47 protein-coding genes are annotated in these 57,671 nt (G+C 71.9%); 28 read left to right on the forward strand and 19 right to left on the reverse strand.

What is annotated here, in order from left to right:
- A partial coding sequence (locus ABZ564_RS25590; protein ID WP_360860873.1) for a discoidin domain-containing protein occupies positions 1 to 640 on the reverse strand: 640 nt, incomplete at its 3' end.
- Positions 641 to 1,104: 464 nt separating this feature from the next.
- On the opposite strand from ABZ564_RS25590, the gene ABZ564_RS25595 reads away from it, so the two are divergent.
- Entirely contained in the window at positions 1,105 to 2,547 is a 1,443-nt protein-coding gene (locus ABZ564_RS25595) for a helix-turn-helix transcriptional regulator (protein WP_360860875.1), read from the forward strand.
- Positions 2,548 to 2,644: 97 nt separating this feature from the next.
- Here the strand turns inward: ABZ564_RS25595 and ABZ564_RS25600 are convergent, their stop codons facing one another.
- On the reverse strand, positions 2,645 to 6,127 hold the full coding sequence (locus tag ABZ564_RS25600) for a M28 family peptidase (RefSeq protein WP_360860960.1): 3,483 nt from the start codon (positions 6,125 to 6,127) through the stop codon (positions 2,645 to 2,647).
- Positions 6,128 to 6,575: 448 nt separating this feature from the next.
- Between ABZ564_RS25600 and ABZ564_RS25605 the strand changes: the two genes are divergently transcribed.
- On the forward strand, positions 6,576 to 7,487 hold the full coding sequence (locus ABZ564_RS25605) for an aldo/keto reductase (RefSeq protein WP_360860876.1): 912 nt from the start codon (positions 6,576 to 6,578) through the stop codon (positions 7,485 to 7,487).
- Between the two features lie 49 nt (positions 7,488 to 7,536).
- Positions 7,537 to 8,529 (forward strand): aldo/keto reductase, encoded by a 993-nt coding sequence (locus ABZ564_RS25610; protein ID WP_360860878.1) that lies wholly within the window; start codon positions 7,537 to 7,539, stop codon positions 8,527 to 8,529.
- A 25-nt stretch (positions 8,530 to 8,554) separates the two neighbouring features.
- Here ABZ564_RS25610 and ABZ564_RS25615 read toward each other — a convergent pair whose 3' ends face one another.
- From ABZ564_RS25615 to ABZ564_RS25625, 3 genes are all read right to left on the reverse strand, one after another.
- Positions 8,555 to 9,745: a serine/threonine-protein kinase gene (locus tag ABZ564_RS25615; RefSeq protein ID WP_360860880.1), complete on the reverse strand. Its 1,191-nt coding sequence runs from the start codon at positions 9,743 to 9,745 to the stop codon at positions 8,555 to 8,557.
- A gap of 159 nt (positions 9,746 to 9,904) precedes the next feature.
- Positions 9,905 to 10,387 (reverse strand): Lrp/AsnC family transcriptional regulator, encoded by a 483-nt coding sequence (locus tag ABZ564_RS25620; RefSeq protein WP_360860882.1) that lies wholly within the window; start codon positions 10,385 to 10,387, stop codon positions 9,905 to 9,907.
- A gap of 140 nt (positions 10,388 to 10,527) precedes the next feature.
- Positions 10,528 to 11,118 carry a lytic polysaccharide monooxygenase auxiliary activity family 9 protein gene (locus ABZ564_RS25625; RefSeq protein WP_360860884.1) on the reverse strand — a complete coding sequence of 197 codons (591 nt, stop codon included), beginning with the start codon at positions 11,116 to 11,118 and terminating at the stop codon, positions 10,528 to 10,530.
- Positions 11,119 to 11,438: 320 nt separating this feature from the next.
- Here ABZ564_RS25625 and ABZ564_RS25630 point away from each other — a divergent pair, with 320 nt between their 5' ends.
- Both ABZ564_RS25630 and ABZ564_RS25635 read left to right on the forward strand, forming a co-directional pair.
- The gene (locus ABZ564_RS25630; RefSeq protein WP_360860886.1) at positions 11,439 to 12,947 is read left to right on the forward strand and encodes an FUSC family protein; all 1,509 of its coding nucleotides are present in this window, start codon (positions 11,439 to 11,441) and stop codon (positions 12,945 to 12,947) included.
- Positions 12,948 to 13,049: 102 nt separating this feature from the next.
- Positions 13,050 to 14,096: a lactonase family protein gene (locus ABZ564_RS25635; RefSeq protein ID WP_360860888.1), complete on the forward strand. Its 1,047-nt coding sequence runs from the start codon at positions 13,050 to 13,052 to the stop codon at positions 14,094 to 14,096.
- A 75-nt stretch (positions 14,097 to 14,171) separates the two neighbouring features.
- On the opposite strand, the gene ABZ564_RS25640 is transcribed toward ABZ564_RS25635, so the two are convergent.
- Together ABZ564_RS25640 and ABZ564_RS25645 are read right to left on the reverse strand one after the other, a co-directional pair.
- Positions 14,172 to 15,095, reverse strand: a complete 924-nt coding sequence (locus ABZ564_RS25640) for a hypothetical protein (RefSeq protein WP_360860890.1) — start codon at positions 15,093 to 15,095, stop codon at positions 14,172 to 14,174.
- Between the two features lie 138 nt (positions 15,096 to 15,233).
- Complete coding sequence (locus tag ABZ564_RS25645) at positions 15,234 to 16,256, reverse strand: BadF/BadG/BcrA/BcrD ATPase family protein (protein ID WP_360860892.1); 1,023 nt, start codon at positions 16,254 to 16,256, stop codon at positions 15,234 to 15,236.
- 84 nt (positions 16,257 to 16,340) lie between these two features.
- On the opposite strand from ABZ564_RS25645, the gene ABZ564_RS25650 reads away from it, so the two are divergent.
- On the forward strand, positions 16,341 to 17,018 hold the full coding sequence (locus ABZ564_RS25650) for a uracil-DNA glycosylase (protein WP_147973820.1): 678 nt from the start codon (positions 16,341 to 16,343) through the stop codon (positions 17,016 to 17,018).
- Positions 17,019 to 17,037: 19 nt separating this feature from the next.
- On the opposite strand, the gene ABZ564_RS25655 is transcribed toward ABZ564_RS25650, so the two are convergent.
- Both ABZ564_RS25655 and ABZ564_RS25660 read right to left on the reverse strand, forming a co-directional pair.
- Positions 17,038 to 18,126, reverse strand: coding sequence for an exo-alpha-sialidase (locus ABZ564_RS25655; RefSeq protein WP_360860894.1), 1,089 nt, complete (start codon positions 18,124 to 18,126; stop codon positions 17,038 to 17,040).
- Between the two features lie 105 nt (positions 18,127 to 18,231).
- Complete coding sequence (locus ABZ564_RS25660) at positions 18,232 to 19,290, reverse strand: LacI family DNA-binding transcriptional regulator (RefSeq protein WP_360860896.1); 1,059 nt, start codon at positions 19,288 to 19,290, stop codon at positions 18,232 to 18,234.
- Between the two features lie 214 nt (positions 19,291 to 19,504).
- Between ABZ564_RS25660 and ABZ564_RS25665 the strand changes: the two genes are divergently transcribed.
- The 10 genes from ABZ564_RS25665 (at position 19,505) to ABZ564_RS25710 (ending at position 35,051) form a co-directional block, all read left to right on the forward strand.
- Positions 19,505 to 20,758, forward strand: a complete 1,254-nt coding sequence (locus tag ABZ564_RS25665; RefSeq protein WP_360860898.1) for an extracellular solute-binding protein — start codon at positions 19,505 to 19,507, stop codon at positions 20,756 to 20,758.
- Between the two features lie 2 nt (positions 20,759 to 20,760).
- Entirely contained in the window at positions 20,761 to 21,690 is a 930-nt protein-coding gene (locus tag ABZ564_RS25670; protein ID WP_360860900.1) for a sugar ABC transporter permease, read from the forward strand.
- Positions 21,691 to 21,694: 4 nt separating this feature from the next.
- Positions 21,695 to 22,588, forward strand: coding sequence for a carbohydrate ABC transporter permease (locus ABZ564_RS25675; RefSeq protein ID WP_360860902.1), 894 nt, complete (start codon positions 21,695 to 21,697; stop codon positions 22,586 to 22,588).
- A gap of 52 nt (positions 22,589 to 22,640) precedes the next feature.
- Positions 22,641 to 25,055, forward strand: coding sequence for a glycoside hydrolase family 3 N-terminal domain-containing protein (locus tag ABZ564_RS25680; protein WP_360860904.1), 2,415 nt, complete (start codon positions 22,641 to 22,643; stop codon positions 25,053 to 25,055).
- A gap of 154 nt (positions 25,056 to 25,209) precedes the next feature.
- Complete coding sequence (locus ABZ564_RS25685; RefSeq protein ID WP_360860906.1) at positions 25,210 to 26,295, forward strand: endo-1,4-beta-xylanase; 1,086 nt, start codon at positions 25,210 to 25,212, stop codon at positions 26,293 to 26,295.
- A gap of 20 nt (positions 26,296 to 26,315) precedes the next feature.
- Positions 26,316 to 29,543, forward strand: a complete 3,228-nt coding sequence (locus ABZ564_RS25690) for a glycosyl hydrolase 115 family protein (protein WP_360860907.1) — start codon at positions 26,316 to 26,318, stop codon at positions 29,541 to 29,543.
- Between the two features lie 34 nt (positions 29,544 to 29,577).
- Positions 29,578 to 29,958 (forward strand): hypothetical protein, encoded by a 381-nt coding sequence (locus ABZ564_RS25695; protein ID WP_360860909.1) that lies wholly within the window; start codon positions 29,578 to 29,580, stop codon positions 29,956 to 29,958.
- 88 nt (positions 29,959 to 30,046) lie between these two features.
- The gene (locus tag ABZ564_RS25700) at positions 30,047 to 30,325 is read left to right on the forward strand and encodes a DUF1876 domain-containing protein (protein ID WP_164640429.1); all 279 of its coding nucleotides are present in this window, start codon (positions 30,047 to 30,049) and stop codon (positions 30,323 to 30,325) included.
- A 121-nt stretch (positions 30,326 to 30,446) separates the two neighbouring features.
- A complete protein-coding gene (locus ABZ564_RS25705; protein WP_360860911.1) occupies positions 30,447 to 31,544 on the forward strand; it encodes an NADH:flavin oxidoreductase/NADH oxidase in 1,098 nt (365 codons plus the stop codon).
- 231 nt (positions 31,545 to 31,775) lie between these two features.
- On the forward strand, positions 31,776 to 35,051 hold the full coding sequence (locus ABZ564_RS25710) for a LamG-like jellyroll fold domain-containing protein (protein ID WP_360860913.1): 3,276 nt from the start codon (positions 31,776 to 31,778) through the stop codon (positions 35,049 to 35,051).
- Between the two features lie 114 nt (positions 35,052 to 35,165).
- On the opposite strand, the gene ABZ564_RS25715 is transcribed toward ABZ564_RS25710, so the two are convergent.
- A complete protein-coding gene (locus ABZ564_RS25715) occupies positions 35,166 to 36,179 on the reverse strand; it encodes a LacI family DNA-binding transcriptional regulator (protein ID WP_360860915.1) in 1,014 nt (337 codons plus the stop codon).
- A 167-nt stretch (positions 36,180 to 36,346) separates the two neighbouring features.
- Between ABZ564_RS25715 and ABZ564_RS25720 the strand changes: the two genes are divergently transcribed.
- Entirely contained in the window at positions 36,347 to 37,186 is an 840-nt protein-coding gene (locus ABZ564_RS25720; RefSeq protein WP_360860917.1) for a phytanoyl-CoA dioxygenase family protein, read from the forward strand.
- Between the two features lie 58 nt (positions 37,187 to 37,244).
- Here ABZ564_RS25720 and ABZ564_RS25725 read toward each other — a convergent pair whose 3' ends face one another.
- On the reverse strand, positions 37,245 to 37,409 hold the full coding sequence (locus ABZ564_RS25725; protein ID WP_360860962.1) for a hypothetical protein: 165 nt from the start codon (positions 37,407 to 37,409) through the stop codon (positions 37,245 to 37,247).
- Between the two features lie 71 nt (positions 37,410 to 37,480).
- On the reverse strand, positions 37,481 to 39,925 hold the full coding sequence (locus ABZ564_RS25730) for a beta-L-arabinofuranosidase domain-containing protein (protein ID WP_360860919.1): 2,445 nt from the start codon (positions 39,923 to 39,925) through the stop codon (positions 37,481 to 37,483).
- Positions 39,926 to 40,430: 505 nt separating this feature from the next.
- On the opposite strand from ABZ564_RS25730, the gene ABZ564_RS25735 reads away from it, so the two are divergent.
- The 7 genes from ABZ564_RS25735 to ABZ564_RS25765 all read left to right on the forward strand — a co-directional run bounded on the left by ABZ564_RS25735 (position 40,431) and on the right by ABZ564_RS25765 (position 48,206).
- Entirely contained in the window at positions 40,431 to 41,516 is a 1,086-nt protein-coding gene (locus ABZ564_RS25735; RefSeq protein ID WP_360860921.1) for an ABC transporter substrate-binding protein, read from the forward strand.
- Between the two features lie 118 nt (positions 41,517 to 41,634).
- Entirely contained in the window at positions 41,635 to 43,266 is a 1,632-nt protein-coding gene (locus tag ABZ564_RS25740) for a sugar ABC transporter ATP-binding protein (protein ID WP_360860923.1), read from the forward strand.
- A complete protein-coding gene (locus tag ABZ564_RS25745) occupies positions 43,263 to 44,237 on the forward strand; it encodes an ABC transporter permease (protein WP_360860924.1) in 975 nt (324 codons plus the stop codon). Before ABZ564_RS25740 ends, ABZ564_RS25745 begins: the two co-directional genes overlap by 4 nt.
- A complete protein-coding gene (locus ABZ564_RS25750) occupies positions 44,234 to 45,298 on the forward strand; it encodes an ABC transporter permease (protein ID WP_360860926.1) in 1,065 nt (354 codons plus the stop codon). Before ABZ564_RS25745 ends, ABZ564_RS25750 begins: the two co-directional genes overlap by 4 nt.
- Before the next feature lie 109 nt (positions 45,299 to 45,407).
- A complete protein-coding gene (locus ABZ564_RS25755) occupies positions 45,408 to 46,442 on the forward strand; it encodes a LacI family DNA-binding transcriptional regulator (RefSeq protein WP_360860928.1) in 1,035 nt (344 codons plus the stop codon).
- Between the two features lie 95 nt (positions 46,443 to 46,537).
- Positions 46,538 to 47,614 carry an aldose epimerase family protein gene (locus ABZ564_RS25760; RefSeq protein WP_360860930.1) on the forward strand — a complete coding sequence of 359 codons (1,077 nt, stop codon included), beginning with the start codon at positions 46,538 to 46,540 and terminating at the stop codon, positions 47,612 to 47,614.
- Between the two features lie 208 nt (positions 47,615 to 47,822).
- Entirely contained in the window at positions 47,823 to 48,206 is a 384-nt protein-coding gene (locus tag ABZ564_RS25765; protein WP_360860932.1) for a transcriptional regulator, read from the forward strand.
- A gap of 142 nt (positions 48,207 to 48,348) precedes the next feature.
- On the opposite strand, the gene ABZ564_RS25770 is transcribed toward ABZ564_RS25765, so the two are convergent.
- The 5 genes from ABZ564_RS25770 to ABZ564_RS25790 form a co-directional block, all read right to left on the reverse strand.
- Entirely contained in the window at positions 48,349 to 48,528 is a 180-nt protein-coding gene (locus tag ABZ564_RS25770; RefSeq protein WP_360860934.1) for a hypothetical protein, read from the reverse strand.
- A gap of 70 nt (positions 48,529 to 48,598) precedes the next feature.
- Positions 48,599 to 49,300 carry an HAD-IA family hydrolase gene (locus ABZ564_RS25775; protein ID WP_360860936.1) on the reverse strand — a complete coding sequence of 234 codons (702 nt, stop codon included), beginning with the start codon at positions 49,298 to 49,300 and terminating at the stop codon, positions 48,599 to 48,601.
- A 137-nt stretch (positions 49,301 to 49,437) separates the two neighbouring features.
- Positions 49,438 to 50,136 carry a phosphatase PAP2 family protein gene (locus tag ABZ564_RS25780; protein ID WP_360860938.1) on the reverse strand — a complete coding sequence of 233 codons (699 nt, stop codon included), beginning with the start codon at positions 50,134 to 50,136 and terminating at the stop codon, positions 49,438 to 49,440.
- A 73-nt stretch (positions 50,137 to 50,209) separates the two neighbouring features.
- Positions 50,210 to 51,145 carry a M48 family metalloprotease gene (locus ABZ564_RS25785; protein WP_360860940.1) on the reverse strand — a complete coding sequence of 312 codons (936 nt, stop codon included), beginning with the start codon at positions 51,143 to 51,145 and terminating at the stop codon, positions 50,210 to 50,212.
- A gap of 86 nt (positions 51,146 to 51,231) precedes the next feature.
- Complete coding sequence (locus tag ABZ564_RS25790) at positions 51,232 to 51,819, reverse strand: DUF5134 domain-containing protein (RefSeq protein ID WP_360860942.1); 588 nt, start codon at positions 51,817 to 51,819, stop codon at positions 51,232 to 51,234.
- 234 nt (positions 51,820 to 52,053) lie between these two features.
- On the opposite strand from ABZ564_RS25790, the gene ABZ564_RS25795 reads away from it, so the two are divergent.
- Entirely contained in the window at positions 52,054 to 52,608 is a 555-nt protein-coding gene (locus ABZ564_RS25795) for a GNAT family N-acetyltransferase (RefSeq protein ID WP_360860944.1), read from the forward strand.
- Between the two features lie 3 nt (positions 52,609 to 52,611).
- Here the strand turns inward: ABZ564_RS25795 and ABZ564_RS25800 are convergent, their stop codons facing one another.
- The gene (locus ABZ564_RS25800) at positions 52,612 to 53,292 is read right to left on the reverse strand and encodes a glycerophosphodiester phosphodiesterase family protein (RefSeq protein WP_360860946.1); all 681 of its coding nucleotides are present in this window, start codon (positions 53,290 to 53,292) and stop codon (positions 52,612 to 52,614) included.
- A 294-nt stretch (positions 53,293 to 53,586) separates the two neighbouring features.
- On the opposite strand from ABZ564_RS25800, the gene ABZ564_RS25805 reads away from it, so the two are divergent.
- From ABZ564_RS25805 to ABZ564_RS25815, 3 genes are read left to right on the forward strand one after another with little or no spacing between them, the layout of a single operon-like run.
- Entirely contained in the window at positions 53,587 to 54,984 is a 1,398-nt protein-coding gene (locus ABZ564_RS25805) for a DUF6421 family protein (protein WP_360860948.1), read from the forward strand.
- A 26-nt stretch (positions 54,985 to 55,010) separates the two neighbouring features.
- Positions 55,011 to 55,778: an SDR family NAD(P)-dependent oxidoreductase gene (locus tag ABZ564_RS25810; RefSeq protein ID WP_360860950.1), complete on the forward strand. Its 768-nt coding sequence runs from the start codon at positions 55,011 to 55,013 to the stop codon at positions 55,776 to 55,778.
- Positions 55,757 to 56,839, forward strand: a complete 1,083-nt coding sequence (locus ABZ564_RS25815) for a low specificity L-threonine aldolase (protein WP_360860952.1) — start codon at positions 55,757 to 55,759, stop codon at positions 56,837 to 56,839. Before ABZ564_RS25810 ends, ABZ564_RS25815 begins: the two co-directional genes overlap by 22 nt.
- 56 nt (positions 56,840 to 56,895) lie before the next feature.
- Here the strand turns inward: ABZ564_RS25815 and ABZ564_RS25820 are convergent, their stop codons facing one another.
- Entirely contained in the window at positions 56,896 to 57,618 is a 723-nt protein-coding gene (locus ABZ564_RS25820; protein WP_360860954.1) for a lysophospholipid acyltransferase family protein, read from the reverse strand.
- Positions 57,619 to 57,671: the final 53 nt, after the last annotated feature.

Here is a 57,671-nt window from a genome sequence, read left to right on the forward strand (position 1 = left end):
ACTCCTGCTTCCTGAACACCTCGTCGACCCTGGCCTGGATGTCCGGCGTCGACGGATCGAACACCATCACGTTCGGACCGAGATCACCACCGCCCGGCAGTTGCGGGCCGCCGTCACCGCCGGTGGTGCCGAACACCTGGAACTCCCAGAGCGAGTAGCCGTACTGGGTGGCGCGGGCGGTGCCGGTCAGCCGGACGTACCGGGCGGTGCCCGAGACGTTCAGCGACTCGTCGCCGCCGGGGCCCGTGGTGGTCGAGTAGGCGGTGCTCCAGGTGTTGTCGTCCGTGGAGAACTCGATCTTGTAGCTCTTGGCATAGGCGGCCTCCCACTTCAGCGCGATCCGGCTGACCGAGGCGGAGGTGCCCAGGTCGACCTTGATCCACTGCGGGTCGGAGAACGCGCTCGACCAGCGGGTGCCGTTGTCGCCGTCGACGGCGGCGGTGGCGGGGGTGCCGCCGCCCTCCTGGCTGGACGTGGTCACCGTCTTGCCCTGCGAGAGCAGGGAAGGGGCCGCGCCGGCCGGGGCCGCGGGCACGAAGGCGAGGAGTGAGACGACGAGACCGGCGACGGCGGCCAGCACGCCGGTGCGTCTTCTTCCGGACGAAGGTGCGGGTCTGCGGAGCGAGGGGGGTCCATACATGGGGGCTTGTCTCCTGAGTCGCGGAACGGGTGCACGACACGAAGCTGGAGAGCGCTCTCTCCGGCCGATGGGGATACTTCACCCTGGCTCCCGACGCGTCAATAGGTGTGCAGCACCTGCTTGTTGGGGTGGCCTTGAGAACAACAGTTGACGACGGAAAGCTCACGAGTGTCCGTGTTGCGACCATCTTGACCGCGTCCACGCCCAGGAACTGACGCGGCATCGGTTCAGGTGGTGACGGAGTGCATACGGGGACCGAGTGAGGCGGCGCGGGTCGTTGCCACCGCAATCACCGGGTGTGTGCGGAGAGCGGGAAGACCTGGGCGCCGCGAACAGCCGCGCCTGTTACCGGACATGTTGTTCCCACCCCGGGGACGCCGGGCCCTGCCTCTCGCTATCCTCCGGGGCATGAGCCGTGAGCGTGGCGTGAGAAGCACCGCTGACCAGGCACGACGAGGCCCGGGATGACCGAGGCGACGGGCCCTGTGCCGACGGCCGCCCACAGCGTGCGGGCCTGGCGGGCCTTCGGTGTCCGGCTGCGTCACTGGCGCAGGCGGGCGGGGCTCACACAGGCCCAGGTGGGAGCCCGGATCGGCTACGACCACACCGCCATCAGCAAACTCGAACACGGCAGCCGCAGGACCCCGCTGCCGCTGGCCCGTCGCCTGGACCACCTGCTGGCGGCCGACGGAGACCTCGTGGCCGCCTGCGAGGAGGCCGAGGCGGGCGAGCGGGCGGAGCCGGCGCCGCCCGCTCCCGCTCCGCTGCCGGACCCGGTCCACCAAGGCCCGCTGCCCGGCGAGCCGGACGGCGGAGTGCTCACGGCGATGCTCCCGCCCGGCGCCGTACCGCCCCGGCGGCTGCCCGCGTACGGCCTGGTCTGCCCGCTGCACGGCAGGGACGGCTGTGCGGTCCCGGCGCTCGCCGACATGGTCGCCCTGCACGCGCGGTTCTGCTCGCTGGGCCCGGCCACCTCGTCCCGTCCGGCCCTGGACACCGACACCGTGCATGCCCTGACCGCGCTGCTCGCCGTCTGCCTGCGTGCCGACGAGGAGCGCGCCTGGCCCGACGCGGCCGCTGTCGTCGAGCGCACGCTGCACGCGATGCTCCGCTGGATGGCGCTTCCGGCCGCCCCCTATCAGCGTCAACTCGCGCCGCTGGCCGCCGAGTACGCGCAGTCGGCCGGTTGTCTGCGGTTGCTGTGGGGCCGCAACGGGACGGCGATGGCCTGGCTCGACCGGTCCCTGGCGTGGGCGGCCATGGCCGGCCACGTCGGTGCGCGCGTCGCGGCGCTGAGCGATATGAGCACCCTGGCCCGGCTGGAGGGCGACGGCCCCTCCGCACTCGCGTACGGCGAAGCCGTCCGCCGGGCCGCCGCGGGCCGGCACTGGGCGGGCGCCCTGAGCGATCTGTGCCAGGCGCGCGGCCACGCGGTGCGCGGCGACGCCGACCGCACCCTGCACCACATCGACCGGGCCTGGTCGCAGATGGACCGGGCCGGCGAGCGGGACGAGGCGGAGGCGCCCTGGCTCTCCGTCGCCTCCGTGCGCCTGCGGGTGGAGTCCGGTGCTGCCGGCGCTCTGCGCGATCTCGCCGCCGCGACGGGGGAGCGCCGCTTCGCGCTCCGCGCCCTCGACGCGGCCGGTACCGCGATCAGGCTGCTGCCTCCCGGTATGCGCTCGACCCGCATGCTGTTCCTGGCCCGGACGGCGGACGCCTACGTCTGCGCGGGCGAACCGGACGCCGCGCCGGAGGTGGCAGGACCGGTCCTGGACAGCGCCGAGGTGCACCCCTCGACGCTGCTCGGCCAGGAGCTGCGCGGACTGTACGGGCGGCTGGCCGGCAGCACCGGCGGCGATGAGGGGACCGACGAATTCGTCCGCAGACTGGCCGCCGCCGTCCGCTGAGGACGGACCGGAGGAACGCCGGGGGCGGACCGGAGGAACGCCGGGGGCGGGGCGTGGTGGACACGCCCCGCCCCTTCATCTCACCCGTCCGGCCGGGTCAGCTCACGTCGAGGGCCACATCGTCCACGACGAAGCTGGTCTGCAGGTAGGCGTCCTCCTGGCTGGTGAAGCCCAGTGTCACCGTCTGCCCGGCGGCCGACGCGACGTCGAAGGTCTTCAGCACATAGTTGTTGGTCGCGTCGAGATTCGAGTATGTGGCCAGCGTCCGCGACCCCAGCTTCACGGTGAACGTGTCGTACGCGTTCCCGTCGGGCGTCTCGGCGGTGTCGGTCCGCAGGTGGAACGACAGCCGGTACGTCGAGCAGCCGGCCGGCACGGCCAGCGACTGGGTGGCGGTGTCGCTGTGGGTGCTGCCCCAGCCGCCGAACCACGCCTGGTACGAGCCGCTGTGGGCGGGCTTCTCGGAGGTCCGGTCGTTGATCACGCCGTCGGTCTGCGTCCACGGCGCGGTGCCGTTCTCGAACCCGCCGTTGGCCACGACCTGTCGGGGCCGGCAGTTCCCGCCGCCCCCGACCACCAGCGAGTACGTGGTGGTGTGGGTGGCCGTGCCCGTACCGGTCACGGTGAGCGTGTACGTACCCGGCGCCGCCTGGGCACCGGCAAAGACCGTCATCGTGGCCGACGAGCCCGACTGCACGGACGTGGGCGAGAAGGAGACGGTGACGCCGCTCGGCGCACCGGAGGCCGTCAGCCGTACGCTCTGCGCGGAGCCGCTGGTGGTGGCCGTGGACACGGTCGCGGTGACCGAAGAGCCCGGCTGGACGCTGCCCGAGACCGGGTTCACCGAGACGGAGAAGTCGTCGGTGGGCGCGGTGGAGCCGACCGCGGTCTTCCACAGCGTGTAGGCGACCCCGTCGGCGCTGCGGTCGAGCGCGGTGGCGTTGATGTTGGCGGTGGTGTCGCACGACTGGTGGTAGCAGGGGTCGTACGAACGGCCCGCCGTACCGCCCCACTTGGCCGCCTGGGCCGAGGTCTTGGTGTCACTGGCACCGGTGGCGTAGCCGGAGGTCGCGATCCCGCCCTGCTGGAAGGAGTGGTCGTCGGAGCGCCCCTGGCCCTCGACGTTCTCCTCCGGGGCGAGCCCGAGGGAGGTCCAGTACTCCTTCATCGGGGCCGACGCGGCGGAGTTGATGTTGTTGATGAAGTAGCCGCCGTTGACCGAGGCGACCATGTCGAAGTTGTAGTAGGCGGTGATGGCACCGCGTTGGGCCGCGGTGAGCTGGCTGACGTAGTACTCGGAGCCCTGGAGGCCCTGCTCCTCGCCGTTCCACCAGGCGAACCGGACGTGCTTGGTCATGGTGGGGTTCTGCTGGGCCAGGGCGAGCGCGTTCTCCAGCAGGGTCGCCGAGCCGGACCCGTTGTCGTTGATGCCGGGCCCGGCCGAGACGCCGTCCAGGTGGGCGCCGAACATCACGGTGCGGTCGGCGGGCCCGCCCGGCCAGTCCGCGACGAGGTTCTTGCCGGTGTAGGTGCAGGTGGCGCAGGTCTGTTCGGTGACGGTGTAGCCGGCCGCCTGGAGCTTGCCCTTCACATAGGCGAGCGAGGCGGTGTACCCGCTGCTGCCGGCCCGCCGGTTGCCGCCGTTCTGCGAGGCGATGGTGTTGAACTGCGTCAGGTGGGCCTGCACGTCGGCGACCCCGATGTCGGGCGGAGTGCCGCCGGGTGTGCCGCCGCCGTCGTTGACGGTCAGCGTGTACTGGACGGTGTGCTCCTGCGTGCCCGCGCCCTTCACGGTGAAGGTGTACGAGCCGGGAGCCGCGGCCGACGTCGTCGACACGGTCATGGCGGACGTGGAGCCGGACTGCACCGAGGACGGGCTGAAGGAGACGCTGACGCCGCTCGGCAGGCCGCCGGCGGACAGGTTCACCGTCTGCGCGCTGCCGGAGGAGACCGTCGTACGCACGGTGGCCGTCACCGAGCTGCCGGGCTTCACCGAGTCGGACGCCGGGTCCAGGGACAGCGAGAAGTCGTTGTTGCCGCTCGGCGAGCAGACCGGGTCGCCGCTCTGCGCGGGGACGCTGACCGCGTCCCACGCCGCCTTCGTGCGATTGTGGAGCACACAGGTGGCGTCGAGGTTCTTGGCCGCGGTGAGGGTGGCCGTGCGGTAGCGCTTGTACGTCATGCCGCTGGTCTTCAGGAGCATGCCGCCGTAGAACACCTTGCCGGCACTCTGGATGCCCACACCGGTCACCGTGGAGTTGTTGCAGGTGGGGCTGGAGGGTTTGCCGCCGCCGGGGTTCGAGCCCTCGGCCAGCAGGTAGAACCAGTGGTTGAGGGGCCCGGCCGCAGCGTGCTCCTCGGTGTTGGGTATGGAGGAGCTGTAGCAGTTCGGGTCACCGATCCGGCCGGGCTCGTACATGATCCGGATCGGCCCGTTGCCGACGAGGTCGATCTTCTCGCCGACGGTGTAGTCCGGGTCGTCGTACGGGGCGGGCTCGTTGGTGTACGCCTCGGTCAGCGCACCCATGATGTCACCGGTCGCCTCGCCGAGCCCCGACTCGTTGTTGGCGCCACCCGGTGTGTACTGGTCGATGCCGTGGCCGAACTCGTGGGCCACGACGTCCATGGCGGCGATCCACTGGTTGGCCTGGTTGTGGCCGATCGAGACCGTGGAGCCGTCCCAGTAGGCGTTGACGTCGTTGAGCCCGACCTTGACCGGCCAGCTGCGGCCGTTGCCGTCGTGGCCGTTGCGCCCGAGCCAGTCGCGCAGCATGTCCCACTCGTGCTGGGCGGCCCACATCACGTCGACGCAGCCGGTCTCCTTGCTGGACGCGCTGCCGGTGCCCCAGGAGTCGGTGGACTTGGTGAAGACGCTGCCGGTGCTGTGGTCGGCGCAGCTCAGCCCGGGGCGGTTCGGGTCACGGAGTGAGTAACTGCCGCCCGATGAGGTGGTGTTGATGGACAGCGGCGAGGGGCCGTTCCACTGGCTGTTGCCGGTGCCGGCCCTGACGTCGTCGTAGCTGTCGATGACCGCGCCGGTGCCCGCGTCGACGAACACGTGCAGCCGGCTCGGCGCCTTCGCGGTCCGGCCGGTGAGCACGGTCTCCCAGGCGAGCCGCGAGCGCTTGTCGTCGGCCCGTACGACGAGGCGGTGGCTCTCGACCTTTTCGACCGACCGCAGTCGCTTGCGCGAGGTGGCCTCGGCGGCCTTCGCGGAAACGGTCGCGGTGGTGGGCACGTTGATGCGCCGCGGGACCGCCGACTGCGAACCGCGCACCCGCCCCTTGGAGTCGGTCACCACGACGGCGTCCCCGCCGACCACGGGCAGGCCGCGGTAGGTGCGCTCGTAGGCGACGGAGTAGAGGCCGTCGACCCAGGGGGTGACCATCCGGCGCTCGTAGCGCTCCTCCGGCCCCTTGGCCAGGGTGTCGAGCCCGCTGGCCGCCGCCTTGTCGGCGGCCGATACGGCGGTGGTGAGCGCCTTGGGCGCGGGGGGCGGTGAGGGTTCCGCGGATGCGGACGGGCCGCTCACGGCGACCAGCATTCCGGCGAGGACGGCCAGGGTCGTCCCGGCCGTCATCGGTCTGCGTTTCATCGAGGCTCCTCGGTTCGTGGGGACCTCGGTCGCGGGCGGCGCGCGGGGAGGCGTGCCCGCCCGTCCGGCAGGCGAGGCCGTCCGGCAGGCGAGGCCGTCCGGCGGGCGATGTCCGCGATCGAGCGACCGAACACTCACACGTGGTCATGACCTCGTCAATGAATTGCGGGCGCCCGCAGGGGGGTTGGCAAGTCTCGTCAAGTCGCCCCGGGGCATCGCGCGGCACGCGCCGGTCAATGGTACGCAGCCATGCGGAAGCAGGGAGATGGACAGGCGGGGAGGCGGAAGCTATCCTGCACTCTCACCAATGGGTGATTTTCACGCAAATGTCTAGTCAAGTATATCACTGAACAGGCTTGTGTGCAAGTGTTCCTGACTCCCCTTCATGCGGTCCCTCTTCTCCCGTCCGGAACACTCCTGGAAGGCACCGGCCTTGACCTCGCACTCCCTCACCGCAGCGGCCGCCGGCACCTGGCGGCTCGGTGATCTGACCGTCAACCGGATCGGCTTCGGCGCCATGCGGCTGACCCAGAACGGCCCGGCGCTCAGCAACGAGCGCACCCCGCACGACCGGGACCGGGCCGTCGCGGTGCTGCGCCGTGCCGTCGAGCTGGGCGTCAACCACATCGACACGGCGGCCTTCTGCTTCTCGCCTCTGCGCTCGGCCAACGAGCTGATCAACCGGGCGCTCGGCCCCTACCCGGACGACCTGGTCATCACCACCAAGGTCGGGCCGGGCCGCGGCCCCTCCGGTGACTGGATCGACTGGGCCCGCCCCGGGCAGCTGCGCGGCCAGGTCCAGGAGAACATCCGTCAGCTCGGCCGCGACCACCTCGACGTGGTCAACCTCCGGATGAACGGGCCCCGCCCCCTCGGCGAGCTCTTCGGCGCCCTGGCCGAACTGCGCGAGGAAGGGCTCATCCGCCACCTCGGCCTCTCCAACGTCCGGCCGGAGCAGATAGCCGAGGCCCGGGCCATCGCACCGGTCGTCTGTGTGCAGAATCCCTACGGCATCGGCGAGCGGCGCCCCCGCTCCGAGGAGGTCCTGCGCCTGTGCGGCGAACTGGGCATCGCCTTCGTCCCCTTCTACGCCGTAGCGGGCGCCGGCCGCGAGTCCGGGGCCGCCGCCGCCGAGCACGAGGCGCTGCTCGACGTCGCCCGCGCCCACGACGCCTCGCCCGCCCAGGTCCGGCTGGCGTGGACGCTCCAGCAGGGCCCGCACGTCCTGGCCATCCCGGGCACCGGCAACCCCGCCCACCTGGAGGCCAACGTGGCGGCGGGCTCCCTGCGGCTCACCGACGAGGAGATGCGGCGGCTCACCGCGCTGGAGCAGCCCGCCGGCTGACACCCTGACGCGCACCGTGGGCCCGGGGCGCACCCCGGGCCCACGTAGCATGATCCCCATGGAGCAGCGCGAACTGGGCAGGACCGGCCGGAACGTATCGGTCGTCGGGCAGGGCACCTGGCAACTCGGCGGGGACTGGGGCGAGGTCCGCGAGGCGGACGCCCTCGGGGTGCTCGACGCGGCCGTCGAATCGGGCGTCACCTTCCTCGACACGGCGGACGTCTACGGGGACGGCCGGAGCGAGCAGCTCATCGGCCGCTACCTCAAGGAACGGCCCGACGCCGGGGTCGTCGTCGCGACGAAGATGGGCCGCCGCGCCGACCAGGTGCCGGAGAACTACACCCTGGACAACTTCCGCGCCTGGAACGACCGTTCCCGCGCCAACCTCGGCGTCGACACCCTCGACCTCGTCCAGCTGCACTGTCCGCCCACCCCGCTCTACTCCTCCGACGAGGTGTACGACGCGCTGGACACGCTCGTCGCCGAGCAGCGGATCGCGGCCTACGCGGTCAGTGTCGAGACGTGCGCCGAGGCGCTGACGGCCATCGCCCGCCCGGGGGTCGCGAGCGTCCAGATCATCCTCAACCCCTTCCGGCTCAAGCCGCTGGACGAGGTCCTGCCGGCGGCGCGCGCGGCCGGGGTCGGCATCATCGCCAGGGTGCCGCTGGCCTCCGGGCTGCTGTCGGGCAAGTACACCGCGGACACCGTCTTCGCGCCCGGGGACCACCGCACGTACAACCGGCACGGCGAGGCGTTCGACCAGGGTGAGACCTTCTCCGGCGTCGACTACGGGACCGGTGTGGCCGCAGCGGCCGAGTTCGCCGCGCTCGCCCCCGAGGGCGCCACCCCGGCGCAGACGGCGCTGCGCTGGATCATCCAGCAGCCGGGCGTCACCAGCGTCATCCCCGGTGCGCGCTCGACGGAGCAGGCACGGGCCAACGCGGCCGCCGCCGCGCTCGACCCGCTGCCGCAGCGCACGCTGGACGCGGTGCGCGACCTCTACGACCGGCGGTTCCGCGCGACGGTCCACGACCGCTGGTAGCGGACGGGCCCCCAGGGGGCAGTGCTTACCGCCCGGCACCGGGCGACGCCGGTGCGTTCGTCGACGTGCCGTCGTCCGGGGTGGTGGCCGAGCCGGTGTCGGGGGAGAACAGGCTCATCCCCAGGAACACGGCCGCCAGGAAGGCGATCACGCCCGCGATGGCGCTGGCCACCCGGGGCCGGCGGCGTATCGCCTCACCGGCGGTACGCCGCCGGGGCTTCCCGGCCCGGGGCGCCGCGCGCCGTCCGTGCCCTGCGGGGGCCTGGGGCAGTCGGTACGTGGTCGGCGCGCCGGAGTCCGCCCCGGGACGGGGGGCGGGCGCGGCGGCGAAGGGCGCGGGCGGCGCCGGGTGGGCCGCGGGCTGGGGTGCCGGTGCCGGGCGGTGCAGCGGCAGCGGCTCCGCGTGGCCCCGCCAGGCGTCGCCGTGGAACCAGTCGGCGACCTGCTGGGCGGTGGGCCGGTCCTCCGGCTGCTTCGCCAGCAGGCCGAGGAGATAGGCGTCGAAGGCGGCGGAGACGTCCACACCGCGCTGACGCAGCGGCACCGGAGGCGTGTCCACGTGCTGGTAGAGGGTGGCGGTGGCGGTGTCCGAACGGAACGGCGGCTGTCCGAGCAGCAGTTGATAGATGACGCAGCCGAGCGAGTACATGTCGGACGCGGCGTCGGCCGTGCGGCCGAGCGCCCGCTCCGGGGCGAGGTAGAGGCTCGTACCGACGATGTGGCCCGTCGTCGTCAGCGCGGCGGACGGGTCGTCGACGAACTGCGCGATGCCGAAGTCCCCGATCTTGACGGTGCCTTCGCCGTCCAGCATGAGGTTTCCGGGTTTGATGTCGCGGTGGACGATGCCCTGCCGGTGCGCCGCGGCGAGCCCGGCGGCCGCCTGGCCGGCGATGTGCGCGGCCTGCTCGGGCCCCAGCCGCTCCTGAGCCAGCAGCAGGTCCGCCAGACTCCGGCCCTCGACGAGTTCCATCACGAGGAAGAGCCGGTCCTCCCAGGCCCCGAAGTCGAAGACGGCCACCAGGTGGGGGTGGCTCAGCCGGGCGGCGGTCTGGGCCTCCAGCCGGAACCGGGCGGTGGCCGACTCGTCGGCGTGTTCCCCCAGCAGCAGCTTCACGGCGACGGCGCGGCCGAGAACTTCGTCGGTGGCCCGCCAGACCTCACCCATCCCGCCCCGGCCGATGGCGGATATCAGCCGGTACCGACCAGCAACCAGCACCTTGTGCACACCAATCTCGAAAGCTCGGACCTCTCGCACGGCCCGGACCGAGGGCCGCTTCGACTGCCGCGGCGGCGGCCTCGCCGGGGCGAGGGCGGGGTGGGGGAGCGCGGCAAGATCAGGATATCCGGCGCGCGGGCCCCCTACGACCGGCGGTCGTCACCGGCTGCCCGCCGCCGACCGGCCCACCGACTCCACCAAGGGCAGCAGCCGGTGCGGCACCCGTTCCCGCAGCGCCACCTCGGTCCGGGTCCTGACCACGCCGGGCAGCCGGATGAGCCGCTGGATGACGTCCTCCAGGTGGCCGTTGTCCCGGGCGACCACCCGGGTCAGCAGGTCGCCGCCACCCGTGGTCGAGAAGGCCTCGATGATCTCCGGCACGGCGGCGAGCGCCTCACCCACCTCGTCGAGATGGCCCTGCGTGACCTCCAGGTGCACGAAGGCGAGGACGGGGTGGCCGAGCGCGGCGGGGGAGAGGAAGGGACCGCTCCCGGTGATCACGCCGTCCCGTTCCAGCCGGTCGATCCGCGCCTGGAGGGTGCCCCGGGCGATGGACAGGATGCGTGCGTACTCGCGCACGCTCGTCTGCGGCTGCTCGATGAGCAGCCGCAGGATACGGGTGTCGAGCGCGTCCACCGCCATGCTTCGCCGGCCTCTTTCGGTGCGTCCTTCGGGGGCCAGCGACTGTACCAACGGCCCCGTCCCGCACCGGGCCGCCCGTCGCCGTCGCGGCCGGACGTGCCCCGCGCGCGGGCGGGTGGCGCGGGGCACGGGCCGGACGGTCAGAACTGCACGTCGGAGCAGGCGTAGAAGGCGTTGCCGGTGTCGGCGATCGTCCACACGCCGAGTATCAGGTGCTTGCCGGACTTCTGCGGCAGGACGCCCGAGTGGCTCACGGTCGAGCCCGGCAGCCTGCCGCCGAAGGGCACGGTGAGGAAGGGCTGCGGCTCCAGGTCGGCCCGGGTGAGCGGTTTCGCGGGGTCGTATCCGTCCTTGGTGATGTAGTAGCGGAAGTCGGTCGTGGCGTGACGTGCCGTGACCCGCCAGCTGAACGTGTGGCTCCGGCCGGCGGTGACCTCGGTGGCGGGCCAGGCGCCGCCGCGCGGGTCGTCGAGTTCGGAGAAGCGGCCGATGCCGCCCGAGCAGATGTGGCCGTCGGCAGGGCCACGGGCCGGGAAGCCCTTGGAACCCTCGACGCTCGGCGGCTCCCACCGGATCTGCCCGCAGTGCTTGACGGTGCCGATGCCGCAGAGCTGCTGGCGGCTGATGGGGGAGTCGGTGTAGCCGTGGCTCTGGGCGGGGGCCGAGGTGGCCAGCAGGGCCGCACCTGCGATCCCGAGCCCGGCCAGTAACGAAGTGATCTTTCTGCGCATCCGTCGCTCCTGGAGATGTGGGGTGATGTCCGGAGAGTGCTGCGGTCTAGACCAAGAGTGAGCATAGTGATGGCTGTTTGACATGTCTAGACCAAAGGGAGGGGTCTCGGGCGTCGGCTCCCCCGGGGTGCTGGTCCGTTGGCTGCCGATTGGCAGGCCGCATGCGCTTTCAGATGGGCCAATGGTCCAGTGGATCGAGTTCAATTTGAGCCAACCTGCCTTCGGGTGCTCTGATGTACTCGTCGATGGCGCTGCGGACCCCCGCGGCGCCTTTTTCATGCCTGGACGGAGAACCTGTGGACCGGAGTGGGGGAGCAGTAGTGCTGAAGAGAGCGTTCGTGGCCCGGGACCCCGGGCGGCTTCGGCTGCGTTTCGCCTGCCGTGCGGTGCTCGGCATCGGGCTCGCCGTGGTGGTGTGCGGCCTCGTCGGCCACTCGCTCGTGGCGGCCATCACCGGCGGCCTGGCCGCGCTGCTCGCCCTGTTCACCGTGACCGACCCCACCGTCCGGGGGCAGGCGGTCACCACCGCGCTGCTGCCCGCCGTCGGCTTCCCGGTGTTCGCCCTCGCCGCCGTGCTCCACGACCACCCCGTAGCCCGTGACGCCGCGTTCCTCGCGGTCATGGGGGCAGGGGTTTACGCGAGGCGGTGGGGGCCGCGCGGGCACTCCCTCGGCGTCTTCGCGTTCATGGCCTTCTTCATCACGCAGTTCCTCCACACCCTGCCCCGGCAGCTCCCCGAGCTCTACTCCGCGGTCGCCCTCTCCCTGCTCACCGCGGCCGCCGTCCGCTTCGGCCTCTGGTGCTACGAACGCCGGCTGACCGTCCCCGCCGTCCCCGCCCCGCCCGCGGGCACCGGTCTGGCCAGGGTCACCACCCGCCAGGCCGTCCAGGCGGTCGCGGGCGGAGCCGTCGCGCTCCTGGCCGGGCAGCTGATGTCGGACCAGCGCTGGTACTGGGCCGTCGGCGCCACCTGGTGGGTCTTCGTGAACACCGCCTCGCGCGGCGAGACGCTGGTACGAGGCTTCCGCCGGGTCCTGGGCACCCTCATCGGCGTCCCCGTCGGCCTGGCCGTCGTGATCCCCGTGCACGGTGCGCCCGTGCCCACCGCCCTGATCGTCGCCGCCGGGGTGTTCGGCATCTTCTACACCGCCGCGGTCTCCTACACCTGGATGATGCTCTCCGTGACGGTCATGGCCGGCGCGCTCTACGGCTCCCTCGGCGTCCTCGACCCCGGCCTGCTCGCCCTGCGGCTCGGCGAGACGGCCGTCGGCGCGCTCGGCGCGATGCTCGCGGTGCTGTTCGTCCTGCCCGTCACCACGCACGCCACGACCGACGCCTGGATCCAGCGCGCCCTGCGCTGCGTGCACGCCTGCACCGAGGAGGCCGCCGCCCGGCTCTCCGGCTCCGCCACCGCCGACCCGGCCCCGCGCGTCGCCGAGCTGGAGGCGCTCCTCGGGCGCGTCCGGCTCTCGCTCGCGCCGCTGGTCCACCCGCTGAGCCCGCTGCGCGCCCGCCGGGCCAGGGCCGGACACGTGCTGGCCCTGCTCGACGAGTGCGCGCGCGAGGTGCGCGGCCTCGCCTCGGTGGCCGCCGACCCGGAGGCGTCCCACGACGCCCGGCTCGCCGCCGCCTGCTGGCGCGTCGAGAACGCCGTCGAAGCCCTCACGGCGCCCGGGCACCCCGCCCGTACAGCCCTCACCGCCGGCCTCCCGGCCCACCCCGCCGTGAGCGAACCCGCCCTCGCCCACCTCCACAGTCTGGAACGCGCGCTCGCGGAACTCGCCGCACCGCTGCACAGCCCGCCGCGCGCACCCCTGGTCACGGCCTGATCCTGCCCGCTCGGTCCAGACCGCACGGCCGCACTGCTACCGTCGCCGCTGAAGATCACGACGGCCACGTCCGCCGCGCACAGCCGGCGGAGAGGAGCAGCGGTGGACAGCAGCAACGGTGCGGGACGGGCATTCATCGGGTCGTTCACCTCGGCGGGCGGCCGGGGCGTCACCGTCGCCGCCGTGGACCGGGAGACCGGCGCACTCACGGTCCTGGGCGCCACCGACGCCGTACCCGAGCCCTCCTACCTGGCGCTCGGCGCCGGCGGCACGGTCCTCTACGCGGTCAGCGAGACCGAACCGGGAGCCGCGGCTGCCCTGGACGTCACCGCGGACGAACCCCGCCCGCTCGGTGAGGTCCGGGGGGTGGACGGCGACGGCCCCACCCACCTCGCCCTCGCGGCGGGCCACCTGGTCACCGCGAACTACGGCTCGGGCAGCGTCAGCGTGCTGCCCGTCGCCGCGGACGGCACGCTCGGTCCCGTCGCCGCCGTCCTCGCGCACGAGGGCGGCGGACCGGTCGCGGACCGCCAGGAGGGCCCGCACGCCCACCAGGTCCTCCCCGACCCCTCCGGCGAGTGGGTGCTCAGCGTCGACCTCGGCACCGACTCGGTACGGATCTGCGCCCTCGACCCGGTCACCGGGGAGCTGCGCCCGCACGGCGAGACGGCCCTGCGCCCCGGCACCGGGCCCCGCCACCTGGCCTTCCACCCCTCGGGCCGGCACGCCTACGTGCTGAACGAGCTGGAGCCCACCGTCACCGTGTGCCGGTGGGACGCCACCGCCGGCGTCCTGGAGCCGGTCGGCGAGACGCCCGTGCTCCCCGAGGACGTGACCGGCGCGAGCTACCCCTCCGAGGTCGTCGTCGCGCACGACGGGCGGTTCCTGTGGGCGGCCAACCGCGGCCACGACAGCATCTCCGTGCTCGCGCTCGACGCGACCGGCGAGCGCGCGTCCCTGGTCACGACCGTGGGCTGCGGCGGACACTGGCCGCGCGACCTCGCGCTCGACCCGTCCGGGCGCCGGCTGTACGCGGCCAACGAGCGCAGCGGGAACGTCGCCTGGTTCACCGTGGACCCGGGGACCGGCATCCCGCGCCACGACGGCTCCCTGGAGGCCCCGGCGGCCTCCTGCGTGATCTTCGGCTGATTCCCCGCCCATGCGTGAGGCCCCCGTACCCAAGGACTGCCGTCCGGTACGGGGGCCTCACGCATGCCGAAAGGTTCAGCGGGCCTGCGCCCCCTGCGCCACCGGGGGAGCGATGCCGAGGGCCGAGGTGTACATCGAGAGCACCAGCTTGCCGATCGCCGGGTACGCGCCCAGCGGCTCGGCGATCGCGCAGCCGGCCTCCTTCGCCGCGGCGTCCAGCAGGCCCTCCGCCAGCTCCGGACCCACCAGGTACGGCGCAACGGCCAGCTGCAGCGAGCCGGAGCCCTTCAGCTGATCGGCGACCGCGGCGACCGAACCCTCCACGTCGAGCGCGGCGGCCATCACCGGCACCGCGAGCCGGGCCGCCAGCAGCATGCCGGTGATCCCCGCCGCCTGCACGGCCTCCTCGCCGCCCACCGTGGCGAGCACGATCCCGTCGGCGGCCGTCGCCACCGTGAAGAGCCTCGCCCGGTCGGCGCGGGCGAGCCCGGCCTCCGACAGCCGGACGTGCAGGGCCTCGGCCAGCAGCGGGTGCGGGCCGAGCACGTCGGTCAGCTCCGCCGAGGCGTCGCTGTCGGTGATCGCCCGGCGTATCCGCTGCACCAGCGCACTGTCCGGACCCGCGAGCAGCGGGACCACGACGGCGGCCGGGCCCTGGGGCTCGGCGACCTCACGGCCCATGGCCAGCGCCTGCTCGTAGCGCGCGGTGCGCTCGGCGGCGGAATGCGCGATCACGGAAGCCAGCGACGGGTACTCGGCGTCGTCGCCGTCGACGTAACCGATCAGGGCGTTCAGGCCGGGCAGCTCGGAACGGGCGATGCTGATGACTTCTTCGGCCAGGCCGCGGCTCTGCGGAGAAGGGATACCGGGAACGGCGAGAACGAGCGCGGCAGCGCCCTCGGGTGCGACCACGGGCTCCGGGCGGCGGTGCCGTCCGGACTGGCGAGGTCGCGGCATTCGTACAGGCAGGCCGGAAGCGGGCCCAGTGGGGGTGCTCATGGCGCCGCATGCTACTGGTTTTGGACGGCCCCCTGCGCGGGGAGGGTCCGGTCGAGCGGCCTCTGTCCGCTTTTATCCGATCGGTGGCTTACCGGGTGACTACCCTGATCCGTCGCCGGCGTTCGCGCCCCCGTCACCCTACGACTGCGGTGCGGACACCGGAACGCAGAGCAGTGTGGGGTGGTGCGGCAGCCGCAGACCCCCGGTGGCCAGGGCCTGGGCGATGCGCAGCGCACCGATCAGCGGATCACCCGAACCGGGGACCGCCCGTGCCCGTGGCAGCAGCCGCGCCAGTTCCTCGCGCAGGGGTACGAGCAACGGCTCGCCCATCCGGAACAGTCCGCCGGTCAGCGCGACTTCGTACGCCTCCTCGTCCGCCTTCGCCTCCGGGCACACCGCCGCCGCGGCCTCCGCGATGTGCGCGGCGGCGGCCCGCAGGACGCCCTCGGCGACCGGGTCGTGCTCCGCGCACGCGGCCACCTCCGGCGCGAACGAGGCCAGGAGCGCGGGCCGGTCGGCGCGTGGGTAGAGCAGACCGGGCAGTTCCTGCGGCGGGCCGAACACCGCCTCCAGCCGGGCCAGCAGCGCCGGCGACCCGCCGCGCCGCCCGTCGTGGGCGCGCATCGCCGCGTCGAGGCCGGCCCGCCCGATCCAGGCGCCGCCGCCGCTGTCGCCCAGCAGATGCCCCCAGCCGTCGGCCCGCCGCCACTGCGCCAGGTCCGTGCCCAGCGCGATCAGGCCGGTGCCGGCGGCCACCACCGCGCCGGGCCGCTGCCCGACCGCCCCGGCGTACGCGGTCACCGCGTCCGCGGCGAGCGCCAGCCGGCGCACCCCCAGCGCGTTCGCCAGGGCGCCCGGCAGCTCGGCGCGCAACTCGTCGCCGAGCGTGGCCATGCCCGCGGCGCCGACCGCCGCGGCGATGATCCGTCCGCCGGTGCCCTGCTCGGCGAGCAGGCCGTGTACGGCGGGCAGTACCTGCTCCAGCAGATGGGCGGCGTCGATGCCGCGCGGTCCGGTGCGCACCGGACCGCCGCACTCGACGGTCCTCAGCGGGGCGTCCGCCTCCGCCGTGCCCAGCGCCACCCGGAGCCCGGAACCGCCCGAATCCACTCCGAGTACGTACGCGCCCGGCTCCCCGGCGGTGTGCCCGCGTGACGTCATGGACCGGCTCCCGGCGACGAAGGGGTGAGGACGGGCAGCACCCTATCCCCGGGGGACCCCGTTGCGCCGGTAGGGTGATCTTTTGTGACAGCGCGACCCTTGAACGAAGTAGTCGAGCCCGGCTGGGCCGACGCCCTCGCCCCCGTGGCGGGGCGCATCGCCGCGATGGGCGATTTCCTGCGTGCGGAGGTCGCGGCGGGCCGCACCTACCTCCCCTCCGGCGCGAACGTGCTGCGCGCGTTCCAGCAGCCCTTCGAGGACGTACGGGTCCTGATCGTCGGTCAGGACCCGTACCCCACACCGGGGATGGCGATCGGTCTGAGCTTCGCGGTCTCCCCGGACGTCCGCAGGCTCCCGGGCAGCCTGGAGAACATCTACCGCGAGCTCCACACCGACCTCGGGCTGCCCCGGCCGTCGAACGGCGACCTGACCCCGTGGACCCGCCAGGGCGTGCTGCTGCTGAACAGGGCGCTGACCACCGCGCCCCGCTCGCCCGGCGCCCACCGGGGCAAGGGCTGGGAGGAAGTGACCGAACAGGCCATCCGCGCCCTGGCCGCCCGGGGCAAGCCGCTGGTGTCGGTGCTCTGGGGGCGCGACGCCCGCAACCTGCGCCCGCTGCTCGGCGACCTGCCGGCCATCGAGTCCGCGCACCCCTCCCCGATGTCCGCCGACCGCGGCTTCTTCGGGTCCAGGCCGTTCAGCCGGGTCAACGAACTGCTCGCCGCGCAGGGCGCCCAGCCCGTGGACTGGCGGCTGCCGTAGGCGCGCGGGGCGGCCGGGCTCACACCTCGACGGCCGCCGCCCGTACGCACAGCACGTCCGGCAGGTGGGAGGCGAGCTGCTCCCAGCTGTCCCCGTCGTCCGCGCTCGCGTACAGCTCGCCGTTGCGGTTGCCGAAGTAGACCCCGGCCGGGTCCGCGTCGTCCGTGCAGAGCGCGTCGCGCAGCACCGTGCCGTAGTGCGCGCTCTCGGGGAGGCCCGCCGACAGGGGCTCCCAGTGGGCGCCCGCGTCGGTCGTCCGGAAGACCCGGCAGCGGTGTTCGGCGGGCACCCGGTCGGCGTCGGCGTTGATCGGGAAGACGTACGCCGTGTCCGCGCGGTGCGGGTGGGAGGCCACGGCGAAGCCGAAGTCCGAGGGCAGGCCCGCGCCGATGTCGGTCCAATTGCCCCCGCCGTCGTCGCTGCGGAAGACGCCCCAGTGGTTCTGGAGGTAGAGGCGGTCCGGGTCGGCCGCGTCGCGGCTGACCTTGTGCACGCACTGGCCGAACTCCGGGTGCGGGTCGGGCAGGAAGACGGCCGAGACCCCCTGGTTGGCCGGGGCCCAGCTCTCGCCGCCGTCGGTCGTCCGGAACACCCCGGCGGTGGAGACCGCGACGGTCACGGCGCGCGGGTCCCGCTCGTCGGTCAGGATCGTGTGCAACCCCTCGCCGCCTCCGCCGGGCACCCACTGCGAGCGCGTCGGGTGCTCCCACAGCGGGCGCACCAGCTCGAACGACTCGCCCCCGTCCTTCGAGCGGAACAGCGCGGCCGGCTCCGTGCCCGCGTAGACGACGCCCGGGGCCTCGGGTCCCGCCGGGTGCAGCTGCCAGACCCGCTCCAGCGAGGCGCCGGTGAACTCCGGGAACTTCACGGCCGGGGTCTTCGGCTCGACCCAGCTCGCGCCCAGGTCGTCGGAGTGGAAGACGGACGGGCCCCAGTGCGCGCTGTCCCCGCCGACGAGCAGCCGGGGCGCGGCCCCCCGGGTGTCGATGGCGACCGAATAGACCGCCTGCGCGTTGAAGTGCGGCCCGTCGAACTCCCACGTACCACCACGCCTGCGGCCGATGAAGAGCCCCTTGCGGGTGCCCACGGTGAGCAGTACCCCGGTCATGACCGAACCTCCCGAAACGCCGTTGTGCCGGATATCGGTCAGTCTGCACCCGGGCACTGACAGCGGCTCGGACCACGGCCCGGGGTGTCCCGGGCGGATCGCGGGTCAGCGGCAGGGCGGGGCCGTACTGCTGCGGACCACCAGATTGGTCGCCAGGTCCACGCGCGTCGTCGCGGGCTGTCGGCCCCGGCCGAGGTCGAGGACCAGCCGGGCCGCCGTCTCGGCCATCTCGATCAGCGGCTGGCGCACCGTGGTCAGCGGCGGACCGATCCACCGGGTGAGCGGCAGGTCGTCGAAACCGACCACGCTCAGGTCCTCCGGGATGCGCAGACCCAGCTCGCGCGCCGCCTCGTACACGCCGAGCGCCTGGAGGTCGTTGCCGGCGAAGACGGCGGTCGGCCGGTCCGCCGAGCGCAGCAGCTCCATGCCGGCGGCGTAACCCGCCTCGTGCGAGAACTCGCCCTCGCGGATCAGCGACCGGTCGATCGGGATGTCCGCCGTCTCCAGGGCGGCCCGGTAGCCGTCCACCCGGGCCCGGCTGCACATCATCCGGGACGGTCCGCTGACCACGCCGATCCTGCGGTGACCGAGGCCGGTGAGGTGGCGGGTGGCAGCCAGACCGCCCTGCCAGTTCGTCGTACCGACCGAAGGGATGTCGTCGCCCGGGTCGCCGGCCGGGTCCACCACCGCGTACGGGATGCTGCGGCTGGTGAGCTGCGCGCGCTGGGCGGCGGTGAGGTCGGACAGGACCAGGATCACCCCGACCGGCCGGCGGGCCAGCACCCCGTCGACCCAGGTCTGCCCCGGGCTGAGGCGCCCCGCGCTCTCCGAGAGGACCAGGCTCAGGCCCTCCTCGCGCGCGACGTTCTCCACCCCGCGCACGACCTCCATGGCCCACGCGCTGTCCAGCTCGTGGAAGACGAGGTCGATGAGTTGCGACTGCGTGGTCGAGCCGCGTCTGCGGCGGTAGCCGTGCTGCAGCAGCAGCTCCTCGACCTTGGTGCGGGTGCCGGGCGCGACATCGGCACGCCCGTTCAGCACCTTCGAAACTGTCGGAGCCGAGACTCCGGCCGCTCGGGCGATTTCCGCCAGCGTGGCAGTGCCGTCCGACGACACTGCGGCAGGCGCATTCTCCTGATGTGACTGGACGTTTGCGGGGCTCATACAGCGAATCGTAACCGCCCGGCGCCCGAACGGAGGCGGGAGCCCCGGCGAAAAATTCGCGGTCCGCGACCTCTTGACTGGCCCGAAACACGACCGTACGGTTCCGGCAACATTCGCAAGCAACTCCGAAAGATTCGACAGAGGTGCGGTCATGCGGTCGGGAATTTTCACTCAGGGCAGGCGTGCGGCGAGATGGACCGCGGCAGGTGCGGCCATGGTCATGGCGGGAGTCCTGGCGGGCTGCGGATCGGAAGGCGGCAGCGGCGGCGGCGGTGGCGGCGGCACGCTGACCGCGTACGTCTACGGCGACGACGCGGTGAAGGTGCAGCAGGCGGCGGTCAAGGAGTTCAACAAGACCTCCGACGTCAAGGTCAAGCTCGTCTCCGTCCCCGGTACCGACTACGTCAACAAGCTCCGCAGCGCCATGGGTTCCCCCAGCGCCCCCGACATCTTCTTCAACTGGGGCGGCGGCTCCATCAAGCCGTACGTCGACGCGAACCAGCTGGTCGACCTCACCTCGACGTTCAAGAACGACGCCACCCTGAAGGACGGCTTCCTGCCGTCGATCGTCACCGCCGGCAGCCTCGACGGGAAGGTCTACGGCGTCCCGATGCGCGGCATGCAGCCCGTGATGCTCTTCTTCAACAAGACCCTGTTCGCCGAGAACGGCGTGACGGTCCCCAAGACGTGGGAGGACCTGCAGAAGGCCATCAAGACCTTCAAGGGCAAGGGCATCACCCCGTTCGCGCTCGGCGGCTCCGACAAGTGGCCCGAGCTGATGTGGATGGAGTACCTGCTCGACCGGATCGGCGGCCCCGACGTCTTCCGCAAGATCCAGAACGGTGACAGCTCCGCCTGGGGCGACCCGGCCGTCCTGAAGACCGCCCAGACCGTCAAGCAGCTCGTCGACGACGGCGCCTTCGGCAAGAACTTCAACTCCGTCGACTACGGCAACGGCGGTGCGCCCACCCTGCTCAACAAGGGCAAGGCGGCCATGCACCTGATGGGCTCGTGGGAGTACTCCACCCAGCTCGGCAAGGCACCCGACTTCGCCAAGAAGGACCTGGGCTGGACGAACTTCCCGACCGTCGCCGGCGGCGTCGGCGACCCGGCCGCCGTGGTCGGCAACCCCACCAACTACTGGTCCGTGAACGCCCGCACCAAGCACAAGGACGCGGCGATAGCCTTCCTCAAGGCCATGGCCTCCAAGTCCTACGCACAGGCCCTGGTGGACAACGGCGACGTGCCCACCACCTCCAACGCCGCCTCCATGCTGAGCGGATCGCCGAACCCGGAGTTCGCCACCGACCAGTACGAGATGGTCCAGAAGGCCCCCGACTTCACCCTCTCCTGGGACCAGGCGCTGGAATCCAAGACCGCCACCCCGCTGCTCACCGAGATCAGCAAGCTGTTCGCCGGCAAGTCCACGCCCGAGCAGTTCGTCGCCGCGATGAAGGCCGTCAAGTAACGATGTCCCACGTCTCCTCGTCACCGAAGACGCGCGGAGGACGGAAGGCGGCCGCCGGAAACGTCGGCCGCCCCCCGGTCGTCTGGGCGCTGCCCGGCATCCTCTTCTTCGCCCTCTTCGCGATCGTCCCGCTGGCGATCGCCGTGTACCTCTCCTTCTGCCACTGGGACGGGCTCAACTCCCCGACCTCCGCCGGCACGGCCAACTGGACGCGGCTCTTCAAGGACCCCGAGTTCCGCCAGGCCGCCTGGCTCAGCCTGCTCCTCACCGCCATCAGCTGGGCCTTCCAGACCCCGGTGGCCCTGCTCCTCGGCGTCTGGGCGGCCGGACGGCAGCGCAGCCGCGCCGTGCTCTCCGCGATCTTCTTCATCCCGCTGCTGCTGTCCACCACCGCCATCGCGATGCTCTTCCACGCGCTGCTCGACCCCAACTTCGGCGTGATCCAGACGATCGGCCCCTGGTTCGGGATCGACCCGAACATCATGGGCTCGTCCACCGGCGCGCTGCTCACCGTGGCGTTCGTCGGCGGCTGGCAGTTCATGCCCTTCCACACCCTGATCTACCAGGGCGGCACCCGGCAGATCCCGCAGGTCCTCTACCAGGCCGCGGAGATCGACGGCGCGGGCATGTTCCGGCAGTTCTTCCACATCACCCTGCCGCAGCTGCGCAACACCATCACGACCTCCTCGGTCCTGATGATCGTCGGCTCGCTGACCTACTTCGACACCGTGCTCATCATGACCAAGGGCGGTCCGGGCACGGACACCACCATCCTGCCCTACCTGATGTACCGCACCGGTTTCCAGACCTACGACCTCGGGTACGCCGCCGCGATCGCGACCGCCCTCGTCGTCGTGGCCACCGCGATCTCGCTGATCCTCGTCCGCTTCAGCGGCTTCGGGAACATGCGCTCCACCCGGGAAGGTATGTGACGCGATGTCGATCGACACCCGCCCCGCGGCGCGCCCCGCACAGCCCCTGACCCGCACCCGCCCCGCCACCGTCCGGCGCCGCCGCAGGTGGGGCAACCCGCTGGCCGGCCTCGGCTCGCTGGTCTGGCTCGTGCTGGTGATCGTCCCGCTCTACACGCTGGTCTCGTCCTCCCTGATGCGCCAGGACGAGGCGCTGAACGGCGACCCGCTGGCCATCCCGACCGACCCCACGCTCGACAACTACCGCACCGTGCTGGACAGCGGCTTCTCCACGATGCTCTCCAACACGGCGATCGTCGCGGTGGCGACCACGGCGATCGTGCTGGTCCTCTCGATCCCCGTCGCGTACGTCGCGGTACGCACCCGCAGCAGGCTCTCCGGTCTCGCCTTCCGCACCTTCCTGCTCGGCGTCGCCATCCCCGCCCAGGCCGTGATCGTGCCGCTCTACCTGCTCATCAGCAAGATGGGCCTGTACGACAGCCTGCCGGCCATCATCCTGCCGACCGCGGCCTTCGCGATGCCGGTGGCGGTGCTGATCCTCAGCGGCACCATGCGCGACGTCTCCGAGGAGATGTACGAGGCCATGGCGCTCGACGGCGCCTCGTCCCTGCGGATGCTGTGGCAGCTGGCGATCCCGATGTCCAAGGCGGGCATCAGCACCGTGGCGATCTACACGGCGCTCCAGGCGTGGAACGGCTTCCTGTTCCCGCTGATCCTGACCCAGTCGGAGGAGAAGCGCGTGCTGACCCTCGGTCTCTTCAACTTCATGTCCCAGTTCGGGGTGAACATCCCGGCCGTGCTGGCCGCGATCGTGCTCTCCGTCGTACCGATCTTCGCCGTGTACCTCGTGGCACGGAAGGCACTGGTCAACGGACTGATGGGGGTGGGCGGCAAATAGCGCACCCATGCCGCCGCGTACCACCGCACTCTTGAGAGGAATCCCCGCCGCCATGGCAAACCCCCCTGTTCCGCACGCCCGCAGGACCGAAACGGCCACCGCCGTCGACGGCCCCTGGCAAGACCCCGCCCTGGACCCCGAGGAGCGTGTGGCCGATCTCGTCTCCCGGATGACCCTCCGGGAGAAGACCGCCCAGCTGTACGGAATCTGGGTGGGCGCCGACGCCGACGGGGACGGGGTCGCCCCGCACCAGAACGAGATGGTCGGCGACATCGACTGGGACGCGCTGATCCCGCGCGGCCTCGGCCAGCTGACCCGGCCCTTCGGCACCGCCCCCGTCGACCCCGCCGTCGGCGCGATCTCGCTGGCCCGCGCCCAGCAGGCCATCGCCGACGCCGGCCGCTTCGGCATCCCGGCGCTCGCCCACGAGGAGTGCCTCGCCGGATTCACAGCCTGGGGCGCCACCGCCTACCCGGTCCCGCTGTCCTGGGGCGCGGCCTGGAACCCGGACCTGGTCACCGAGATGGCCCACCGGATCGGCGCCGACATGCGGTCCGTGGGCATCCACCAGGGCCTCGCCCCGGTCCTGGACGTGGTGCGCGACCTGCGCTGGGGCCGCGTCGAGGAGACCATCGGCGAGGACCCCTACCTGGTCGCCACCATCGGCACCGCCTACGTGCGGGGCCTGGAGTCCGCAGGGATCGTCACGACCCTCAAGCACTTCGCCGGGTACGCGGCGTCGGCCGGCGCTCGCAACCTCTCGCCTGTCAGGGCCGGGGCCAGGGAACTCGCCGACGTCATCCTGCCGCCGTTCGAGATGGCCCTCCTCGAAGGCGGCGCGCGCTCGGTCATGCAGTCCTACGCGGAGATCGACGGGGTGCCCTCGGCGGCCGACCCCGCCCTGCTGACCGGCCTGCTCCGCGACACCTGGGGCTTCGAGGGCACCGTGGTCGCCGACTACTTCGCCATCGGCTTCCTGGAGACCCTGCACAAGATCGCCGAGGACCGCGCCGACGCCGCCCGCCTCGCCCTGCGCGCCGGGGTCGACGTGGAACTGCCCACCGTCCGCAGCTACGGCGACGAACTCGTCGCAGCCGTGCAGGCCGGCACCGTCCCCGAGGAGCTCGTCGACCGCGCGCTGCGCCGGGTCCTTCTCCAGAAGTGCGAACTCGGGCTGCTCGACCCCGACTGGACCCCGCTGCCCGCGCTCCTGCGGGACACCGACCCCGAGCAGGCGCGCGAGACCATCGACCTGGACCCGCCGCGCAACCGCGCCCTCGCCCGCGAACTCGCCGAACAGGCCGTGGTCCTGCTCGCCAACCCGCGAGGCGCCCTGCCGCTCGCCGGTGCCGGGCGGATCGCCGTGGTCGGACCCCGCGCCGACGATCCGCTGGCGATGCTCGGCTGCTACTCCTTCCCCAGCCACGTCGGCGTCCTGCACCCCGAGACCGCCATGGGCATCGACATCCCCACCGTGCTCGACGCGATGCGCGGCGAGTTCCCCGCCGCCACGGTCACCGGCGCCCCCGGCTGCGAGGTGGACGGCACGGACACCTCGGGCATCGCGGAGGCGGTGGACCTGGCCCGGGACGCGGACGTGTGCGTCGCGGTGCTCGGCGACCGGGCCGGGCTGTTCGGGCGCGGCACCTCCGGCGAGGGCTGCGACGCCGACGACCTGTCGCTGCCGGGCGTCCAGGGCGAACTGCTCGACGCGCTGCTGGACAGCGGCACCCCGGTCGTCCTGGTGCTGCTGACGGGCCGGCCGTACGCGCTCGGCCGCTGGGCGGACCGCACCGCCGCCGTGGTGCAGGCGTTCTTCCCCGGTGAGGAGGGCGGCCCGGCCCTCGCCTCCGTGCTCTCCGGCCGGGTCGGCCCCTCCGGCCGGCTGCCGGTCTCGGTCCCGCGCCACCCGGGCGGCCAGCCGTGGACGTACCTCCAGCCGCCGCTCGGACTCGCCAACGGGGTCAGCAACCTGGACCCGACACCGCTGTACCCCTTCGGCCACGGGCTGACGTACACCTCCTTCGCCTGGGAGCCCGGAGCCCCGGCACCGAAGGAGATCCCCACCGACGGCTCCGCCGACATCGAGCTGACCGTCCGCAACACCGGGGACCGGGCGGGCGCGGAGGTCGTCCAGCTGTACGTGCACGACCCGGTCGCCCAGACGACCCGGCCCGACACCCGGCTCATCGGCTACGCCCGGGTGCCGCTCGACGCGGGCCAGGAGGCGCGCGTGCGCTTCCGGTTCCACGCCGACCTGGTGTCCTTCACCGGAATCGGCGGCCGGCGGGTCGTCGAGCCGGGAGCGCTGGAGCTGCGGCTCGCCACCTCCAGCGGTGCCGAGGACATCCGGCACACCGTGCACCTGCGCCTCACGGGCCCCGAGCGCACCCTCGACCACCGGCGCCGGCTGGTGTGCGACGCGCTGGTCGAACCCGTGCCGGCGGCGGCCCCCGTACAGGGCTGACCGCATCCGTACCACCGGGCGGGGGCGCCGCGGCCCTTACCGCAGCGCCCCCGCCCGGTCCACAGATCCACGAAACTTTCGAAACACCCACACCCGCGTACGTCCTGTCCGGTCACCGGGAAACCGGCCGTGCGCCTCTCGAAGGGTTTCTGTCATGCGCAAGCCAATCAAGGCAGTCCTGGTCGGTACCGCCGCCGCGGCACTGCTCGCCCCGTGCACCATCAACGCCTTCGCCCAGTCGGATCACGGCGGCGGGCGCAAGGACACCCGGGCCACCACGCTCGGCGCCCTCGGCCAGCGGTCCGGCGTGCGCATCGGCACCGCCGTGGACATGGCGGCCCTGGCCGACGACGCGCCCTATCGCGCGAAGGCCGCGAGCGAGTTCAGCTCGGTCACCCCGGAGAACGTCATGAAGTGGGAGGTCGTCGAGCCGAGCCGCGGCACGTACGACTGGAAGGCGGCCGACGAGCTGGTCGACTTCGCCCGCGCCAACGGCCAGCTCGTGCGCGGCCACACCCTGCTCTGGCACAACCAGCTGCCCGGCTGGCTCACGACCGGCGACTTCACCGCCGACGAACTGCGCGCCATTCTGCGCAAGCACATCACCGACGAGGCCCGCCACTTCAGGGGCCGCATCTGGCAGTGGGACGTCGTCAACGAGGCGTTCAACGACGACGGCACCCTGCGCGACAGCATCTGGCTCCGGAAGCTGGGCCCCGGCTACATCGCGGACGCCTTCCGCTGGGCCCACGAGGCCGATCCCAAGGCCAAGCTGTTCATCAACGACTACAACATCGAGGGCGTCAACGCCAAGAGCACCGCCCTCTACGACCTGGTCGTCGAGCTGCGCGAGCAGCGCGTACCGATCGACGGCGTCGGTATCCAGGGCCACCTGTCCGTCCAGTACAACGCCCCCCACGACATCGCCGAGAACATGAAGCGGTTCGACGACCTCGGCCTGGAGACCGCGATCACCGAGGCCGACGTGCGCGTCCCGATGCCCTCCGACAGCACCAAGCAGGAGGCGCAGGCCGAGGGCTACGACGTCCTGCTGCGCGGCTGCCTGCTCACCCGCAAGTGCACCGACTTCACGGTGTGGGGCTTCACCGACAAGTACTCCTGGGTGCCCGACACCTTCGAGGGCGAGGGGGCGGCCAACCTCTTCGACGAGAACTACAGGGCCAAGCCCGCCTACAGCGCCCTGCGCGACGACCTGCTGCTCGCCGCCGGCCGTAACTGAGCACGGAGAAGGGAAGCAGGATGGACACCGGCACCCCAGACAGCGGCACCCCAGCTACCGATACCCCCGGCACCGGCATCCCGCGCCGCACCAGCCGCAGATCGGTGCTCGGCCTCGGCCTCGGGCTGACCGCGCTCACCGCGACACCGCTCGGCTCCCTCGTCGGACTCACGGGTGAGGCGTCGGCCACCGGGCACGGCCCCGCGCCACGGCCCACCGACCCCGGCGCCTACATCTCGTTCACCGCCTCGCGCGGCAGCTTCCCGCTGGTCAGGCACGGGCGGGCGGCTCCGGTCCTGGTCAGCGACCGCGACTGGCCGGGGGTCGTCAGGGTCGCCGGCGACCTTTGCGACGACATCGAACGCGTCACCGGCGTCCGCCCCGCACTCTCGCACGGGGCGGTGCCCGGGGCGCGCGAGATCACCATCATCGGAACCGTGGGCCGCAGCCCGCTCATCGACCGGCTGGTCGCCGAAGGCCGGCTCGACGTCTCCTCGATCCGCGGCAAGTGGGAGACCAGCCTCCAGACCGTCGTCGACAAGCCCCTGCCCGGGGTCGAGCGGGCACTCGTCATCGCCGGCAGCGACCAGCGCGGCACGATCTTCGGCGCGTACGACGTCTCGCGCGGCATCGGGGTCTCGCCCTGGTACTGGTGGGACGACGTCACCCCCGTACACCGCGACGAGATCCACGTACGGCCCGGCCGGCACACCCAGGGGACCCCGGCCGTGAAGTACCGCGGGTTCTTCATCAACGACGAGAACCCCGCCCTCGGCACCTGGGCACCCGCCCACTTCGGCCCCGGCAAGGCGCCCGGCCACGAGGGCGGCTTCAACGCGGACTTCTACGCCCGGGTCTTCGAGGTCATGCTCCGGCTCAAGGCCAACTACCTGTGGCCGGCCGTCTGGGGCCGCGCCTTCGCCGAGGACGACCCGCTCAACCACGCCACCGCCAAGGCGTACGGCGTCGTCATGGGCACCTCGCACGAGGCCCCCATGATGCGCGGCATCGAGGAATGGAACCGGCACGCCGTCGCCGCCGTACGCGACAGCGAAGGCAACATCACCACCCCCGGCCACGACCCCTACGGCGGCACCGGCGAGTGGTCCTTCCGCCGCAACGCCGCAGCGCTCAAGGCGTACTGGGCCGAGGGCATCCGCCGGATGAGGGACGAGGACTTCGAGGGCGTCGTCACCCTCGGCATGCGCGGCAACGGCGACGTCAGCCTCCCCGACGGCGACGGCATCGAGCTGATGACCGAGATCATCGCCACCCAGCGCCAGATCCTGGCCGAGGTCTCCGGCAAGGACGTCACCACGATCCCGCAGGTCTGGACGCTCTACAAGGAGGTCCAGCGCTACTGGGACCGGGGCCTGCGCGTCCCCGACGACGTCACCGTGGTCCTCACCGACGACAACTGGGCCAACATCCGCAAGCTCCCCGACCCCGCCGAGGGCTCGCGGCAGGGCGGTTACGGGCTCTACTACCACTTCGACTACGTCGGCGTGGGCCGCAACTACAAGTGGGTCGACACCGCCTCCCTCCCCAACATGTGGGACCAACTGCACCAGTGCGCCGCCTACGGCAACCACGGTCTGTGGGTGACCAACGTGGGCGACCTCAAGGGCAACGAACTGCCCACGCAGTTCTTCCTGGAGTACGCCTGGAACCCGGAGCGCTGGAGCCTGGACCGGCTGCCGGAATGGGAGGAGACCTACGCCCGGCAGAACTTCGGCGAGAAGCAGGCCGCCGAGATCGCCTCCGTCCTGCGCGAGTACGCCCGGCTTCAGGCCCGCCGCAAGCCCGAGCTCCTCAACCGCCGGATCACCCTCGACCCGGCCAAGGACCCGGCGACCGACAGCTCGGCCGTCGTCCACGACGACCAGGCGTCCCCCTTCAGCCTCGTCCACTACCGCGAGCTGGAACGCGTCACCGAGGAGTGGCGCCTGCTCGGCGAGCGGGCCGAACGGATCGGGCGCCGCCTGCCGGCCTTTGCCCAGGACGCCTGGTACGAGCTGGTCGGCTACGAGGTGGCGGCCACCGCCAACCTGTACGCGCTGCGCGAGGCGGAGTTCACCAACCTCCACTACGCGGCTCAGGGCCGGGCCCTCACCAACGAGCTGGCGGCCACCGCGGAGGCGCGGCTCGCCGACGACTTCGCCCTGGCCGACCGCTTCAACACGAAGATCGCGGGCGGCAAGTGGCGGGGCTTCCAGACCCAGCCGCACATCGACTACGGCGACGTCGAACGCTACGGCCCCAACGCCCCCTGGCAGCAGCCCGAGATCGACAACGTCGCCATCAAGGACGTGCTCTTCCCCGCCGTCAAGCGCGTGGACCTGCCCGCACGGGCCGAGATGGGCGTCGCCGTCGACGGCTCCACGGCCTGGTGGCCGCACGAGACCGCCCCCGCCGTGCTGCCGGCCTTCAGCCCCTACCAGACGCGGCCCGCGCAGTACATCGAGGTGTTCAACCGGGGCCGCGCCCCGTTCGACTACCGGGTGCGGACCGGAGCGTCCTGGCTGACCGCCGACCGGGTGCGCGGCCGGGTCACCACGCAGGACCGGATCACCCTGCGCGTCGACTGGGACCGGGCGCCGGGGGGCGTGACCGAGGTGCCGGTCACCGTCACGGGGCCGGACGGGACGGAGGTGGTCGTCACGGCGGTGGCCGACCGCCCGAAGCTCCCCCGCGCCCGGCTCGGCGGTTTCGTCGAGGCCGGGGGATACGTGTCCATCGAGGCCGACCACTACCACCGGGCCGTCGGCGGCCGGGGCGTCACCTGGCAGCGCATCCCGGACATCGGACGGACGGGCGCGGGCATGGAGCCCTTCCCGGTGACCGCCGCCCGCCGGACACCCGGCGGCCGGGGCCCGCGCCTGGAGTACCGGGTCAGCCTCTTCACCACCGGCCCGGTCACCCTGCACACGTACCTCTCGCCCCGTAACAACCCGCTGCCGACCGACGGGCTGACCTACGCCGTCTCCTTCGACGACGCCACCCCGCAGCGGGTGAACGTCACGAAGGCGACCGGGGCCGACGACGGGACCATGAACGCCCAGTGGGCCCGGCACACCTCCGACAACGTGAACATCACCACCACGGTCCACCGCATCACCGACCCCGGTGTGCATGTGCTGAAATTCTGGATGGTCGACCCGACGGTGGTCCTCCAGAACCTGGTGATCGACACCGGCGGCCTCGAACCCAGCTACCTGGGCCCGCCGGAAAGCCTCCGGCTGGACTGAGCCCGGGGGCCGGAACGCGGAAAGGTGCGGAACGATGACGAACGGGCACGAGGACACCGGAATCCTGGCGGTCGCCCCCGCCGGGGCGAAGGTCGGGATCCGGGCCGCCACACCGTCCGGCGAGCTCACCTTCCTGTGCACCCCGGCCCGCGCCCGGGAACTGGCCGCCGCTCTCGGCCTCGCGGCGGACGAGGCCGAGAGCGGCCCGGCGGACCCGGTCACCGTCAGGGCGGACGAGCTGCGCCGGGGCGACGTGCGCGACGGCGACCGGGCCATGACGGTGGAGGCCGTCCGCACCGACGGCGGCACCGCCCATGTCACCTGGTCCTCGGGTGCCGGACGCAGCTGGAACCAGATGTACGACGCGGACGCCTCCATCCCGCTCCGTCGCCGGGGGCGCGAGGCCGGCTCCTGAGCAACCCCCGGCCGCCCGCCGCGCCCGCTCGCGCGCCGTTCGCGCGCGAGGCGCACCCTGGAGGGGAGACCTTCCGGAGGTGAGCGCCATGACCCGAACCGCTGTCGGCTGGCACATCGAGCTGGAATTCGAGGAGGACACCCACCGCACCCGCGCGGCCGCCCTGGTGCGGCTCTCCGATGGACAGGAGGTACGCGCCCACGGCTACGCCAGCCGTCACCCCTCCGACGCCGAGCAGCCCCGGGTGGGGGAGGAGATCGCCGGAGCCCGCGCGCTCAACGAACTGGCGATGAAACTGCTGACCAAGGCCCACGACGAGATCGACGAGGCGGCCGGCCGCAGCTCGTACCCGCTGAAACCCCGCTGACCCGAAGGAGGAGGCGCACGGCCGGGTTCCTCGTACGGGGCGGTCGTAATTTGACGGGCGTCGTAGTACGGGATGTATCGTACTAGCGATCCTTCCGTACCCGGCGAAACGGAGTCCCGTCGTGAGTGCCCTCTTCGAGCCCTGCACCCTCAGGTCGCTTGTCGTGCCCAACCGGGTGTGGATGGCGCCCATGTGCCAGTACAGCGCCGCGGTGGAGGGGCCGGAGACGGGTGTGCCCAACGACTGGCACTTCGCCCACCTGGCGGCCCGCGCCACCGGCGGCACCGGGCTGATCCTCACCGAGGCCACGGCGGTCAGCCCCGAGGGGCGGATCAGCCCGGCCGACCTCGGCATCTGGAACGACGCCCAGGCCGAGGCGTTCCGTCGCATCACCGACTTCGTCAAGGCGCAGGGCTCCGTGGCGGGCATCCAGCTCGCCCACGCCGGCCGCAAGGCGTCCACCGCCGCGCCCTGGACCGGCGGCGGCCCCGTCGGCCCCGACGCGCACGGCTGGACCCCGGTCGCCCCCAGCCCGCTGCCCTTCGACGACGGCTACCCGGTGCCGCACGAGCTGACCACCGACGAGATCGGCCGCGTGGTCGACGACTTCCGCGAGGCCGCCCGGCGGGCCGTCGACGCGGGCTTCCAGGTCGCCGAGGTGCACGGTGCGCACGGCTACCTGATCGGCCAGTTCCTCTCCCCGTACACCAACCGCCGCACCGACGAGTACGGCGGCAGCTTCGAGAACCGCGTCCGCTTCGCCCTCCAGGTCGTCGACGCCGTCCGTGAGGTGTGGCCCGAGGAGCTGCCGGTCTTCTTCCGCGTCTCCGCGACGGACTGGCTCACCGAGAACCCCGAGGACGAGCGCGAGGGCTGGACCGCCGACGAGACCGTGCGGCTGGCGGCGCTCCTGCGGGACCACGGCGTGGACCTGCTCGACGTCTCCACGGGCGGCAACGCCCCCCGCGTCCGCATCGCGACCGGCCCCGGCTACCAGGTGCCCTTCGCCGAGCGCGTGAAGAAGGAGACCTCGATGCCCGTGGCGGCCGTAGGCCTCATCACCGACCCGCAGCACGCCGAGAAGATCCTCACCGAGGGCCGCGCGGACGCGGTGCTCCTCGGCCGTGAACTGCTGCGCAGCCCCTCCTGGGCCCGGGACGCCGCCCGCGCGCTGAACGGCACCGTACACGCCCCCGAGCAGTACGGCTATGTGATCTGACCTGCTGTCACGGCGTTCCCTTTCGCCCCGGCCGCCCCCTTCGCACCCAAGGTGTGCGAAGGGGGCGGTCTGCGTGCGCCCTCCGTCCGGGCCGCACCGCCCTCATTTTCTATCGTTGAAAAAACCTTCTGCACGACTGTTGTTTTGCGTTTGGTGCTGTGGCTCAATGTTCGATTGTGTGCTGTGCCTCACGGGTACGAGGCACTTCAGCTCTCTCGACAGGACGACGCCTTGAGACGACAAACGCCCCACCCCCGCGCTCTGTTCAGGACAGCGGCCTGCGCCGCCGCGCTCCTCATCCCCCTCGGTGCCACCCTTGTCCCGGCCGCCGCAGCCGCCCCGGCGTCCGCCGCATCGACCACGTTCAAGGCCGGTGACCCGGCCACCACGGTCCACGGGCTGAAGGGTGAGTACTTCAGCATGTCCGCGCCCGGCGCGCGGGACTTCGACAAGCTCGGCGGGGTCGCCCTCGACCCGCAGATCAACTTCCCCGGTCTCACGGGCACGTTCCAGTCCACCACCGGCCGCACGGAGAACACCACGGCCCGCTGGACCGGCTTCATCACCGCGCCCGAGGACGGTGACTACACCTTCTCCGCCAGCGGCGACAACGGCTTCCGGCTCTACATCGACGGCAAGGCCGTCATCGACCACTGGGTGCCCGACTGGGACAACGAGCAGACCAGCCAGCCGATATCGCTCAAGGCCGGCGAGCCGCACACGTTCAAGCTGGAGATGTTCCAGGACATCGGCGGCGCCAACATGTTCCTGCGCTGGTCCAGCGCGAACCAGGCCAAGCAGATCGTGCCGGAATCCGCCTTCACCCCGCCCGCCGACTTCGAGGTCTACCCGGTCGGGCTGAGCGTCGCGGACAACGGCACGGAGCTGCACGCCGTCTTCGAGGACGAGGTCAGCGACTACGCGGACCTGAAGAACCACCTCACCGTCGAGGCCGACACCACCCCGATGCCGGTCAAGTCCGTCACCCGGGCCGGCGACGGCAAGGAACTCGTCGTCGAGCTGGACGCGGCCGTCCTCAAGGACCAGCGCGTCAAGATCGCGTACGACGGGAAGGCCGGCCTCAAGTCGGGCGGCGAGACCGTCCCGGAGATCAACCGCACGGCCACCAACAACTCCACGCACCGCATCACCACCAAGTGGGGCGACAAGGTCGACCGCGACCACCCGCTGCCCGAGTACCCCCGGCCGCAGCAGGTGCGCGACAAGTGGAAGAACCTCAACGGCCAGTGGGAGTTCGCCGGGGCCAAGGCCGGCGAGCAGCCCGTCTTCGGCAAGAAGCTCGGTGAGCGCATCACCGTGCCGTACCCGGTCGAGTCGCAGCTCTCCGGTCTCGAACGCCACGAAGACCACATGTTCTACCGCAAGCTCGTCACCGTCCCGGAGAACTGGGCCGTCAAGGGCGACAAGTACGGCAAGAACAACCGGCTGAAGCTCAACTTCGGCGCCGTCGACTACCAGGCCACCGTCTGGGTCAACGGCAAGCAGGTCGCCGAGCACACCGGCGGCTACACCGCCTTCAGCGCGGACATCACCGACGCGATCAAGGGCAGCGGCCCGCAGGAGATCGTCGTCGCGGTCACCGACACCACCGGCGCCGACCAGCCCACCGGCAAGCAGTCGGCCAACCCCGGCGGCATCTTCTACACCGCCTCCTCCGGTATCTGGCAGACCGTCTGGATGGAGCCCGTCGCCCCGGCGGCCGTCGACTCCCTGACGACCACCCCGGACATCGACAAGGGCCGCCTGGCCCTGAAGGTGAACTCCGAGGACGCCTCGGCGTCCGCCACGATCACCGCGGTCGCCCGCGACAAGAAGGGCAAGGTCGTCGGCACGGTCACCGGACCGGCCAACAGCGACCTGAGCCTGCCCGTCGCCGAGCAGCACCTGTGGACGCCGGACGACCCGTACCTGTACGACCTTGAGGTCACTCTCAAGGACGGCCGCTCCAAGGACACCGTCGGCAGCTACTTCGGCATGCGCTCCGTCGGCATCGCCAAGGTCGGCGGCTACCAGAAGATCGTCCTCAACGGGAAGCCGTTCTTCTCGCTCGCCCAGCTCGACCAGGGCTTCTACCCGGACGGTCTGAACACCGCGCCCAGCGACGACGCGCTGGTCTTCGACCTGAAGGCGCAGAAGGACCTCGGCTTCAACTCCGTGCGCAAGCACATCAAGGTCGAGCCCGCTCGCTGGTACTACCACGCCGACCAGCTCGGTCTGTTCGTGTGGCAGGACTTCGTCTCCGGCAACCTCCCCACCGAGAAGGGCCACAAGGCCTTCATCGACCAGGGTGCCGAGATGATGAAGCAGTTCCACAACTACCCCTCGATCGGTTCCTGGATCGTCTTCAACGAAGGCTGGGGCGAGTGGGACCGCACCGAGACCGGCAAGCTCACCGAGCAGGTCCAGGCCGCCGACCCCTCGCGCATCGTCAACGCCCACAGCGGTGTCAACTGCTGCAACTCGAAGGGTGACTCGGGCAAGGGCGACATCATCGACCACCACGACTACAACAACACCGACCCGGCCTTCCCGGACGCCAACCGCGCCGCGATGGACGGTGAGCACGGCGGCTTCACCCTGCGGATGCCCGGCCACATGTGGCCCGGCGCCCCGACCGTGATCTACAGCGGTGTCGCCGACAAGGCCGCGCTGACCGCCAAGTACGTCGAGAACACCCGCAAGTACTACCTGGAGGCGGCCGGCGCCGAACTCTCCGGCTCCATCTACACCCAGGTGACCGACCTGGAGAACGAGCTCAACGGCCTCTGGACGTACGACCGCCGCGAGATCAAGGTCGACGCCGCCCAGGTCCGCAAGATCAACCAGGAGGTCATCGCCGCCGGCGCCGCCGCGGGCACCCGCACCCCCGTCAAGGGTGGCGGCTCCTGGTCCCTCGACGAGAACAAGGGCACCAAGGCGGCCGACAGCGGCCCGAACCACAAGGACCTCACCCTCTCCGAGGGCACGTCCTGGAGCACCGGCGTGCACGGCTCGGCCCTGAAGTTCGACGGCAACGGCCAGTACGCCGAGACCGACGGACCGGTCGTCGACACCACCGGCGACTACACCGTCTCCGCCTGGGCGTCCCTGGACGCGCTCCCGGGCAACTACGCCACCGTCGTCAGCCAGGACGGCCGGCGCCAGGAGAACCCCTTCTACCTCCAGTACGGACAGGGCGCGTTCGCCTTCTCCACCCCCGGCGCCCACCGGGCCCGCCTGGAGATCAAGCCCGAGCTCGGCCACTGGTACCACCTGGTCGGGGTCCGCAGCGGTGACGAGATCAAGCTGTACGTGGACGGCAAGCTCGCCTCCACCGCCCCGGCCGGATCGGCCGAGGTCAGCAGCGGCGCCCTGTCCCTGGGCCGCGCCAAGTGGTCGGGCAACAACACCGACTTCTGGAACGGCTCGGTGGACCAGGTCCAGGTGTTCGACAAGGCGCTCACCGACCAGGAGGTGACCGCGCTGCACGACGGCGGGAAGGCGTAACACCCCGCCCTCAGGGACCGCTCCCGGCGGTGCGCGGCACGAGCCCGCACCGCCGGGAGCTTCCGGCTGCCCAGGCGAGCCCGCCGGGCGGCCGGCACCCCGCCGCAACACCCCCTACGCGCCCGCGCCCCCACTGCTCTCCCGGACCAGCAGCCGGTGCGGGACGACGATCCGGCGCGCCGGCAGCCCGGCCAGCCGGCCGAGCACGCGCTCGCTCAGGCACTGCACCGCCCGCTCGGCGATCTGCGCCCGGTCCGGGGCGATCGTGGTGAGCGAAGGGGTGGAGAACCGCCCGTCCTCGATGTCGTCGAAGCCCACCAGCGCCAGGTCGCCGGGCACCCGCACCCCCTGCTCGCCGGCCGCCCGCAGCGCCCCCAGGGCCAGTTCGTCGTTGAAGCAGAACACCGCGTCCGGGCGTTCCGGCAGAAGCAGCAGCTCGCGAAGGGCCCGCGCCCCCTCCTCGCGGTGCAGGTCCGCCACCTCCACCTCGGCGACCGGACCCAGCCCCGCCTCGCGCAGCCCCTGCCGGAAGCCCTCGGCCCGCAGCTCGGCGGTGCCGCGCCCCAGGGCGGACTGCAGCCCGATCGCGGCCACGCGCCGCCGGCCGGCCGCCACCAGATGGCGGGCGGCGTCCCTGGCCGCCGCCACGTTGTCCAGCGCCACATGGTCGATGGACCCGTGCGGCTCGAGTTCGCCGAGGACGACGAGCGGCAGACCGCCCGCGAGCGAGGCCAGTTCGGCCGGGGGAGTCGACCAGGGGCTGATGATCATCCCGTCCATCCGATGGCCCTCGGAGCCCTCCAGCAGCCGCCGCTCCAGGTCCCCGCGGCCCCCGGTGCGCTCCAGGAGCACCGTCCAGCCGCGCTCCTGCGCTGCGTCGATGAGGAGGCCCGTGAGCGCCCCGAAGTAGGGGGAGTGGATCTCCGGGACGGCCACGCCGATGAGGCCCGTGCGGCCCTGCCGGAGGTTGCGGGCGGCGAGGTTGGGCCGGTAGCCCAGCTCCTCCACCGCGGCCAGCACGCGGGCCCGGGTCGCCGGGGCGACGGCGGCCGCGTTGCTCACCACGTTGGAGACGGTCCTGACGGACACGCCGGCGAGCGCGGCGACGTCCTTGAGTCTCGCTGCCACGTTCGGTGCTCCTGCTCTCTGCCGGCGGGCGGAGGGCCCGCGCCCTGTGCGCAGTGACCGTAACAGGTGGCGCGAGGTCCCTCCGTGCAGACTCTTGCCACGTTGGTTGCAACGTTGCAATATGGAGCGCGCCCCGACAGGACCGCCTCGACGGATAGGACCACGCCATGACTGAGACCACGACCGCCACCGCCCCGTTCCCGCCCGCCGAAGACGCGGTGCGCGATTTGTACAGCGCCGGGATCACCGCGTGCCGAGGGGCGTTCAGCCGGGAGTGGGCGGACCGGATGCGCGAGGACATCGACGCCGCCTTCGTCGAGGCGCGAGGCCGGGAGGGCGGCGCGGTCGGCCGCGGCCCCCACCGCTACTACGTGGAGATCCACCCGGAGCAGCTGCGGGGCTTCGTGGACCTCGTCGACCACCCCTGGGTCCGCGCGGTCAGCGAGGCGGTCCTCGGTCCCGACTACCGCATCGTCGAGCTGGGCTTCGACGTGCCGCTGGCCGGTGCGGTGAACCAGCCCTGGCACCGGGACTTCCCGATGCCGGAGGAGACCCGCCGCGACCGCCGGCTCACCTCGCTCGCCTTCAACCTCACGGCCGTCGACACGCGCGAGGACATGGGCCCGTTCGAGATCGCGCCCGGCACGCAGTGGGACGACGACGCGCGCTTCGGGCACGCGATGTTCCCGCGCCGCGAGGACTACCCGCGCTACGAGGCCCTGGCCGAGCGCAAGTTCCCGCAGCGGGGCGACATCTCGGCCCGCTCGGCCCTGACCGTCCACCGGGGCACGGCCAACCAGTCGCCCGACCCCCGTCCGGTCCTGGTGCTGGGTGTGGACGCCCCGGGCGCCGGCAACGACGGCCACCACGACATGGCGGTCACCCGGGAGTTCTGGGCGGCCCTGCCCGAGCGGGTCCGGGCGCACCTGGGCTGCCCGGTGGTCGACCGTCTCGCGCCCATCGTGCAGAAGCACACGATCGAGGGGCTGGTCATGGGCGACGCGTGACGATGCCGGGGCCGGGCGGAAGACCCGCCCGGCCCCGGCACACTCGCCCTGCCCCACCTCAGGGTGCCCGGGGCACCTCCACCGCCCGGGCGGTCTCCTCGGTGAACGTGTCCGGCTCCTTCGAGGCGTTGCCCAGGACCTGGTTCACCGCCCGCAGCCGGACCGCGTCCACCTCGACGACCCGGCGGTCGTGGGCGGGGAGCCCGTTCGCCACGTTCTCCACGTCGGTGATCCCGGTGTGGACCGAGGCGGACAGGCCCGCCGGCGGCCGGCCGGCCCGGATGCCGGCGATGCTCAGACGAGCTGCCAGAGGTGGTCGTCGCTGCCGTTGTCGTCGAACTGGACGACGTGCGCGCTGTCGTCCATGGACATGTTGTCGACCGCGAGGACCTTGCCGGAGTGGCGGTTGCGGATGCGGTACCAGCCGCCGCCGTCCGGGACGAGCTGCCAGAGGTGGTCGTCGGTGCCGTTGTCGTCGAACTGGACGACGTGGGCGCTGTCGTCCATGGACATGTTGTCGACGCCGAGGACCTTGCCGGAGTGGTGGTTGCGGATGCGGTACCAGCCGTCGCCCTCGGCGACGAGCCGCCAGTCGTGGTCGTCGGTGCCCGTGTCCCCGAACTGCACGACGTGCGCGCTGTTGGCGGTGGACATGACGTCGACGCCGAGGACCTTGCCGGAGTGGCGGTTGCGGATGCGGTACCAGCGGTCGGCGAGCCAGGGCTCCCCGTCCGGCGCGGCCGTCGGGAAGGAGGTGATGCGCAGCCGGGCCGCCCCCATCGGGACGAGCGTGACCTCCTCCACGGGCTCGGTGCTGCGGGCCGGGGAGTCCTGGAGCGGGGCGACCACGTGCTCGTCGTCGGCCGTCCATTCCGGGATGCGGCGGGCCTTCGCGGTGATGGACAGCGGGGTGCCGTCGAGCGTGAAGGGGTTGCCGCCCTTCGTCCCCCGGGCGGTGTGGTGCCGCAGGGAAGCGGCGGGCTTCTTCGCGTCCAGGACGAGCCCGTAGTTCCACGGGCCGGTCGCGTGGACCGCGTACTCCGGGAACTGCTCGGTGCCGCCGATGCGCTCGTACGTCTCGCCGATGCGCAGCGAGTACGTGAGCGGGCCGCGGTCCACGCTGACGGAGCCGTGGTTGTGCGCCCAGGTGCGGACGGTGGTGCGCTGCGGGAAGCGCAGGGTGACCCGGTCCCCGTCGGCCCAGGTGCGGTCGATCCTGGTGAAGGCGGGGCCGGCTGGAGCGTCCACGCGCCGCCCGTTCACCTGGATCTCAGGGGCGTCGCACCAGGCGGGCACGCGCAGCACCAGCGGGAAGCTCAGCCGCTTCGGGGCCTTCAGGGTCAGGGTGACGGTGTCCGTGAAGGGGTAGTCCGTCTCCTCGGTGAAGGTGACCTCGGTGCCGCCGGCGACCTTGGCCGTCACCTCGCAGGCGGCGTACATCGCGGCGGCCAGGCCCCCGTCGGGGGTGGCGAGCCACAGCTCCTCGGTGAAGTACGGCCAGCCCATGCCGTAGTTGTGCGGGCAGCAGCGGTACTGGTCGACGCCGGGCAGGAACGCCTGCATGGCGAAACCGTTCTGGAACTGCCGCTGCGTCTTGGGCGCGTTGTCCAGGTCGACGCTGTTGGCGCTGGTGACGTAGTGGATCGCCCGGCCCGACGGGTCGAGCGAGGCGGGCAGCGAGTTGAACGCCAGCTCCTCGCAGCGGTCGGCCCACAGCGGGTCGCCGGTGATCCGGGTCAGCAGCTGGTGGCTGGCCATGAACTCGACGATGCCGCAGGTCTCGAAGCCCTGCCGGGGGTCGCCGTGCCCGGGGCGCGCGTTCTCGTCCCCGGCGAACCCGCCGCCGGGGAACTGGCCGTACTGGTCCATGGCCTTGCCGTACGTCCCGTACGTGTCACGGGTGTCCTGGGCCGAGCCGCTGCGCAGCGCGTACTGGGCGGGCTCGCGGAAGCCCTGCGCGATGTTCACGTTGTGCGGGTTGACCAGGTTGTCGCCCCAGTCGGCGCCGTTCGTGTGGATCTTGTCGGCGAGATCCAGCAGGAAGGAGTCCCCGGTGCGGTTGTAGAGCCAGAACACGCTGTCCAGGCCGTCGCCCCAGCGCAGCGCGATCCAGCTGGTGTTGAAGGCGCCGGGGCCCTGGGTGTTCATGTAGCGGAAGAACCGGCTGAGGAAGGGGATGATCCGGGTGTCGCCGGAGTACTCCTGCCAGGAGCGCAGGGCCTGCACCAGCGGCAGGAACGGCCAGAAGTCCGGGCCGCCGTTCAGCGAGGTGCGCAGGGCCTTCGGGCCGAAGAACCCGTCGGACTGCTGGGTGGCGAGGATCGCGTCGAACCAACGGCGCACCGAGGCGAGTGCCTTGGTGTCGCCCGTGACGATCGCCAGGTCGGTGTAGCCGCGCAGCCAGTACGGGACCTCCTCCCAGCCGCCGAGTTCCGGGCGGACCCAGCCGGTGGCCGAGAAGTCCAGGAAGTGCGAGAACTCCTCGTACCGGCCGCACAATCCGTCCAGCTGGAGCTTCAGCTGTCCGGCGAGCCAGCCACGCGCGGTGACCTTGCCGGGCGGGAGCTTCAGGAAGGCGGTGGGGTGCAGGGGTGCGGCGTTGGGGGAGTAGTGGCCGCCGTGCGCGGGGCGCACCCGGTGCTCGGCGGCGGTCGCCGTGGCCGACCAGCGGCCGGCCGCGGTGGTGGCGGCGATGGTGGCGAGGGCGCCGGTCATGAGTTGTCTGCGGTTCAGGGGCATGGGGAAGGACTCCTGCTCTGCCGGAGACGGGACCCCGGCTTCGTTATGCACATGACAAGGAGGCCGCAGTGCGGCGCTCCGGACCGGTGTGCGCATGCTGAAGGACGCCGTGGCGATCCGGGCGGAGGATGCGGCATGCGTTCTGCAACGTTGGAAAATGAGGTTCCGGCGGTATGACAGCACGCCGCCAGGCGGCTGTCCAGGGGTGCGGCGGCATCCCTTCCGGTGGGGCGGCCGGGCCGGGGCGGACGGCTCCGACACATTTTGGAAACGCATCGGCAACGCTCTTGCCGCCTGTGCCGCACCGCCTATATAACGTTGTAAACCGAGCCGCCGAGAGGCCGCGCAGGCTCTCACGACCGCAGTTTGTGCAGCTAGGGGCTGTCTCCCAGCGGGGCCGTGAGTCCAGTGACGTCAGCCGCCGTGCAGCGGCCGATGCATCGTCCAGCCATGACCGACCGCACGCTCCTCGGCGTGCCGTCATCCCGCCAAGGAGCTCCCGCGCATGATGATCCAGCGCCGATCCCGTACCCTCGCCGTGGCCTGCCTGCTCGCCGCCACCGCCACGCTGGCCGTTTCCGGCTGCTCCAAGTCGGAGACCTCGGACAACGCGAGCAGCAACAGCAGCCAGGCGGCCCAGGCGGCCAAGACCCCCGAGTCGTCGTCCGGTTCCGGCTGCTCGCTGCAGAGCTACGGTGCGCCGAAGCTCGACCTGAAGAACGCCGTGGTCGGCTTCTCCCAGTCGGAGAAGGAGGCCAACCCGTTCCGTATCGCCGAGACCCAGTCCATCAAGGACGAGGCGAAGAAGCTCGGCGTCAAGAAGCTCCTCACCACCAACGCCCAGTCGCAGCTGTCCAAGCAGATCAGCGACATCCAGGACATGCTCGCCCAGGGCGCCCAGCTCCTCATCGTCGCCCCGCTGAACTCGGACGGTCTGGAGCCGGCCCTCAAGGCCGCCGCCGCCAAGAAGGTCCCGGTCCTCACCGTCGACCGCAAGCTCAACGCCACCGCCTGCAAGGACTACGTGGCCTTCCTGGGCTCCGACTTCGTGGAGCAGGGCAAGCGCGCCGCCGACGCGATGATCAAGTCGACCGGCGGCAAGGGCAAGGTCGCCATCCTCCTCGGCTCCTCGGGCAACAACGTCACCACCGACCGCACCAAGGGCTTCGTCGACCAGCTCAAGGCCAAGGCCCCCGGCATGGAGATCGTCGCCCAGCAGACCGGTGAGTTCGCCCGCGACAAGGGGCAGCAGGTCACGGAGCAGCTGATCCAGTCCAAGCCCGACATCACCGCCATCTACGCGGAGAACGACGAGATGGGCCTCGGCGCGCTCACCGCGGTGAAGGCCGCCGGCAAGAAGCCCGGCAAGGACATCAAGATCGTCTCCGTCGACGGCACCCGCAACGCCGTCCAGGCCATCGTCAACGGCGAGTACAACGCCGTCATCGAGTCCAACCCGCGCTTCGGCCCGCTCGCCTTCGCGACCGCGCAGAAGTTCTACGGCGGCGAGGAGATCCCGGAGAACGTCATCATCAGCGACCGCGCCTACGACGAGGACAACGCCAAGTCCACGGTCGGCAACGCGTTCTGACCCGGCCCGGCACCATCTGCCCGTACCGGCTCCGTCGGTTCACCGCCGCCGTGGCGCTTCCCCGCCACGGCGGCCCCCGGGCCCACACCCTTGGAAGAGCGGAAGGCCAAGACCAGCCATGGCACCACCCGAAGCAGTACCGCAGCCGCCGGAGCCGGCCGCCGATGTGAAGGAGACGAGCGCGACCGCCACGGCACCTGCCGTCCTGGAGGCCCGCTCGGTGAGCAAGCGCTTCCCGGGCGTCGTCGCCCTCGACGGCGTCTCCTTCTCCCTGCGCGCCGGCGAGACCCACGCCCTGGTGGGGGAGAACGGAGCCGGGAAGTCCACCCTCATCAAGGTGCTCACCGGCGTCTACCGCCCCGACGAGGGCGAACTGCGGCTGTCCGGACAACAGGTCGCGTTCACCCGGCCGTTCGAGGCCCAGCAGGCCGGGATCTCCACGATCTACCAGGAGGTGAACCTCGTCCCGCTGATGAGCGTGGCGCGCAACATCTTCCTCGGCCGCGAACCCAGGAACCGCTTCGGCCTGATCGACTTCCCCCGGATGCACCGCGAGGCCACCGAACTGCTCGAAGGCTTCGGTGTCCGCGTCGACCCGAAGCGCCCCCTGCACACCCTGGGCATCGGCACCCAGCAGATGGTCGCGATGGCCCGCGCCGTCTCCGTCAACGCCCAGGTCGTCATCATGGACGAACCCACCTCCTCGCTGGAGCCCCGTGAGGTCGAGACCCTCTTCCGGGTCATCGAGGACCTGCGCGGACGCGGCATCGCCGTCCTCTACGTCAGCCACCGCATGGACGAGCTGTACCGGATCTGCGAACGCGTCACCGTCCTGCGCGACGGTCACCACATCCACACCGGCGACCTCGCCGACCTCGACCGGATGCAGCTCGTCTCGATGATGCTCGGCCGCGACCTGGCCGAGGTGCGCCGCGAAGGGCTCACCAGCTTCGGCACCGAGGGCCACGACGCGGCGCGCACCCCGGTGCTCACCGCCACCGGCCTCTCCCGCGACCACCAGCTGCACGACATATCCCTCGACCTGTACGCGGGTGAGGTCCTCGGTCTCGGCGGGCTCCTCGGCTCCGGCCGCAGCGAGACCGCCAAGGCCATCGCCGGAGCACTGAGCCTGGACGCCGGCGAGGTGAGCATCGGCGGACGCACCCTGCGCAGACTCACCTCCGCGGGAGCCATCCGCTCCGGCATCAGCCTGCTGCCCGAGGACCGCAAGGCCGAGGGCATCGTCCCCGGCCTCTCGGTCCGCGAGAACATCGTGCTGGCCGCGATGCCCCGCCTCTCCCGGGCCGGCATCGTCTCCCGCGCCAAGCAGGACCGCGTCGTCGACATCTTCATGAAGCGGCTGCGGATCAAGGCGGCCAGCCCCGAGCAGAAGGTCGGCGAACTCTCCGGAGGCAACCAGCAGAAGGTCCTGCTGGCCCGCTGGCTCTGCCTGGAGCCCAAGGTCCTGCTGCTCGACGAACCCACCCGGGGCATCGACGTCGGCGCCAAGGCCGAGGTCCAGAGCCTCATCGACGACCTCGCCCGCGAGGGCCTCGCCGTCCTGCTCATCTCCTCCGACATCGAGGAACTGATCGAGGGCGCCGACCGCATCGTCGTCCTGCGCGGCGGCGTGGTCGCGGGTGAACTGGCGGGCGACGAGGTGGCCGAGAGCCATCTGCTCGAAGTACTCGCCGACCACTCACCGGCAGCCGAGGACAAGGCGCCGGCCGCCAAGGAGGACCCCCGATGACCCAGGCCGCAGTCACCACCCCCGCAGCCCGGCCACTGGCCCGGCTGCGCGACCCCGCCTGGTACCAGGAGTACGGCGTCTACCTCGCCGTCGCGGTCGTCCTCGTCTTCAACGCCCTGTTCACCGAGCACTTCATGACGGTGGACAACCTCCGCACCCAGCTCGTCCAGGTCGCCCCGATCGTCATCGTCGCCCTCGGCATGGCGCTCGTCATCGGCACCGAGGGCGTCGACCTCTCCGTCGGCTCGACCATGGCACTGGCCGCCGCGCTGCTGCCGCTCTACCTCGGCTACGGACTGGTCCCGGCCCTCGTCATGGCGATGCTGGCCGGCGCCCTCGTCGGAGCGGTCAACGGCACCCTGGTCTCCCTCGTCGGACTCCAGCCGATCGTCGCCACACTGGCCCTGTTCGTCGGTGGCCGGGGCCTGGCCCTGGTCATGGCGGACAGCCAGCTCAAGCAGATCGTCAACCCCGACCTGCTGTCCCTGGGCACCGGTTCCTTCCTCGGCATCCCCCTGGTCGTCCTCATCGCCGGTGTCCTCGCCGTCGCCGTGGCCTTCCTCGTCACCCGGACCACCTTCGGCCGCCAGGTCGTCGCCATCGGCGGCAACCGCTCCGCGGCCGCACTCGCCGGACTGCCCGTACGGCGGGTGCTCATCGGCGTGTACGTGATCTGCGGGGTGCTGGCCGCACTCGCGGGCATCCTGGCCACCGCCAGGCTCACCGCCAGCGACCCCTCCTCGCTCGGCACACTCATGGAACTCTCCGCCATCACGGCGGTCGTGGTGGGCGGCACCCCGCTCAACGGCGGCTCCATCCGGATCCTCGGCACCGTCGCCGGCGCCCTGCTGATGCAGCTGCTGCGCGCCACCCTCATCAAGCACGACCTGCCCGACTCCACCGCACAGATCGCCCAGGCGGCCATCATCATCGCCGCCGTCTACGTCGCCCGGGAGCGTCGGTCCCGATGAACGAAACCTCACCCGCCCCGGTGGCCTCCGCCCCGGCACCGCGCAAGACCCCCCCGACGTCCGGCGGCACCACGCCGAAGCCCGGCACCGGGGCGCAGCGTCCGACCGGCCGCAGGATCACCGAACTCCTGCAGCGCCAGGGCGTGCTGGTCGTCCTCCTCACGGTCGTGATCATCGCGTCCTTCATCTACCCCACGACGTTCGCCACCCTGGACAACACCCGCGGGGTGACCGTCCAGGCCTCGTTCCTGGCCGTCGTCGCGCTCGGGATGACCATGGTCATCATCACCGGCGGCATCGACCTGTCCGTCGGCTCCGTCTTCGCACTGGGCGGGGTACTCGCCGCCTGGGCGTCCCAATGGGGCTTCCTGCCCGCCCTGTTGGTCCCGCTCGTGGTCTGCGGCGCGATCGGCCTGCTCAACGGCTTCCTCGTGGCCCGCGCCGGAATGGCCCCGTTCATCGTCACGCTCGCCACCCTGCTCGGGGCGCGCGGGCTGCTCCTCGCGATCACGGACGAGGGCGCCACCACCTACCTGGTGCCCAAGGACTCCGCCTTCGCCGAACTCGGCCAGGGCGCGATCTGGGGCTTCGGCTATCCGATCTTCATCGCCCTCGCCCTGTTCGGCGCCGGCGGACTGCTCCTGCAGCGCACCTCGTTCGGGCAGACGATCTTCGCCGTCGGCGGCAGCAGCGACGCGGCCACGCTGATGGGCCTGCCGGTCGCCCGTACCAAGATGCTCGTCTACACGCTCAGCGGACTGCTGGCCGGACTGGCCGGCGCGCTCAACGCCGCCCGGCTCTCCTCCGGAGTCACCATCATCGGCGTGGGCATGGAGCTCGACGCGATCTCCGCCGTCGTCATCGGCGGCACCCTCCTCATCGGTGGCGCCGGCGCGATCAGCGGAACGCTCTGGGGCGTTCTGCTCCTCCAGGTCATCCAGAACCTGATCAACCAGATCGGCACGCTGAACTCCTCGTACCAGTCGGTCGTCAGCGGAGGTTTCCTTATCGTTGTCGTCGTGGCCCAGCGCTATCTGGCGCGCGGTCGCAGAACCACCTGAAGCGGTGCCGGGGCCCCACGGCCCCGGCACCGTCCGAGCCGATCGAGCCGAACCGGCGGAGCCGGGCCACCGCGCCTCACCGCGCGCCAAGTCGATTCAGGGGAGTGCCGTGGGCGTCAGCCTCAAGGACGTTGCGCAACGGGCGGGCGTGTCCATCAAGACCGTGTCGAACGTGGTGAACAACTATCAGCACGTCACACCGAAGATGCGGGCCAAGGTGCAGCAGGCCATCGACGAGCTCGGCTACCGGCCGAACCTCACCGCCCGCCATCTGCGCAAGGGCCGCACCGGGATCATCGCGCTCGCCGTCCCCGAGTTCGGCAACCCGTACTTCGCTGAGCTCGCCGGCGCGGTCGTCGACGCCGCCGCCCGGCACGACTACACCGTGCTGGTCGACCACACCGGCGGACTGCGCGAGAAGGAACTCCTGGTCAGCCAGGGATTCCGGTCCCATGTCATCGACGGGCTCATCCTCAGCCCGATCCACCTGGAGACCGAGGACCTGATGGCGCGCACCGAGACCGCGCCCCTGGTCCTGCTCGGCGAGCGCGAGTACGAGGCCCCGTACGACCACATCGCCATCGACAACATCGCGGCGGCGCGCGACGCGGTGCGCCATCTCATCGACCTCGGCCACCGCCGGATCGCCTTCCTCGGCTCCCGAACCGGCCGCGAACGCCAGCCCGCCCACCTCCGGCTGCGCGGCTGGCGCGAGGAACTGGCCGCCGCCGGCATCGAGCCCGACGAGGCGTTGGTCGTCGTCACCGACGGCTACGGCCGCGAGGACGGGGCCTCCGCCATGGCCGCGCTGCTGGACCGCGGCGAGCGGCCCGACGCCGTCTTCGCGTACAACGACCTCATCGCCATCGGCGCCATGCGCACCCTCTCGGAGCGCGGTCTGCGCATCCCCGAGGACGTCGCCGTCGTCGGGTTCGACGACATCGAGGAAAGCCTCTACGGGGCGACCACGCTCACCACCGTGGCGCCCGACAAGGAGGCCATCGCCCGGCTCGCCGTCGACAGCCTCGTCGAGCGCCTCTCCGGCGACCAGCCGACCGAGCCGAGGCGGCCCCGGCCCGGCTACCGGCTCGTCGTCCGCGAATCCACCGTCCCCCGGGCCGCCGCCGCCCAGGCCGCACCGTAGGCCCGGCCCGGACCCCCGCCACACGGGGGGAGTCCGCCGCACCTGTCCCCGGCCCGCCCGTCCGGCCGCCCGCCCGATCGCCCCAAGGATCATTGATGCCTCGCCCCACCGTGCACAGCAAACCGTTCGGCGCCCACGGGCCCACGGACGTCGACATCTGGACGCTCGACTCCGGCACCGGAGTCCGGGCCGAGATCCTCACCTACGGCGGCGTCCTGCACCGGCTCACCGTGCCCGACACCGCCGGCACCCCGGCCTCGGTCGTCCGCTCGCTGCCCGCCCTCGACGACTACACGGGCAAGAACCCGTTCTTCGGCGCCCTCGTCGGCCGTTACGCCAACCGCATCGCGCACGGCAGGTTCACCCTCGACGGTACGGAGCACCAGGTCCCCGCCACCGACCGGGGCCACGCCCTGCACGGCGGCCCCGACGGCTTCAACAACCGTGTCTGGCAGGCCACCGGCACCGCCACCGACGAAGCCGCCGTCCTGCGGCTCACCCTGCACAGCCCCGACGGCGACATGGGCTTCCCCGGCGCCCTGGACGTGACCGTGACGTACACCCTCGACGCGACGGGCACCCTCGCGCTCGACTACACGGCGGCCACCGACCGAGCCACCGTCGTCAACCTCACCAACCACGCCTACTTCGACCTGACCGCCCGGGGCGACATCCTCGGCCACACCCTCCAGGTGGACGCCGGGTACTACCTGCCGGTCGACGAGGAGGGCATCCCCGAGGCCCCCGCCGCTCCCGTCGCCGCCACCCCGTTCGACCTGACCGCACCCCAGGTCCTCGCGGACCGCATCGCCCTGCCGCACGAACAGCTGCGCCGGGCGGGCGGGTTCGACCACTGCTGGGTCCTCGACACTCCGGACACGCCCGGCGGACTGCGCCGCGCCGCCCGCCTCACGGCTCCGGACGGCGGGCGGGTCATGGAGGTGTGGACCACCGAACCCGGCATCCAGGTCTACACCGCCAACCAGCTGGACGGCACCCTGGCCGACCCCGACGGGGGCCATCACGAACGGCACAGCGCCGTCTGCCTGGAGACCCAGCACCTGCCCGACTCGCCCAACCGCCCCGACCAGCCGGCCACCGTCCTGCGCCCGGGCGAGGACTTCCGCAGCCGCACCGAGTTCCGCTTCCCGCATCTGACGAGCCCCTCGTAGAAGCGGCCGGCGCCCAGGCCGGCGAGGACGGTGGCCGGGTTCTGCGAGCGCTCCACCGCCTGCCCCCGTCCGCCCGCGCACGCCGCCCCGGTCTCCGCGAGACCGGGGCCCGGCCGTCCCACCATGCCAGGGGCCCCTCAGGACAGTTCCTGCCCACTGCGTGAACTACGACAAGGCTCGTAGTATGGGGGACCCATACGGAGCGACGATGCGGAGAGCGACCGTGACCCCCGCCAGTACCACCGACCCGGCAGCGGGCGCGCGCACCCTGGCCCACCCCGCCCGCGAGGACATCAGGATCGAGACGGTCCTGCACGCGCTCTCCGATCCGGTACGGCTGTGCGTCGTACGCGAACTGGCCGCCGCCGAGGGCGAGCTCACCTGCTCCTGCTTCGACCTTCCGGTCACCAAGTCCACCAGCACGCACCACTTCCGGGTGCTGCGCGAGAGCGGCATCGTCCAGCAGACGTACCGGGGCACGGCCAAGATGAACGGGCTGCGGCGGGACGACCTGGAGGCGCTGTTCCCCGGGCTGCTCGACCGCATCCTCGAAGCGGCGGCCCGCCAGACGGCGCGCCTCGGCGAGGGCTGACGGGGCTGCGGCCTCCCCGCCCCGGGTCACGTCGCGCCTACGGGGCGTAGCACCTCATTGACCGATCAGCCGCGACGGGACATGCTGTACCCCCGCCCGGCCCGGTTCCGGCGGCGCAGGGGATCGTCGGAACCGGGACGCCTCAGGCGGCGTTTCTGTCGCTGCCCCCGGTGGCGGCGGCCCACTCGACCAGCAGCCGCTGGTACTGCTCCTCGTCCTCCGGGGAGAGGTGACCGCCCGAACGCCGCCACAGGTCGCGAATGTCTTCATTCACCACTGCTGCGGGACGTACGGAATCGGACGGGCACGGAGTCGGGGACATGTCTACCAGGCTAAGGCCACGATGTGACAATCCGACCCATTGCGCGTCAGGGACATCTCTCACATGTGTCTCAGGCAACCTTCTCGGTCAGTCCGAGTTCCCGCAGCCCGTCCGGCCGCTCCTCCACCGGCAGATGACGTACGAAACGCACCTCGCAGCCCAGCGCGGCCGCCCCGCCGTCCGCGTGGCGGTCGTCGCCGACCATCACCACATCCGTCGGAGCCTGTCCCAGAAGTGTGCACGCCGTGTGGAAGAGGCGTGCGTCCGGCTTCTGGACGCCGTGCTCGAAGGAGAGCACATACGCGTCCACGTACGGGTCCAGGCCGTGCGCCCGGAAGACGGGCCGCAGGTCCCAGCCGATGTTGCTGACGACCCCGATCCCGACCCCCGCCTCGCGCAGCCCGGCCAGGACCTCCGCCGCGTCCGGGTAGGGCCGCCAGGCGTCCGGGCTCAGATGGCGGTCGTACAGCGCGTCGTACAGCCCCGGGTCGGGCAGGGCGACCTGGCGGGCCAGACCGGTGTACACGGCGCGGTGCAGCTCCGCGCTCTCGTCGCGGTGCGCCCATCCGTGCGCCAGTTCCCCGGGTATCCGCTTCGGGCTGGGCCCGCCCGGCAGCGCGCCGAACGCCTCCAGCTCCGTCGCGTACCGCTCGAATGCGGCCCGGTCCACGCTCACCCCCCGCTCGGCGAGGGCCGCGGCGAGCCAGGAACGGACGGATTCGATCCGGAACAGCGTCCCGGAGAAGTCGAAGAGGGCACCCTTGATCAGCATGGCACCGATCCTCGCCGACCGTCCGGCAGCGGGCAAGGGCCCCTGTCCGGCCCCCGGCAGCGGGCGGGAGTGCCTGTTCAGCCCTCCGGCAGCGGGCAGGACGGTCCGCCGAGCCTCCGCCGTGGCATGGTGTCCGCTCAGCCGCCCCGCCCGTGGCGCCCGGGAAAGGCGGCGCTCCACCGGTCGAAGCCGCAGACCGCGAAGGCGGTCAGCGCCGCCCCCAGGAGCCACCCGCCCAGGACGTCGGACGGCCAGTGCACGCCCAGATACAGCCGGGTCAGACCGACCCCCAGCACCGAGACGGCCGCCGCGCCCAACGCCGCCCGCCGCAGCCGTGACCACGCGCCGGACCGGTGCAGCAGCCACAGCAGCAGCCCGCAGCTCACCGTCGCCGTCATCGCGTGGCCCGAGGGGTAGGCCGCGTACGAGGCGGAGTCCACCGGGTCGGCCCACCGGGGCCGGTCCCGGCCGACGGCGGCCTTGATTCCCTGCTGCAGAAGCGCGGAGAGCAGGGGCATCGCCGCGACCCAGACCGCGAGCGGCCGGGCCCCGCGCCACCACAGGGCCACCACCGCCACGGCGATCAGGGCGCGCATCGCCCACGGATCCCACAGCCAGTCCGTCAGCAGCCGGTTGACATGGACCAGGCCGGGCTCGGTCACCGCCCGCCGGTGCAGCGCGTTCGCGACCTCGAGGTCCAGATCCGTCAGCGGTCTCCACCGGGCGACGACCAGGGCCGTCACCGCCCCGCCGAGGAGCGCGCAGACGACTCCCGCCCGCGCGAGGGGGGAAACGGTGCGGACGTGTCCGACGGGGGAGAGCAGCGGAATGTGCATGGCACGATCCTCGCCGACGGGCGCCCCCTCCGGCCATTCCAGCACGCCGGAGAGCGGGACCGGCCGGTCGCGGTTACTTCAGAGCGCTGAGCCCCGGGACGAACGCCACCAGCAGCGGCACCACGGGCACCAGGGCCGCCGCCGCGGTCAGCCGCAGCCGCCGTCCGGCCGTGAGCCTGCCCGCCGGTGCCAGCAGCCGGTTCACCCGCTGCGGCAGCTCCGCGTCCGCGGTGGGGAAGGGGCCGAACACGCCCCGGTCCTCGTTGAGTTCGACCAGGGCGAGGGCGGTCGTCAGCCGGCCGAAGCGCCGCGAGGCGACGTCGTCGGCGGCCAGCTCGACCAGCCGGTGCATCTCGTTCCGGAAGGCCGCGAACACCGGAACCTGCGGGAATCCGGAGGCCAGCGCCTCCGAGCAGTTGAGCAGCCAGTCGTGCCGAGCCTGCGCATGGCCCTGCTCATGGGCCAGGACCGCGTCGAGCCGACGTCCCTTCAGCCGGCCCAGCGCGGCCGTGGTGATGACGAGTCGGGGCGCGGCGCCGGGCAGCCACCAGGCGTCGGGGCGCTCACCCTCCAGCACCACCAGACGCCCGCTCCCCGGATCTTCGCCGGGCATCAGCGGGGCGCGCACCAGGAGTTCGGCCCGCCGCTGCCTGCGCCGCAGATGCGCCCGGTGGATCACCCGGGCCAGCATGGCCGCCGTCCACACCCCACCGAGGGCCAGCAGCACCGCCATCACCGCCGACCACGGCCCGTAGGCCGCGAGCGCGTACGCCTCCACGACGGCGTGCGGCGCGGGCGCGAAGACATGGCCCCGCACCGCCTGCCACGCCGTGGCGGCGCTGAACGTCATGGAGAGGGTGAATGAGAGCAGCACCGCGGCCACCACGCACTGCCACACCCACAGGGCCACCACGGGCTCCCGCTCGGGCCACCGGGCCCGCGCCATCAGACGCGGGGTCACGACGGCGGCCAGTGCACCGAGCAGCAGCAGCGCTAGGGAGACCCACATGGCGTCAGCCTATGAGGGCCACGCCACACACGGGTATGGGTCCGCACACCAAGTGACGCACACCACGAAGGGTGGCCTTCTCCGTCTCACAGGGTGAGCAGCATCGCGAACATGGCTATGCCCATGGTCAGCCGGCAGGCCAGTGCCAGCTCGGGGCGCGTCCCCCACCCCGCGGACGGCGGCCCGCCCGGGACCGTCGCGGTCACCGGCACCAGCCGGGCGCCCGAGCGCAGCACGTACACCGCGTAATAGACGAGGAGCAGCCCCGTCAGCAGAGGTATGCCGCCCGCTCCGGCCATGCCGGGGGAGCCCATCGTGTGCGCGGCGTGGCCGCCGTGCCCCCCCGCTCCGGCCCGGCCCATCACGAGGGCCATGTAGACCATCGCCGAGGAACCGACCAGGTGATGCAGATGGTGACCGCTGCGCCGGGAGAACCACAGGGCCCGCAGCGCCGCCGCCCCGAACAGCACCGCGTACACCCCCCAGCCCCAGGCGGGCGGGGCGACGGCGGCGGCCGGCACGGCCATCGCGGCCATACCGAAACCCATCAGCGCCTCCGCCCGCGCGGTCCTGCGCTCCTCCTCGCTTCCCGTACGGGTGCGCAGCAGGCAGTACGAGCCCGTCACCGCGCACAACGCCATCAGCAGCCATCCGGACATCGCCGGTCCGTGCACAGCGGCCCTCCCCCCGGGCGAACGCCATCTCCGTCGACCAGTAGATGCCCGGGGCCGCACGCCCGTACGCGGCGCACTGGGGTACAGGGGGAGCGCGCGGCGGGAGTGTTTCCTCGATGCGCCTGGTGCGGGCGCCCCCGCGCGCCCCCCGAGGGGGCCGCCCGGAGCAGGGACGCGTTCGGCGGAGTTACGCTGCTGCGGCACCGCCCTCGCACAGATTCGGAGAAACCCCGCATGGACACCGCGCCGCCCCGGGACACGGGAGAGCTGACGTTCCGCGACGCCGCCGAAGCGGACATACCCGCGCTCGTGGAGCTGATCGAGTCGGCGTACCGCGGCGACAGCAGCCGCGCAGGATGGACCACCGAGGCGGACATCCTCCAGGGCCAGCGCACCGATCCGCGGGGGGTGCGCGAGGTGGTGGAGAGCCCGGGCAGCCGACTGCTCGTCGTGGAGCGCGACGGCGTCCTCGTCGCCTGCTGCCAGCTGGAGCACCGGGGAGAGGCCGCCTACTTCGGCATGTTCGCGGTCCGCCCCGTGCTCCAGGGCGCCGGCCTCGGCAAGGTGATCATCGCCGAGGCCGAGCGCACCGTCCGGGAGAGCTGGGGTGTGCGGGAGATGCACATGACCGTGATCTCCGTCCGGGAGGAACTCATCGCCTGGTACGAGCGCCGGGGCTACCGCCGTACGGGCAAGCTGTCCCCGTTCCCGTACGGCGACGAGCGCTTCGGCATCCCGCAGCGCGACGACCTCGCCTTCGAGCTGCTGATCAAGGAGCTGGCCGGCTGACCGCTACGCGGCGCCGCCGCCGCGGCGGATGTCGGGATGATCGGTGGTCACGCCGTCGAGTCCCAGCCCCTCGGCCAGCCGCAGCTGGTCCTGGGTGTTGACCGTCCAGCCGAACACCGTCAGACCCTCTGCATGGGCCTTCTCGACCAGCTCCAGCGTGATGCGCCGGATGTTGAGCACCAGCCGGGTGGCGCCCACCGCCTTCGCGCGGTCCACCAGATCGGCACCCCACCGGCTGGCCACGAGGGCCGTCCGTACGCCCGGGACCAGCTGCGCGATCTCGGCGATCGCCTCGTCGTGGAACGAGATCACCTCGACGCGCTCGACGAGATCGCGCTCGTGCATCACCCCGGCCAGGGTGCGGGCGGCGGCCACGTCCTTGATCTCCGCCTGGAGCGGGGAGCGTACGGCGTCCAGGACCTCCTCGAAGACGGGTACCCGCTCACCCAGGCCGGCGTCGAGCGCGCGCAGCTCGGCGAGCGTCTTCTCCGCGATCGGCCCCTCGCCGTCCGTCGTGCGGTCCACGTCCGCGTCGTGCATGACGGCCAGCGCGCCGTCCTTGCTCAGATGCAGGTCCAGCTCGATGAGGTCCACGCCCTCCCGCTCGGCGCGGACGAACGACCGCAGAGTGTTCTCCGGCTCGATTCCCGCAGCTCCGCGATGACCGATCGTGAGAATGGACAAGGCACGCTCGCTTCCGTCGACGCTCTGTTCCCGTGCGCTGCTCCTGCCCGCACGGCATGGCGGTATGACCGCGATCGGCAGCCTAGCGGCCCCCGCCCGCCGGGCGGGGGAAGGGCGGGCCACCCGCGAAGCGCGGTGTGCACCCGCTGAAGAACCTGTCTCAACGGCATTCGACAGGAAAAATGACGGTGACCATGGGGGTTTCGCAGGATAATTTTCATATTCCCACTTGTCCCCGGGGCGTGCACGTGGATACGGTTGTCGGACGCGAGGTTCTCCCGTGGAGGAAGTGTGATGACGGAAATTCTTGTGCACGACGCCGCATCCGGCGACATAGCTGCTGCCACGCGGGTGATCGAGCACCCGGCCTGGCCCGCGCTCAAGAATGCCGTGGAGGAGATCCGTCCCTGGCAGTCGAAGGACGGCTCCATCGACTTCGACGCGCAGGGCGCGCCCGCACCGGAGCTCGCCGAGGCCGCCGTGGAACGGGTGATCGCCGCCGTCGAGCAGCTCTCCCCCTTGCTCCCGCACGACGCCGCTTACCACCGCGCCCTCGTCGAGGACCTGCGCCGCTGGGTGGGCGGTGGCTTCGGCGTCCCCGACTTCCTGGACTCCCTGCTGGCCTTCCAGCCGGCCAAGGGGCGCGCCGACGGACTCCAGCACCTGGTCGTCTTCGCGATGTACACCCAGAACGGCAACCCCGACCGCAACCTCGAAGCGGTCGTGCTGCGGATGGTCTGGCCCGAGTGGCTCGCCGAACTGGAGGCCACCCGCTACGACAACCCGCTGTTCTGCGGCATCACCTTCGAGGACTTCACCTCCGGCTACGACACCAACTCCGCGGTCCTCTTCCCCGAGACCATCGCGGTCCGCGAGGCCCCCGAGCGCTTCAGCTGGGGCGGCATCTTCTGCGACCGCGAGGCCGCCCGCTTCCGCCGCGTCACCGAGGCGGCCGTCGGACTCCTCGGCGTCGAACTGCCCGACGACATCGGCGCGATGATCGGCGACCAGCAGCGCTGCGAGCAGGCGTTCGTGCTCTGGGACATGGTCCACGACCGCACCCACAGCCACGGTGACCTGCCGTTCGACCCCTTCATGATCAAGCAGCGCCAGCCGTTCTGGATGTACGGCCTGGAGGAGCTGCGCTGCGATCTCACCGCCTTCAAGGAGGCCGTGAAGCTGGAGGCCGAGGGCAACACCCACGGCCGCGACGTGCAGTACGCCGTCCTGTTCGACCGGATGTTCCGCTTCCCGGTCACCGGCGAACGCGTCCGCAACTACGACGGCCTCGGCGGCCAGCTCCTCTTCGCCTACCTCCACAAACACGACGTCGTGCGCTGGACCGACAACACCCTGCGGATCGACTGGGAGCGGGCCCCGCAGGTCACCAACCAGCTCTGCGCCGAGATCGAGAAGCTCTACCGCGAGGGCATCGACCGTCCCAAGCTGGTCCACTGGTTCGCGGCGTACGACCTCGTCTCCACCTACCTCGCCCCGCACCCCGGATCCCGCTGGGCCAAGGGGCCGGACGCGCTGGACCTCTCCCAGCCGCCGCGGAAACTCGTGGACGACGTGCTTCCGGACGAGTTTCCCCTGAGCATGTTCTATGAGGCCCTCTCCAAGAAGCTGAAGAACGTGATCGCCTCGACCAAGGGCATCACCGCCTCGGACGCGGGGAAGGCTGCCGCGTGAGCACAGGTCCCAAGGAGGCGGAGGCCATGAACGGAACAAGCACGGGCGACGCGGACGGCGCGCTCGAAGGCGCCGTGGTCGCCGTCGCGGGGGCCGCCGGACCGGCCGGCCGCGCCACACTGCTCCGGCTCGCCGAGGCGGGCGCCGTCGTCGTCGCCTCGGACTCCCACCCCACCCGGCTCGCCGAAGCCGTCGACGCGGCGCGCTACGCCCACGGCGGCGCCACCGTCACCGGCGACACCGTCGACCTCCTCGACCTCGGCGCCACCCGGGAATGGGCGGCCAAGACGGAGAAGGAGTTCGGCCGCATCGACGGCCTGGTCCACCTCGTGGGCGGCTGGCGCGGCAGCGCGAACTTCGCCGAGACCGACCCCGCCGACTGGACGCTGCTGGAGAAGCTGCTGATCCGCACGGTGCAGAACACCTCGCTGGCCTTCCACGACTGCCTGCTGCGCAGCGACCGGGGGCGCTTCCTGCTGACCAGTGCGGCGGGTGCGAGCAAGCCCACCGCGGGCAACGCCGCCTATGCCGCGGCCAAGGCCGCGGCCGAAGCGTGGACCCTGGCGCTCGCCGACTCCTTCCGCAAGGCGGGGGGCGACGACGGCCCCCGCAGCGCGGCTGCGATCCTGGTGGTGAAGGCACTGGTGCACGACGCGATGCGCGCCGAGCGCCCGAATGCGAAGTTCGCGGGCTTCACCGACGTCGGGGATCTGGCCGAGGCCATCGCCGGCGTCTGGGACCGGCCCGCCCAGGAAGTGAACGGAAAGCGCCTGTGGCTGACCCCGCAACCGTAAGGACCGACGCGCGTCGCCATCACGACCCGTTGGTACGCGGTTTCGCCAGTGACAACTACGCGGGGACGCACCCCGAGATCCTCGCGGCACTCGCCCTCGCCAACGGCGGCCACCAGGTCGCCTACGGCGAGGACGACTACACGGGCCACCTCCAGCGCGTCATGCACAGCCACTTCGGCCCCACCGCCGAGGCGTTCCCGGTCTTCAACGGCACCGGAGCCAACGTGGTGTCGCTCCAGGCCATGACGGACCGCTGGGGCGCGGTCATCTGCGCCGAGTCCGCCCACATCAACGTCGACGAGGGCGGCGCGCCCGAGCGGGTCGGCGGCCTCAAGCTGCTCACCGTGCCCACCGAGGACGGAAAGCTCACGCCGGAGCTCATCGACCGGCAGGCGTACGGCTGGGACGACGAGCACCGCGCCATGCCGCAGGTCGTATCGATCACGCAGAACACCGAACTGGGCACCGTCTACACGCCCGACGAGATCCGCGCCATCTGCGAACACGCCCACGGGCACGGCATGACGGTCCACCTCGACGGAGCCCGCATAGCCAACGCCGCCGCTTCGCTGGACGTCCCCATGCGCACGTTCACCAACACCGTCGGCGTCGACGTGCTGTCCTTCGGCGGCACGAAGAACGGGGCCATCTTCGGCGAGGCCGTCGTGGTCCTGAACCCCGACGCCGTCCGTGCCATGAAGCACCTGCGCAAGCTGTCCATGCAGCTCGCCTCCAAGATGCGCTTCGTCTCCGTGCAGCTGGAGGCCCTGCTCGCGGGCGACCTCTGGCTGCGCAACGCCCGGCACGCCAACGCCATGGCTCAGCGGCTCGCCGAGGGCGTGCGCGCGGTGGACGGCGTGGAGATCCTCCATCCCGTCCAGGCCAACGCCGTCTTCGCGCGGCTGCCGCACGCGGTCGGCGAACGGCTGCAGAAGCGTTTCCGGTTCTACTTCTGGGACGAACGCGCCGGTGACGTGCGCTGGATGTGCGCCTTCGACACCACGGAGGAGGACGTCGACGCCTTCCTCCTCGCGCTCAAGGAGGAGATGGCCGCCGGCTAAGGGCAGCCAGGAGCCCTCGGGGCGCGGACGGCCGGTCCGCGCCCCGGTGCGACGTTTCAGCCGCGCTCGCGCACCTCGGCGGGCGTCGGAGCCGTACCGCCCAGGTGCGCGGGCACCCACCACGTGTCACTCGCGTCCTTCGGCCGGACCGGATAGGCCCGCTGGGCGGCTTCGAGCAGTTCCTGCACCCGTTCGCGCAGCCGGCGCGTGATGGCGCCCGCGTACTGGTCGGCGGGGGCCTCCACGGGCTCGCCGACGCGGATGGTGACCGGGATGTGGTTGCGTTTGAAGTTACGCGGCCGGCCCTTGGTCCACAGCCGCTGTGTGCCCCACAGGGCCATCGGGATCAGCGGCACCCCGGCCTCCTGGGCCAGGCGCGCCGCACCCGACTTGAAGCTCTTGAGCGTGAAGGACTCCGAGATCGTCGCCTCGGGGAACACCCCGACGATCTCACCGGACCGCAGCGAGGCCAGCGCATGGGCGTACGCGTCCTCGCCCTGCTTGCGGTCGACGGGAATGTGCTTCATACCGCGCATCAGCGGCCCGGAAACCTTGTGCCGGAAAACGGATTCCTTGGCCATGAAACGGACCAGCCGCTTCTGCGGGAGCGCTGCGAGCCCACTGAAGACGAAGTCCAGATAACTGATGTGATTGCTGACCAGAACAGCGCCGCCGGTCTGCGGGATGTGCTCCGAACCCTGAGTGTCGATCTTCAGGTCGAGCGCCTTGAAAAACGTACGAGCGGCGCCGATGACCGGCCGATAGACGAGTTCTGCCATCTGGGGAAGACCCTTTCTTCAGCGCCCGCGGAGGTTGTCCCGGCGGAAGTTAC

Source organism: Streptomyces sp. NPDC019224, assembly GCF_040632605.1.
GTDB lineage: Bacteria > Actinomycetota > Actinomycetes > Streptomycetales > Streptomycetaceae > Streptomyces.

Coding starts and splice junctions, on each gene's coding strand:
- ABZ564_RS25685 (WP_360860906.1), top strand. CDS start 25,210: ATGCGCAAGCCAATCAAGGCAGTCCTGGTCGGTACCGCCGCCGCGGCA.
- ABZ564_RS25695 (WP_360860909.1), top strand. CDS start 29,578: ATGACGAACGGGCACGAGGACACCGGAATCCTGGCGGTCGCCCCCGCC.
- ABZ564_RS25775 (WP_360860936.1), bottom strand. CDS start 49,300: ATGCTGATCAAGGGTGCCCTCTTCGACTTCTCCGGGACGCTGTTCCGG.
- ABZ564_RS25600 (WP_360860960.1), bottom strand. CDS start 6,127: ATGACGGCCGGGACGACCCTGGCCGTCCTCGCCGGAATGCTGGTCGCC.
- ABZ564_RS25820 (WP_360860954.1), bottom strand. CDS start 57,618: ATGGCAGAACTCGTCTATCGGCCGGTCATCGGCGCCGCTCGTACGTTT.
- ABZ564_RS25645 (WP_360860892.1), bottom strand. CDS start 16,256: ATGACGTCACGCGGGCACACCGCCGGGGAGCCGGGCGCGTACGTACTC.
- ABZ564_RS25780 (WP_360860938.1), bottom strand. CDS start 50,136: ATGCACATTCCGCTGCTCTCCCCCGTCGGACACGTCCGCACCGTTTCC.
- ABZ564_RS25680 (WP_360860904.1), top strand. CDS start 22,641: ATGGCAAACCCCCCTGTTCCGCACGCCCGCAGGACCGAAACGGCCACC.
- ABZ564_RS25810 (WP_360860950.1), top strand. CDS start 55,011: ATGAACGGAACAAGCACGGGCGACGCGGACGGCGCGCTCGAAGGCGCC.
- ABZ564_RS25765 (WP_360860932.1), top strand. CDS start 47,823: ATGCGGAGAGCGACCGTGACCCCCGCCAGTACCACCGACCCGGCAGCG.
- ABZ564_RS25770 (WP_360860934.1), bottom strand. CDS start 48,528: ATGTCCCCGACTCCGTGCCCGTCCGATTCCGTACGTCCCGCAGCAGTG.
- ABZ564_RS25745 (WP_360860924.1), top strand. CDS start 43,263: ATGACCCAGGCCGCAGTCACCACCCCCGCAGCCCGGCCACTGGCCCGG.
- ABZ564_RS25740 (WP_360860923.1), top strand. CDS start 41,635: ATGGCACCACCCGAAGCAGTACCGCAGCCGCCGGAGCCGGCCGCCGAT.
- ABZ564_RS25595 (WP_360860875.1), top strand. CDS start 1,105: ATGACCGAGGCGACGGGCCCTGTGCCGACGGCCGCCCACAGCGTGCGG.
- ABZ564_RS25720 (WP_360860917.1), top strand. CDS start 36,347: ATGACTGAGACCACGACCGCCACCGCCCCGTTCCCGCCCGCCGAAGAC.
- ABZ564_RS25805 (WP_360860948.1), top strand. CDS start 53,587: ATGACGGAAATTCTTGTGCACGACGCCGCATCCGGCGACATAGCTGCT.
- ABZ564_RS25700 (WP_164640429.1), top strand. CDS start 30,047: ATGACCCGAACCGCTGTCGGCTGGCACATCGAGCTGGAATTCGAGGAG.
- ABZ564_RS25660 (WP_360860896.1), bottom strand. CDS start 19,290: ATGAGCCCCGCAAACGTCCAGTCACATCAGGAGAATGCGCCTGCCGCA.
- ABZ564_RS25760 (WP_360860930.1), top strand. CDS start 46,538: ATGCCTCGCCCCACCGTGCACAGCAAACCGTTCGGCGCCCACGGGCCC.
- ABZ564_RS25670 (WP_360860900.1), top strand. CDS start 20,761: ATGTCCCACGTCTCCTCGTCACCGAAGACGCGCGGAGGACGGAAGGCG.
- ABZ564_RS25625 (WP_360860884.1), bottom strand. CDS start 11,118: ATGCGCAGAAAGATCACTTCGTTACTGGCCGGGCTCGGGATCGCAGGT.
- ABZ564_RS25620 (WP_360860882.1), bottom strand. CDS start 10,387: ATGGCGGTGGACGCGCTCGACACCCGTATCCTGCGGCTGCTCATCGAG.
- ABZ564_RS25690 (WP_360860907.1), top strand. CDS start 26,316: ATGGACACCGGCACCCCAGACAGCGGCACCCCAGCTACCGATACCCCC.
- ABZ564_RS25640 (WP_360860890.1), bottom strand. CDS start 15,095: ATGAGCACCCCCACTGGGCCCGCTTCCGGCCTGCCTGTACGAATGCCG.
- ABZ564_RS25735 (WP_360860921.1), top strand. CDS start 40,431: ATGATGATCCAGCGCCGATCCCGTACCCTCGCCGTGGCCTGCCTGCTC.
- ABZ564_RS25730 (WP_360860919.1), bottom strand. CDS start 39,925: ATGCCCCTGAACCGCAGACAACTCATGACCGGCGCCCTCGCCACCATC.
- ABZ564_RS25665 (WP_360860898.1), top strand. CDS start 19,505: ATGGTCATGGCGGGAGTCCTGGCGGGCTGCGGATCGGAAGGCGGCAGC.
- ABZ564_RS25655 (WP_360860894.1), bottom strand. CDS start 18,126: ATGACCGGGGTACTGCTCACCGTGGGCACCCGCAAGGGGCTCTTCATC.
- ABZ564_RS25610 (WP_360860878.1), top strand. CDS start 7,537: ATGATCCCCATGGAGCAGCGCGAACTGGGCAGGACCGGCCGGAACGTA.
- ABZ564_RS25675 (WP_360860902.1), top strand. CDS start 21,695: ATGTCGATCGACACCCGCCCCGCGGCGCGCCCCGCACAGCCCCTGACC.
- ABZ564_RS25785 (WP_360860940.1), bottom strand. CDS start 51,145: ATGTGGGTCTCCCTAGCGCTGCTGCTGCTCGGTGCACTGGCCGCCGTC.
- ABZ564_RS25795 (WP_360860944.1), top strand. CDS start 52,054: ATGGACACCGCGCCGCCCCGGGACACGGGAGAGCTGACGTTCCGCGAC.
- ABZ564_RS25750 (WP_360860926.1), top strand. CDS start 44,234: ATGAACGAAACCTCACCCGCCCCGGTGGCCTCCGCCCCGGCACCGCGC.